At 61.9% G+C, this 57,671-nt stretch carries 47 protein-coding genes and 1 tRNA gene (1 of these 48 running past the window's edge); 29 read left to right on the top strand and 19 right to left on the bottom strand.

What is annotated here, in order from left to right; genetic code table 11:
• The 4 genes from Q5H92_RS04350 to uxuA all read right to left on the bottom strand — a co-directional run.
• Nucleotides 1-1,658 carry the 5' portion of a SusC/RagA family TonB-linked outer membrane protein gene (locus Q5H92_RS04350; RefSeq protein ID WP_305010271.1) on the bottom strand. The gene continues 1,420 nt to the left of window position 1, outside the view, so 1,658 of the gene's 3,078 nt are visible here — the first part of the coding sequence; its start codon is at nucleotides 1,656-1,658; its stop codon lies beyond the left edge, outside the window.
• Between the two features lie 204 nt (nucleotides 1,659-1,862).
• Nucleotides 1,863-2,693 carry an SDR family NAD(P)-dependent oxidoreductase gene (locus Q5H92_RS04345; RefSeq protein WP_305010270.1) on the bottom strand — a complete coding sequence of 277 codons (831 nt, stop codon included), beginning with the start codon at nucleotides 2,691-2,693 and terminating at the stop codon, nucleotides 1,863-1,865.
• A 26-nt stretch (nucleotides 2,694-2,719) separates the two neighbouring features.
• Nucleotides 2,720-4,807 (bottom strand): alpha-glucuronidase family glycosyl hydrolase, encoded by a 2,088-nt coding sequence (locus Q5H92_RS04340; protein WP_305010269.1) that lies wholly within the window; start codon nucleotides 4,805-4,807, stop codon nucleotides 2,720-2,722.
• A gap of 57 nt (nucleotides 4,808-4,864) precedes the next feature.
• Nucleotides 4,865-6,109 (bottom strand): mannonate dehydratase, encoded by a 1,245-nt coding sequence (gene uxuA, locus Q5H92_RS04335; protein WP_305010268.1) that lies wholly within the window; start codon nucleotides 6,107-6,109, stop codon nucleotides 4,865-4,867.
• A 325-nt stretch (nucleotides 6,110-6,434) separates the two neighbouring features.
• On the opposite strand from uxuA, the gene Q5H92_RS04330 reads away from it, so the two are divergent.
• From Q5H92_RS04330 to Q5H92_RS04310, 5 genes are all read left to right on the top strand, one after another.
• Nucleotides 6,435-7,613: a LacI family DNA-binding transcriptional regulator gene (locus Q5H92_RS04330; protein ID WP_440137017.1), complete on the top strand. Its 1,179-nt coding sequence runs from the start codon at nucleotides 6,435-6,437 to the stop codon at nucleotides 7,611-7,613.
• 318 nt (nucleotides 7,614-7,931) lie between these two features.
• The gene (locus tag Q5H92_RS04325) at nucleotides 7,932-8,645 is read left to right on the top strand and encodes a hypothetical protein (RefSeq protein ID WP_305010266.1); all 714 of its coding nucleotides are present in this window, start codon (nucleotides 7,932-7,934) and stop codon (nucleotides 8,643-8,645) included.
• 4 nt (nucleotides 8,646-8,649) lie between these two features.
• Nucleotides 8,650-9,645, top strand: a complete 996-nt coding sequence (locus tag Q5H92_RS04320) for a hypothetical protein (protein WP_305010265.1) — start codon at nucleotides 8,650-8,652, stop codon at nucleotides 9,643-9,645.
• Between the two features lie 284 nt (nucleotides 9,646-9,929).
• A complete protein-coding gene (locus tag Q5H92_RS04315) occupies nucleotides 9,930-11,708 on the top strand; it encodes an OmpA family protein (RefSeq protein ID WP_305010264.1) in 1,779 nt (592 codons plus the stop codon).
• A gap of 145 nt (nucleotides 11,709-11,853) precedes the next feature.
• Nucleotides 11,854-12,627, top strand: a complete 774-nt coding sequence (locus tag Q5H92_RS04310; protein ID WP_305010263.1) for an ABC transporter permease — start codon at nucleotides 11,854-11,856, stop codon at nucleotides 12,625-12,627.
• Between the two features lie 72 nt (nucleotides 12,628-12,699).
• On the opposite strand, the gene Q5H92_RS04305 is transcribed toward Q5H92_RS04310, so the two are convergent.
• Nucleotides 12,700-13,359: a transposase gene (locus tag Q5H92_RS04305; protein ID WP_305010262.1), complete on the bottom strand. Its 660-nt coding sequence runs from the start codon at nucleotides 13,357-13,359 to the stop codon at nucleotides 12,700-12,702.
• A 42-nt stretch (nucleotides 13,360-13,401) separates the two neighbouring features.
• Here Q5H92_RS04305 and Q5H92_RS04300 point away from each other — a divergent pair, with 42 nt between their 5' ends.
• Complete coding sequence (locus Q5H92_RS04300) at nucleotides 13,402-14,232, top strand: ATP-binding cassette domain-containing protein (protein WP_305010261.1); 831 nt, start codon at nucleotides 13,402-13,404, stop codon at nucleotides 14,230-14,232.
• A 6-nt stretch (nucleotides 14,233-14,238) separates the two neighbouring features.
• Here Q5H92_RS04300 and Q5H92_RS04295 read toward each other — a convergent pair whose 3' ends face one another.
• Nucleotides 14,239-15,630, bottom strand: a complete 1,392-nt coding sequence (locus Q5H92_RS04295; RefSeq protein ID WP_305010260.1) for a CBS domain-containing protein — start codon at nucleotides 15,628-15,630, stop codon at nucleotides 14,239-14,241.
• A gap of 156 nt (nucleotides 15,631-15,786) precedes the next feature.
• Between Q5H92_RS04295 and Q5H92_RS04290 the strand changes: the two genes are divergently transcribed.
• On the top strand, nucleotides 15,787-17,148 hold the full coding sequence (locus Q5H92_RS04290; protein WP_305010259.1) for a sigma-54-dependent transcriptional regulator: 1,362 nt from the start codon (nucleotides 15,787-15,789) through the stop codon (nucleotides 17,146-17,148).
• A 125-nt stretch (nucleotides 17,149-17,273) separates the two neighbouring features.
• Here the strand turns inward: Q5H92_RS04290 and Q5H92_RS04285 are convergent, their stop codons facing one another.
• Entirely contained in the window at nucleotides 17,274-19,775 is a 2,502-nt protein-coding gene (locus Q5H92_RS04285) for a PAS domain-containing hybrid sensor histidine kinase/response regulator (protein ID WP_305010258.1), read from the bottom strand.
• A 147-nt stretch (nucleotides 19,776-19,922) separates the two neighbouring features.
• Nucleotides 19,923-23,501: a PAS domain S-box protein gene (locus Q5H92_RS04280; RefSeq protein WP_305010257.1), complete on the bottom strand. Its 3,579-nt coding sequence runs from the start codon at nucleotides 23,499-23,501 to the stop codon at nucleotides 19,923-19,925.
• Nucleotides 23,502-23,903: 402 nt separating this feature from the next.
• Here Q5H92_RS04280 and Q5H92_RS04275 point away from each other — a divergent pair, with 402 nt between their 5' ends.
• The 5 genes from Q5H92_RS04275 to Q5H92_RS04255 all read left to right on the top strand — a co-directional run bounded on the left by Q5H92_RS04275 (nucleotide 23,904) and on the right by Q5H92_RS04255 (nucleotide 32,326).
• Nucleotides 23,904-25,358, top strand: coding sequence for an ATP-binding protein (locus Q5H92_RS04275; RefSeq protein WP_305010256.1), 1,455 nt, complete (start codon nucleotides 23,904-23,906; stop codon nucleotides 25,356-25,358).
• A 382-nt stretch (nucleotides 25,359-25,740) separates the two neighbouring features.
• Nucleotides 25,741-26,439 (top strand): hypothetical protein, encoded by a 699-nt coding sequence (locus Q5H92_RS04270; RefSeq protein ID WP_305010255.1) that lies wholly within the window; start codon nucleotides 25,741-25,743, stop codon nucleotides 26,437-26,439.
• Nucleotides 26,440-26,557: 118 nt separating this feature from the next.
• A complete protein-coding gene (locus Q5H92_RS04265; protein WP_305010254.1) occupies nucleotides 26,558-29,857 on the top strand; it encodes an AsmA-like C-terminal region-containing protein in 3,300 nt (1,099 codons plus the stop codon).
• 186 nt (nucleotides 29,858-30,043) lie between these two features.
• Nucleotides 30,044-31,972 (top strand): CocE/NonD family hydrolase, encoded by a 1,929-nt coding sequence (locus Q5H92_RS04260; RefSeq protein WP_305010253.1) that lies wholly within the window; start codon nucleotides 30,044-30,046, stop codon nucleotides 31,970-31,972.
• A gap of 69 nt (nucleotides 31,973-32,041) precedes the next feature.
• Nucleotides 32,042-32,326 (top strand): hypothetical protein, encoded by a 285-nt coding sequence (locus Q5H92_RS04255; protein ID WP_305010252.1) that lies wholly within the window; start codon nucleotides 32,042-32,044, stop codon nucleotides 32,324-32,326.
• 140 nt (nucleotides 32,327-32,466) lie between these two features.
• Here the strand turns inward: Q5H92_RS04255 and Q5H92_RS04250 are convergent, their stop codons facing one another.
• Nucleotides 32,467-33,126 (bottom strand): HAD family hydrolase, encoded by a 660-nt coding sequence (locus tag Q5H92_RS04250; RefSeq protein ID WP_305010251.1) that lies wholly within the window; start codon nucleotides 33,124-33,126, stop codon nucleotides 32,467-32,469.
• A gap of 224 nt (nucleotides 33,127-33,350) precedes the next feature.
• Here Q5H92_RS04250 and Q5H92_RS04245 point away from each other — a divergent pair, with 224 nt between their 5' ends.
• Nucleotides 33,351-34,007 carry a hypothetical protein gene (locus Q5H92_RS04245; RefSeq protein WP_305010250.1) on the top strand — a complete coding sequence of 219 codons (657 nt, stop codon included), beginning with the start codon at nucleotides 33,351-33,353 and terminating at the stop codon, nucleotides 34,005-34,007.
• 77 nt (nucleotides 34,008-34,084) lie between these two features.
• On the opposite strand, the gene Q5H92_RS04240 is transcribed toward Q5H92_RS04245, so the two are convergent.
• Nucleotides 34,085-36,193, bottom strand: a complete 2,109-nt coding sequence (locus Q5H92_RS04240) for a carboxy terminal-processing peptidase (RefSeq protein WP_305010249.1) — start codon at nucleotides 36,191-36,193, stop codon at nucleotides 34,085-34,087.
• A 319-nt stretch (nucleotides 36,194-36,512) separates the two neighbouring features.
• Entirely contained in the window at nucleotides 36,513-37,592 is a 1,080-nt protein-coding gene (gene dinB, locus Q5H92_RS04235) for a DNA polymerase IV (RefSeq protein ID WP_305010248.1), read from the bottom strand.
• A gap of 503 nt (nucleotides 37,593-38,095) precedes the next feature.
• On the opposite strand from dinB, the gene Q5H92_RS04230 reads away from it, so the two are divergent.
• Nucleotides 38,096-38,171: transfer RNA gene (locus Q5H92_RS04230), tRNA-Asp, on the top strand.
• A 211-nt stretch (nucleotides 38,172-38,382) separates the two neighbouring features.
• On the opposite strand, the gene Q5H92_RS04225 is transcribed toward Q5H92_RS04230, so the two are convergent.
• A complete protein-coding gene (locus Q5H92_RS04225; protein WP_305010247.1) occupies nucleotides 38,383-39,024 on the bottom strand; it encodes a sce7726 family protein in 642 nt (213 codons plus the stop codon).
• 31 nt (nucleotides 39,025-39,055) lie between these two features.
• Nucleotides 39,056-39,481, bottom strand: a complete 426-nt coding sequence (locus Q5H92_RS04220) for a hypothetical protein (protein ID WP_305010246.1) — start codon at nucleotides 39,479-39,481, stop codon at nucleotides 39,056-39,058.
• A gap of 440 nt (nucleotides 39,482-39,921) precedes the next feature.
• Here Q5H92_RS04220 and Q5H92_RS04215 point away from each other — a divergent pair, with 440 nt between their 5' ends.
• The 9 genes from Q5H92_RS04215 to Q5H92_RS04175 all read left to right on the top strand — a co-directional run bounded on the left by Q5H92_RS04215 (nucleotide 39,922) and on the right by Q5H92_RS04175 (nucleotide 48,874).
• Nucleotides 39,922-40,998, top strand: coding sequence for a glycosyltransferase family protein (locus tag Q5H92_RS04215; RefSeq protein ID WP_305010245.1), 1,077 nt, complete (start codon nucleotides 39,922-39,924; stop codon nucleotides 40,996-40,998).
• Nucleotides 40,999-41,137: 139 nt separating this feature from the next.
• Nucleotides 41,138-41,944: a cytidylyltransferase domain-containing protein gene (locus Q5H92_RS04210; RefSeq protein ID WP_305010244.1), complete on the top strand. Its 807-nt coding sequence runs from the start codon at nucleotides 41,138-41,140 to the stop codon at nucleotides 41,942-41,944.
• 89 nt (nucleotides 41,945-42,033) lie between these two features.
• Nucleotides 42,034-42,891, top strand: coding sequence for a transketolase (locus Q5H92_RS04205; RefSeq protein WP_305010243.1), 858 nt, complete (start codon nucleotides 42,034-42,036; stop codon nucleotides 42,889-42,891).
• A gap of 77 nt (nucleotides 42,892-42,968) precedes the next feature.
• Nucleotides 42,969-43,922: a transketolase family protein gene (locus tag Q5H92_RS04200; protein ID WP_305010242.1), complete on the top strand. Its 954-nt coding sequence runs from the start codon at nucleotides 42,969-42,971 to the stop codon at nucleotides 43,920-43,922.
• Nucleotides 43,923-44,054: 132 nt separating this feature from the next.
• The gene (locus Q5H92_RS04195; protein WP_305010241.1) at nucleotides 44,055-45,389 is read left to right on the top strand and encodes an aminotransferase class III-fold pyridoxal phosphate-dependent enzyme; all 1,335 of its coding nucleotides are present in this window, start codon (nucleotides 44,055-44,057) and stop codon (nucleotides 45,387-45,389) included.
• Nucleotides 45,390-45,522: 133 nt separating this feature from the next.
• Nucleotides 45,523-46,329 carry an SDR family oxidoreductase gene (locus tag Q5H92_RS04190; protein WP_305010240.1) on the top strand — a complete coding sequence of 269 codons (807 nt, stop codon included), beginning with the start codon at nucleotides 45,523-45,525 and terminating at the stop codon, nucleotides 46,327-46,329.
• Nucleotides 46,330-46,436: 107 nt separating this feature from the next.
• Nucleotides 46,437-47,327 (top strand): N-acetylneuraminate synthase family protein, encoded by an 891-nt coding sequence (locus Q5H92_RS04185; RefSeq protein WP_305010239.1) that lies wholly within the window; start codon nucleotides 46,437-46,439, stop codon nucleotides 47,325-47,327.
• A gap of 171 nt (nucleotides 47,328-47,498) precedes the next feature.
• Nucleotides 47,499-48,500 (top strand): sterol desaturase family protein, encoded by a 1,002-nt coding sequence (locus Q5H92_RS04180; RefSeq protein ID WP_305010238.1) that lies wholly within the window; start codon nucleotides 47,499-47,501, stop codon nucleotides 48,498-48,500.
• Between the two features lie 2 nt (nucleotides 48,501-48,502).
• Complete coding sequence (locus Q5H92_RS04175; protein ID WP_305010237.1) at nucleotides 48,503-48,874, top strand: DMT family transporter; 372 nt, start codon at nucleotides 48,503-48,505, stop codon at nucleotides 48,872-48,874.
• A gap of 35 nt (nucleotides 48,875-48,909) precedes the next feature.
• On the opposite strand, the gene Q5H92_RS04170 is transcribed toward Q5H92_RS04175, so the two are convergent.
• From Q5H92_RS04170 to Q5H92_RS04145, 6 genes are all read right to left on the bottom strand, one after another.
• Nucleotides 48,910-50,400: an MBOAT family O-acyltransferase gene (locus tag Q5H92_RS04170; protein ID WP_305010236.1), complete on the bottom strand. Its 1,491-nt coding sequence runs from the start codon at nucleotides 50,398-50,400 to the stop codon at nucleotides 48,910-48,912.
• Entirely contained in the window at nucleotides 50,372-51,628 is a 1,257-nt protein-coding gene (locus Q5H92_RS04165) for a GDSL-type esterase/lipase family protein (protein WP_305010235.1), read from the bottom strand. Before Q5H92_RS04165 ends, Q5H92_RS04170 begins: the two co-directional genes overlap by 29 nt.
• A gap of 42 nt (nucleotides 51,629-51,670) precedes the next feature.
• A complete protein-coding gene (locus tag Q5H92_RS04160; protein ID WP_305010234.1) occupies nucleotides 51,671-53,158 on the bottom strand; it encodes an SGNH/GDSL hydrolase family protein in 1,488 nt (495 codons plus the stop codon).
• Between the two features lie 100 nt (nucleotides 53,159-53,258).
• The gene (locus Q5H92_RS04155; RefSeq protein WP_305010233.1) at nucleotides 53,259-53,678 is read right to left on the bottom strand and encodes a hypothetical protein; all 420 of its coding nucleotides are present in this window, start codon (nucleotides 53,676-53,678) and stop codon (nucleotides 53,259-53,261) included.
• A 50-nt stretch (nucleotides 53,679-53,728) separates the two neighbouring features.
• Nucleotides 53,729-53,932 (bottom strand): hypothetical protein, encoded by a 204-nt coding sequence (locus Q5H92_RS04150; protein ID WP_305010232.1) that lies wholly within the window; start codon nucleotides 53,930-53,932, stop codon nucleotides 53,729-53,731.
• Between the two features lie 104 nt (nucleotides 53,933-54,036).
• Nucleotides 54,037-54,297: a hypothetical protein gene (locus Q5H92_RS04145; protein WP_305010231.1), complete on the bottom strand. Its 261-nt coding sequence runs from the start codon at nucleotides 54,295-54,297 to the stop codon at nucleotides 54,037-54,039.
• Between the two features lie 136 nt (nucleotides 54,298-54,433).
• Here Q5H92_RS04145 and Q5H92_RS04140 point away from each other — a divergent pair, with 136 nt between their 5' ends.
• From Q5H92_RS04140 to Q5H92_RS04115, 6 genes are all read left to right on the top strand, one after another.
• Nucleotides 54,434-54,700: a hypothetical protein gene (locus tag Q5H92_RS04140; RefSeq protein ID WP_305010230.1), complete on the top strand. Its 267-nt coding sequence runs from the start codon at nucleotides 54,434-54,436 to the stop codon at nucleotides 54,698-54,700.
• Between the two features lie 286 nt (nucleotides 54,701-54,986).
• A complete protein-coding gene (locus Q5H92_RS04135; RefSeq protein WP_305010229.1) occupies nucleotides 54,987-55,124 on the top strand; it encodes a hypothetical protein in 138 nt (45 codons plus the stop codon).
• Between the two features lie 216 nt (nucleotides 55,125-55,340).
• Complete coding sequence (locus tag Q5H92_RS04130) at nucleotides 55,341-55,670, top strand: hypothetical protein (RefSeq protein WP_305010228.1); 330 nt, start codon at nucleotides 55,341-55,343, stop codon at nucleotides 55,668-55,670.
• Between the two features lie 264 nt (nucleotides 55,671-55,934).
• Entirely contained in the window at nucleotides 55,935-56,495 is a 561-nt protein-coding gene (locus tag Q5H92_RS04125; RefSeq protein WP_305010227.1) for a BLUF domain-containing protein, read from the top strand.
• Between the two features lie 101 nt (nucleotides 56,496-56,596).
• Nucleotides 56,597-57,001, top strand: coding sequence for a hypothetical protein (locus tag Q5H92_RS04120; RefSeq protein WP_305010226.1), 405 nt, complete (start codon nucleotides 56,597-56,599; stop codon nucleotides 56,999-57,001).
• A 28-nt stretch (nucleotides 57,002-57,029) separates the two neighbouring features.
• On the top strand, nucleotides 57,030-57,440 hold the full coding sequence (locus Q5H92_RS04115) for an STAS/SEC14 domain-containing protein (RefSeq protein WP_305010225.1): 411 nt from the start codon (nucleotides 57,030-57,032) through the stop codon (nucleotides 57,438-57,440).
• Nucleotides 57,441-57,671 lie beyond the last annotated feature (231 nt).

The raw sequence follows: 57,671 nt of genomic DNA, 5'->3' as shown, positions 1-57,671 counted from the left end.
GCCCAGTCAATGGGCTGCCGGTTCGTGTTGTTGACACCGGTGGGCGTGCCGGCGCCCAGGTTGGTGTTGAGCTGGTAGTTGGCCAGCGTGTTTTGCACCGCGCCGCTGAAACCATCGTTGTGGAAGGTCTGCCGGCTGTAGAGGGCCGTCACGTTCAGGTCGTGCTTCTCCGCGATGGTGCGGTTATATGTCAGAATGTTCTCAGCCAGCAGGTTGTAGGCAATAGACGAACCGCTGGCGGCCGAGTTCACGCCGCCGCCCTGCTGCGGGGTGATGGAGCCGTAGAAGCTGTCGTCGGCCTGGGTGCGGCCGTCGAGGCCCACGTTGAGGCGGTAGTCCAGCCCTTTCAGGATGTTCACCTGCCCGTAGAGGCTATTGAAGCTGCGCAGGCGGCGGCGGCGGTCCAGGTGGGCATCTTTCACGTACAGCGTCAGCGGGTTCGAGCCGGCGTTGTCGCCGTTGGGGTAGAGCACCAGCTGGCCATCGGGCCCGTAGGCCGAGGCCAGGGGGCTGGTGGTGATAATCTGGTTGAGCACGTTCACGTTCGGGTCCTTTTCGTCGGTGAAGGTGTTCAGGCTATTCACCCCCACTTTCACCCGGCCGCCGATTTTCTGGTCGAGCGTGCCGCGCACCGAGTAGCGCTCGAAGCGCTGCACCGGCACAATGCCCGTCTCGTCGTAGTAGCCCAGCGAGGCCGAGTACTGCGTCTGGTCGGTGCCGCCGCTCACGCCCAGCGAGTGGTTCTGGATGTGGCCCTTTTGCAGCAGCAGGCTCTGGTAGTCGGTGGTGTTGCCGGCGGCGTAGTTGGCCCGCTCGTCGGTGGTCAGGAACGTGGCCGAGTTGGGGTCGTAGGTGCCGGTAGCCGACGCCGCCCGGTAGGCTTCGAGCTTGTAGTTGTAGTACTGCTGGCCGTTCTGAATGTCGAACTTGCCGTAGGCCTGCTTCATGCCGTAGTAGCCGCTGTAGGTGGCGCGGGCGGCGCCGGCCTTGCCCCGGCGGGTGGTGATGAGGATGACGCCGTTGGCGCCGCGGGCCCCGTAGATGGCCGTCGAAGACGCATCTTTCAGCACTTCCACCGACGTCAGGTCGTCGGGGTTGAGGTCGTTGAGGCTGCCGTCGTAGGGCACGCCGTCCACCACCAGCAGCGGGTCGTTCGAGCCCGAAAGCGAGCGGTTGCCCCGGATGCGGATGGTGGGCGCCTGGCCCGGCGAGGTGCCGTTGCTCGAAATGGTGATGCCGGCCGCGCGGCCCTGCAGGGCCTGGCCCACGTTGGCCACCGGCACGTCGCGCAGGGCCTGCTCATCCACCGACGAGATGGCACCCGTCACCTGGCTTTTCTTCTGCGTGCCGTAGCCCACCACCTGCACCTCGTTCAGGGCTTGGCTTTCGGTGGTCAGGCGGGCATTTACACTGCCCGAGGCGCCAATGGCCACCTCTTTCTTCTCATAACCAATCGAGCTGATAACCAGCGTGCTGCTGCCCTCCGGCACGGTCAGCGAGTACTCGCCCGAAGCGTTGGTAGTGGCCCCGATGGTGGTGCCTTTCACGATGACCGTTACGCCCGGCAAGCCCTCGCCGGTGTCCGACGTGATGGTGCCCGACACCGTGCGCCCGGCCTGCGCCCAGGCCGCCGACGGCAGCAGACTGCCCAGAAGCAAAACTGCCCCCAGGGTTGGCGCCCAGGGCCGCAACGGCCGAGGCGCAATGACAGATAAAGGTGCTCGCATGATAATGAGTGGGTTTTTGTGTGGTGGGTTATTAGAAGTTAGTATCTAGTAGTAAGTAGTAAGATTCCGCAGCCTGACTATCATATAATCGACTATCATCTAACTACTTGCTACCTTTATCTTGCTACTTGAGAATCAAAAGCCGATGGAGTTGCCGCCGTCCACGGGCAGGGAGGCGCCGGTGATGTAGCGGGCCGCATCGGAAGCCAGAAAGACGGCCGCATTGCCGATGTCTTCGGGCTGGCCGAACTTGCCCATGGGCGTGCGGCGCATGGCGCGGTCGCGGCGGTCGGGGTCGGAGTTCATGGCCGTGCGGCTCATGGCGGTTTCGATAAAGCCCGGCGCGATGGCATTCACCCGCACGCCGTGGCCCGAAAACTCCGAGGCCAGCACCTTCACCATGCCCTCCACCGCCGATTTGGAGGCCGCGTAAGCCACCACGCGGTCGATGCCGTAGTAGGCGGCCATCGACGAAATCATCAGGATGCAGCCCTTGCCGCGGGCCACCATGCGGCTGGCGCAGGCCCGGGTGAGGGCAAACACCGAGTGCAGGTTGGTGTGCAGAATGCGGTTGAAATCCTCATCGGTCACTTCCAAGGCCGGTTTTTTGAGGTTGATACCGGCGTTGTTCACCAGAATATCGAGCGGGCCGTGGGTGGCTTCCACCTCGGCCACCATCGCCTCGATGCCGCACAGGTCGGTCACGTCGTTCACCACGTACTGCACCGATTCGCCGAGGTCGGCCACGGCTTCCTGCAGCACCGCCTCGCGCCGCCCCGTGATGACCACCGTGGCCCCGGCTTCGGCCATGCAGCGCGCAATAGCCAGACCGATGCCCGTGCCGCCGCCCGTTATCAGGGCCAGTTTGCCATCGAGGGAAAACACGTCGGCGTGCCGCTGCTGGGCTTCGGTGATAACTGCTTCGGCGTGGCCATTCTGGCCGTTGGAGGAGGATAGGTTTTTCATGGCAACGTCAGTTTTTCAGAGCTGAATTATTTGAGCTGGTAGAGGTCGACCAAGGTCTTGACCTCGGCCAAGGTGCGCGTCGGCGGCGCAAAGGGCACCGGAATCGGTTGTTTGGAATAGGTCTGGAAATAGAGCACGCAGGCATCGCGCCACCACAGGGCCTCCCGCCGCTGGATTTCGAGCCGGGCCGTCACGTCGGCGTGCAGGGCCGCGTCCACGGCCGGCTGCACGCTGGCCCAGCGCTGCTGCATCCACGTCACCGAGTCGGCACCGGTGTAGTAGCGCGTCGCCAGCTCGTTCCAGAGCGTGCGGCCGGTGCGGAGCGGCTGCTGCCAGCCCACGTGGTGGAACCAGAGCAGGTAGTTGAGCGGGCAAGTTTTGGGGTCGCCCCACGCCTGCTGCACGCCCGGCGAATACAGCGCCAGCGCGTTGGAGCCCGTGGCGGTGCGGTTGAAGCCCAGGCCCTCGGCGTCGGCTTTGTGGTAGTACACGGCCGTCCAGTCGGGCCGGCCGGCCTCGGCCAGCCAGGGCTCGGGGCCGTAGTGAATGTTCTGGCCCATGATGTGGTGCAGGCCCAGCGGCGTGGTGTAGCGCACGTAGATGTCGCGCGACTTGTCCATCACGTCCACGATGGTGGCCACGGCCTGGGGCTCGCGGGTCAGCGTCATTTTGGTCCACTCCGTGGCAATGGCTTTGGACGTCAGCGTGTAGTCCCAGGCCAGCCGGCCGAAGGCGTACCAGTTGGCCTGGCCCATGGGGTGGCCGGTCCAGTTGCGGTCGGTGCCGATGTTGGCCACGCCCGCGATGCCGCTGATGCGGTGCTGGTCGAGGCTGCCGTCCACCACTCTCGCCACCGTCGAGCCGGGGCCTTTGGTTTGGGTGTCCGAGTCGAGACACTCTTTGAAAAGCGGCGCCAGGTACACCCAGTGCGTGGCCATGCCCAGGTACTCCTGGGTGAGCTGCACTTCCAGCACCAGCGGCGTTTGGGGCATGGCCCCAAACAGCGGATGGAAGGGCTCGCGGGCCTGGAAATCAATCGGTCCGTTCTTCACCTGCACCAGCACCTTGGGCGAAAACTGCCCATCGAGCGGCTTGAACTCCTCGTAGGCCTGCTTGAACCGGTCGGCGCTGCCGGCCTTGTACACGAAAGCGCGCCACATCACGATGCCGTCGTGCTGGCCCAGGGCCGTGGCCAGCATATTGGCACCCTCGGCGTGGTTGCGGCCGTAGTCCTGCGGGCCGGGCTCGCCTTCGGAGTTGGCCTTCACCAGAAAGCCGCCGAAATCCGGAATCTGCTGGTAAATCTCATCGGCCTTGGCGGCCCACCACTGCTTCACCTGCGCGTCCAGCGGGTCGGCCGTTTTCAGCCCGCCAATCACCTTAGGCGCCGCCCAGAACACCGACAGATACACCCGGATGCCATAGGGCCGCATCACGCCCGCCAGCGCCTTCACCTTCTCAATATATTCCGGTGTGAGGTAGCGCGCGCTGGCATTCACGTTGTTGATGGCCACGCCGTTGAGGCCGATGGAGGCATTGGCGCGGGCATAGTCCGTGTAGCGCGGGTCGAGCCGCTGGGGCAGTTCGTTCCATTTCCAGATGCTGCTGCCCGCATAACCGCGCTCCACCGTGCCGTTGGGGTTGTCCCAATGATTGAGCAGGCGGTACTGAATGCGCGGGCTGCTGCTGATATTCAGGCTCGCGATGGCCTGCCCCGTTTGCATCTGCCGTAGCAACGCAAACACGCCGTAGAGTATTCCCGCTCCGCTCCTACCCGTCACCAGAATGTTGCGGCCTTGCGTAGAAATGCGAAAACCAGCCCGGCTGGCCGAGCTACCGGAAACGTTTGCAGATGCATCAATTAAAAGCAAAATGCCACGCTTGTTACTCTCGGCTTTGGCAAGTAGCGGCACCGGCTGGCCCAACAGGCCCTGCAAGCCGCGTTGCAGCTCGGTCGTCGCCGTTTTCAGCACCGCATCAGAGCCATTGCTGGCAATGAATTGCGCCGCGGACCGGTACTGCGCCCGCTGCCCGGCATCGGCCACGAGGTCATACTTCAGCCACAGCCGATAGCCGTCGTCGGCCACGCAGCGCGGCGCGGCGGCAACGAGCATCAGCAATAATAGAAGTGACCGGAGCAACATGGGTGGGATTTGGGAAGGGGAGAATAATCAGGCGAGTTGCTGGGCGATGGCGTGGCGCGGCCGAGGCGGCGCTTCGGCCGCCAGCCCGCGCCGAATGCCGTATTCCAGCCCGCGCAGCTCGGCCAGTCCGCGCAGGCGGCCGATGGCAGAGTAACCAGGGTAGGTTTTCTTCTTGAGGTCGTCGAGCATCTGGTGGCCGTGGTCTGGGCGCATCGGGATGGCCGTAACGCCTTCGCCGCTGGCGGCGCGGCGCTGCTCTTCCAGCACCAGCTCGCGCACCACGGCGTACATGTCCACGTCGCCGGTCAGGTGGTCGGCTTCGTGGAAATTGCGTGGGTTTTCCTCTCGCTTGGTGGCGCGCAGGTGAATGAAGTGAATGCGTGAGGCAAAGCGCCGGGCAATGGCCGGCAGGTCGTTATCGGCCCTCACGCCCAAAGAGCCGGTGCAGAAGGTCAGGCCGTTGGCCGGCACGTCGCAGGCGGCAAATAGCTGCGCCAAGTCGTCGGCGGTGCTCACCACGCGGGGCAGGCCCAGCAGCGGATACGGCGGGTCGTCGGGGTGAATGCACAGGCCGATGCCCAGCTCCTGCGCCACCGGCGCCACTTGCTGAATGAAATAGTGCAGGTTTTCGCGTAGCGCGTCGGCATCAATGGCCGCGTACTCGTTTAGCAGGCTTTGGAAATTGGCCAGCTCAAATGCTTCCTCCGAACCTGGCAGGCCTAACAGCACGGTGTTGGTGAGGGCGGCTACTTCTTCGGCGCTCATGGCGGCAAACTGCTGGCGGGCGGCTTCTGCTACCGACGCCTCGTAGTCGGCCACAGCGCCAGGGCGCTGCAGGATGCACAGGTCGAACACCGCGAAATCCTGCCACACAAAGCGCAGGGCGCGCGAGCCGTCGGGCATTTCGTAGCTCAGGTTGGTGCGCGACCAGTCCAGCACGGGCATGAAGTTGTAGCACACCGTGCGAATGCCGCAGACCGCCAGGTTGCGCAGCGACTCCTGATAGTTGGCGATGTATTGCTCGCGCGCGGGCCGGCCTTTTTTAATGTCCTCGTGCACCGGCAGACTTTCCACCACGGCCCAGTGCAGCGGCGAATGCGTAGCATTATCAGTTGCAATCAGCTGCTGGCGGGCCTGAATCTCGGCTACGGGCCACACCGCGCCCACCGGCAGCTGGTGCAGGGCCGTAACCACGCCCGTGCAGCCGGCTTGCCGGAGGTCAAACAGCGAAACCGGGTCGTGGGGCCCGAACCAGCGCATGGTGTGCAGCATGGCAATTGACAGGTAAAATGCAATTTGTGTTATACCCAGACAAGACTACCAAACGAAACACCGAAAACGCGGTCGATAGGTCGTTTGGCCGACTTACCATCGAATGTAGAACACAACACCCCGAATTGATTCCGATAAAACAGGCCAAATTTCAATGTTTTCGCACCAAAACTATCGGCATCGTTTCCGGAAACGATGCCGATAGATAAGTTTGCGATTTGCAGGTTGAAATTTTTTTTTCTGACTTATATTTGAGTGAGTACTCACAACGCATAGGGTCAAAACCCGTTTGCAACGCTTAATTCTAACCTAAGTCCTATTCGGTATGGCAACCTGCGTGAAGTGCAAGCTTTCTGATTCGGTTTTGAAAGCGGGTTTTGTGCGGGGCCGGCAGCGCTACCTCTGCAAGTCGTGCGACTACCATTTCACCGAGGAAAAGAAGGGGGCCGCGCCCGACCGCCGCCGCACCCAAACCACCATCGGCGATGTGGCCAAGGCGGTGGGCGTGGCCTCGTCCACGGTGTCGCGGGCGCTGAATGGGCACACCGACATCAGCCCCGTCACTCGCCAAGCCATCCTAGAGGCCGCCCGCCTACTCGACTACCAGCCCAACTTATTGGCCCAGAGCCTAAAGAGCCGCGAAACTCACACCCTGGGCGTGCTGATTCCGGACCTGGAGCGGCCGTTTTTTGCCACGGCCGTGAGCGGCATTCAGGCCGTAGCTACAGAGGCCGGCTACCGGGTAATGATTTGTCAATCAAAGGAATCATACCGCACCGAGGTGAGCAACGTGCAGGCGCTGGTGGCCAGCCAGGTCGATGGCCTGCTCATCTGCCACTCGCGCGAAACCGAAAACTTTGACCACGTGAAGCCCGCCGCCTGCCGGGGCATTCCGGTGGTGCATTTCGACCGCGTGAGCAACGAAGTGGACAGCGCCAAGGTCATTCTCGACGACTGGAACGGTGCTTTCAACGTGACTGAGCACCTTATTCAGCAGGGCGCCCGGCGCATTGCCATCCTGGCCGGGCCCGAGTCGCTGCTCATCAGCCGCAACCGCCTGGCCGGCTACCAGCACGCCCTGAAGCGCTACGGCTTGCCGCTGCGCCCGGAGTACGAGGTGCATATCGAGTTTCGCACCGAAGAAGCCGAAGCCACCCTCGATGCCTGGCTGGCCCTGCCCGAGCCGCCTGATGCCATTTTCGCCATCAATTACACCAATGCATTCGACCTGTTGGTGGCCCTGAAAAAGCGCGGCCTGCGCGTGCCGCGCGACATGGCCGTGGTGGGCTACGGCGACGAGTTCATGGCCGCCATGATTGAGCCCGGCCTCACCACCGTCGACCTCCACCCCTACCGCATCGGCCAGCAGGCGGCCCGCCTTTTCCTGGAGCAGGTGCAGCAGAAGGAGAATTTCCAGCCCCGTACCTTCGTGATTTCGGGCGATTTGATTATCCGGCAGTCTTCGCTCAAGGGCGAGGGGGATTTGTTCCGACTGAGCATATAAGGTATTGTAAGCAAGCAGCTTGTCTCGCGACATTAAGAACCCCATGTCGAGCCTGCCGAGACATCTCGCGTACTGGAGCAATTATTTACTCTGGCACGCGAGATGTCTCGGCAAGCTCGACATGACGTTCTGTTTCCCTTGCTGATTTGAAAAATCAGCCTTTCCATTTTGGAAAAATTTGTCCCCGCTGAGCCGTGCGCTCAACGGGGATTTTTATTTAACTACTTGATTACTAAAATAAACAACAATTTTCACAGAATTATCGACAGCCCGGCATTGGTATTGGCATAAGGTGCAAGTCACCAAACGCACGCTACCATGGCCATTCTCGATAACCTCACCAAAGCCGCCAAAGGCTTCTTCGTTGAAGAAGATGCAACGGCGCCAGCCGCAGCGCCTATGCCCAGGCCGCTCCCGGTGCCGCCCGGCAACGGCGCTGCCCCGCTAGCTGATGCGGGCCAGCTCGTAGCCCAGGCCGAGCAGCGCCACCTCGACCACATTGCCAGCCTACTGGCGGGCGACGGCAAGGATTTCGGCACTTACGCCAAAATGGTGAACAGCATGGCCAGCAGCGGCCTCACCGGCCCACTACTCTACCAAACGGCTTTCAACGCCTTTGCGGCCCTCACTGGCACGAACCAGGCGGCGCTGCTGGCTTCGGCCGAGCAGTTGGCCACCAAGCTGGCCGAAGACCGCGCCCGGGTGTTGCAGCGGCACCGCGAAAAGATGGGCGAAAGCCCTACCGGGCACGGCCCCGACACGAAAGCCGCACCCGGCCCGCTGGCGCTGCTAAAGCAACGCGAAACCCAGCTGCAGGCCGAGGTAGCGGCCCTCACCGAGCAACTCGCCCAGAAAAGCCAGCAACTGCGCGAAATCCAGCAACAGGCGCAGGCCGAAAAGCAGAAAACCCAAGCCGCTCTGGCCTCCTACGAACTGGCCAACGCGGCGGCCGCCGCCGACTTGCAGGCCCACCGCCAGGCCGCTCAAAACTTCCTCAACACTCCCTCTTCCACCACTTCTTCTAACGCCTAACGCCATGAATACCTTGCTCCCAACTACTTCTGATAACGATACCGGTCTCCCCAAGTGGCAGAAGCCGGAGAAAATGGCCGGCCGCGTGGTGCTCCTGGGCCTGGCCGGCGCGGCCGTGTACTACTGGGGCGTGATTCTGCCCTTCCTGGTCGACATGGTGTTCGACACCGTGAAGCTGGGCATTGGGCTGGGGGCGCTGTTCGTACTGTTTTTGCTGGCGACAAATAAGCGCATTCAGTCCGGGCTGTGGTATGCCGGGCAGCGGGTGCTGCGCACGATGGCCGGGATTTTCGTGAACACCGACCCCATCGGCATCATGCAGGACTACATCAAGAACACCGAGCAGGAGGCCCGCAAGATGGACGCCGAAGTAACCAACATCGAGGGCGCGCACGAGCTGGTGAAGCGCAAGCTGGCCGCCAACGATGCGCAGATGAAAGAGTACCTGGCCCTGGCCAGCTCGGCCGCCCGCCAGAACGAGAAGGACATGGCCGAGAGCTACGCCAGCCGCGCCGCCCAGCTCGAAGACTACAACAAGCGCCTGCAGCCCATGGCCACCACCACGGCCAACGTGAGCGTGGTCATGCGCCAGATTCTGAAAGCCGCCCTGCGCCAGATTGACGGCTCCAAGTTCAAGGTCAACCTCTTGAAAGACGAATACGAGTTGGTGAAGCGCACCAGCTCGGGCATGCGGGCCGCGATGAACATCCTGCGCGGCGACCCGGACAAGAAGTACTTCTTCGACCTGGCCACCGACCGCGTGGCCCAGGACATGGCCCAGCAGCTGGGCCAAATCAAGCAGGCCATGCGCTACTCGCAGGAGTTCGTCAAGGAGATGGACATCCAGAACGGCGTCATGTCCGAAAAGGGCCAGGCCCTGCTCAGCAAGTACCAAAACGGCGACTTCAACGCCGTGCTCAACGAGAGGCCGCAAGCCCAACAGTCATTCGCCACCACCAAAAAAGCCTCCGATGATGCCTATTCTAGCCTGCTTGACTAGTTTTTTGCTGGCCTGCGGCCTGGTGGGCCTGCTGGGACATGGCGACGATTCGCTGGTAGAACGTCATGCTGAGCATTCTGCGCATCAAGCAGAGAATCGAAGCATCTCGCGTGCTGAAGTAATCCAACCAGCCCAACGAAGCGGTAGAGCTGCTTCAACTGCGCGCAGCATGACCGTTTCATACCGCCGCTAAAGCTGCTGCCAGCTGCTAATCAACCTTCCAAAAACGAATTCAACACTAACGCCCTAATCGGGCGTTCCACCCCTCTTTTGCCTTTACTGAAATGACAACACGCGGTAAAATCTTAATTGGACTGCTCCTGGTGGGCATCCTCTACTTCGGTATCAACAAGCTGATTGCCAGCAACACGCTCTTTAAGAAGGCCGATACGCAGTCGGTGATGCTCAACTCTATTGAGCTGCCCACCGCCACCGGTGGCAACCGGGCCAACATTGTGGTGCCGCTGGCCCCACTGCCCGGCACTGCTCCGGCCGACAAGGGCACGCCCCTCACCTGGGAGGTGATGGCCTGGAACAGCCAGATGGCCGGCATGCTGGCCAACGGCGGCCCCCGCTCCACGATGGGCTCGGCCGCCGCAGCCAATGGCCTGGATATGCAGATTGTGCGCCAGGACGACGTGAGCAAGATGCAAGCCGACCTGGTGAAAAACGCCCTCGACCTGCAAAGCAACCCCGCCACGCCGGGCCTGATTGTGAGCATCATGGGCGACGGCCTGCCCGGCTTCTCGGCCGTGCAAACGGAGCTGAAAAAGGCCGGCACGCAGCTGCAGATTATCCCCTACTCGGTGGGCAAATCCTTCGGTGAGGACAAGCTGATGGGCCCGAAAGAATGGCTCGACAACCCCAAAACCGCCCTGGGCAAAACCGTGGCCTGCTACCTGCGCGACGGCGACCAGAACATCGCCCTAAAATGGTGCGCCGACAACGGCCTGAAAGTGAACCCCGACGAAACCACCTACGACCCCGAAGCTGTGAACTTCATGGCCGCCAGCGACTTCCTGGTAGCCGCTGAGAAGTACATTCTTGGCAAGCCGGAAGCGCGTACCAAAGTGGTGAATGGCAAAAACACCGGCGTGAAAGTAGATGTGGTGGCCGACGCCGTGGCCACCTGGACGCCCGGCGACGTGAACATCGCCAAGCAGCGCGGCGGCCTCGTTAACATCGTGAGCACGAAGGACTACTCTAACCAGATGCCCAACATCATGGTGACAACCAAGCGCTGGTACGATGCCCACCCCAAAGAAGTAATGGGCCTGATGACGGCCTTCGCCGTGGCCGGCGACCAGGTGAAATCGCACCCCGAAGCCCTGAGCCGCGCCGCCGACATCGAAGCCACCGTGTATGGCGACCAGGACAAGCCAGGTGCCTACTGGCTGAAGTATTACAAAGGCGTGAGCGAGGCCGACCGCAACGGCGAAGTAGTGGAGCTGGGCGGCAGCAAAGCCTTCAATTTCAGCGACAACCTTAGCCTGTTCGGCCTCGATGAAGGCGGCACCAACATCTACGCGGCGGTGTACAAAACCTTCGGCGATGTGCAGAGCAAGCTCTACCCCAAGGAGCTGCCCAGCTACGTGCCGCTCAATGAAATGCTGGACCTGAAGCCGCTGCAACAGCTACAGACTCAGTACAAGGGCAAAGCCTTGGCCCCGGCCGAAACTCAGCAATTTGCCGCCGGCGACGAAATCCGCCAGAGCGTGAGCAAGCGTGCTTGGAACATCGAATTCAATAGCGGCCAGAGCAGCTTCACCCCCGCCGCTGAGCGCGAGCTGAACCAGCTCTTCAACGACCTGGTGGTGGCCGGCCGCCTGAAAGTGGCCGTGCACGGCCACACCGACAACACCGGCGACCCCAGCCGCAACCAGCAACTCTCCGAAGACCGCGCCATGGCCGTGCAGCACTGGCTCGAAACCAAGAGCCACAGCGCCTTTCCCGACGGCCGCATCCAAGTGTACGCCCACGGCGCTACCGAGCCGGTTGCCAGCAACGCCACCCCCGATGGCAAAGCCAAAAACCGCCGCGTGGAGGTAGTGCTGGGTAATTAACATGTAGCGTGGACTCTGCGAGTCCGCGCCACGAGCGCCAGCGAGTATTGTCGTCCGAATTCTACAACTCTTTCCTAAGCACGAGCGCAGCCGACGATACTCGCTGCGCTCGTGACGCGGACTCGCAGAGTCCACGCTACAGCCCATGAAATCCCTGTTCGCCCCCAACGCCCAGCCAGCCCGCCTCGTGTTCACCACGATGGTCATCGGCCAGGCTTCGATTCTGCTGTTGCTGTGGCTGTTTTACCCTATGCAGCTTTTCCCCAGCCTGGGCGAAGTCGTCCGCTCGCTCGGCGACCTCATCACCACGCAGGGCCTCATTCAGGAGCTGTGGGCCAGTATGACCACGGCCATCGAAGCCCTGGCCGTGGCTACGGTGCTGGCGCTGGCCATTTCCTACCTCACGGCGCTGCCCTTCTTCCGGCCCATCGCCTACGCGGCCAGCAAGATGCGCTACCTCACCCTCACCGGCCTGACCTTCTTCATGGCCCTGATGGTGAGCTCCGGTCACCAGGTCAAGCTCTCGGTGCTCATCTTCGGGGCCACCGTGTACCTGGTCACGGGCATGACGAGCGTGATTCTGACCACCACGCAGGAGGAAATGGACCACGCCCGCACGCTGGGCATGAGCGAGTGGCGCAGCTTCTACGAGGTGGTCGTGCTGGGCAAGCTCGACGAAATGCTCGAGGTCGTGCGCCAGAACTTCGCCATCATCTGGACCATGATTACACTCGTGGAAACGCTGTACCAATCGGAAGGCGGCATTGGCCTGTTGCTCTACAAGCAGAACCGGTATCTGCACTTGGATGGGGTGCTGGCCATTCAGCTGGTGATTCTGGCGACCGGGGCGGCGCAGGACTATGTGTTTGTGCTGCTGCGGCGGGTGTTTTTTCCGTACTCGGCACTGGGCGCGGCGTAGCGTGGACTCTGCGAGTCCGCGCCTGGGCGAACGACTTACCGCCCAACGATGCGCGGACTCGCAGAGTCCACGCTACAGTGCCCAATACGTGTAGGGCCACTGTTCCCAATCCTCTACCAACCCTGCTTTCACCGGATTTTCCAGCACGTAAGCCACCACCCGCTCCAACTCTCCTTTTCGCACTAAATGGTCGTAGCTCTCGGCCTGCCAGAAAGCACCATCCCTTTCCAGCAGCTTATTGGCCTGCGTAGCGGTGTAGCTTTTCAGCCGTTGTAAGGTTTTCACCAGCGGCGGCGCTTCTTCCAAAACCCGCACCACCAAATGCACATGGTTCGGCATCAGGCAGTAGCACCGCAGGTCATAGCCTGTACCATCAAAATAGCGCAACGACTCCGCCACCAGTGTTGCAATAGCCGGCTGCCGCAAATACGTCGGGCCGTATGCGCCTTTGTTCAACTGGTCATCGAAACGCCCGAAATACCGTCTCTGTGCCGCGTAGCGTTGCGCGGGCTCTGATTCAAAGCGTTGCTGAGCCAGTTCTAATTCAGCTTGAAGCTGCTCCACCACCGTGCGGGGCAGCGAGCCCGCCAGCCGAAACGTCAGGAAAACCACCTCGCCCGGCGGCAGGCGGTGCGGCAGATTCCGCTCATAGTTTATCAAATCCGACACAGCCGCAATGTAGCGTGGACTCTGCGAGTCCGCGCATCGCCCGCGCAAAACCCCAAGTATCACCCTAGAAAGCGCGGACTCGCAGAGTCCACGCTACAATCCGCCATGACTGCCCACACCTACGCCTACCGCGACCCCATCCTGACGCTCACCAACGTCTCCATCAGTCTCAACAACGAGCCCATCCTGCGCGACATCAACGCCCAGGTCCTCGACGTGACGCGGCCTAACATGCGCCAGGGCCAGGTCGTGGGCTTCTACGGCCGCTCGGGCATCGGCAAGTCAGTGCTGTGCCGCATCATGGCGGGCCTCATCGCCCCCGGCACCGGCACCGTGGAAGTGGGCCTCGCCCAGCAGCCCGTGCTGCCCGGCATGGTGGGCTTCGTACAGCAGCGCTACCCCCTCTTCGACCACCGCACCCTGCACGACAACCTGCTGGTGGCCGCCCAGCGCAAGCACGCCCCCGCCGACGCCCGCCAGCACGTCGACGCCTACCTCGAACGATTCGGCCTGGCCCCGCACCGGCGCAAGTACCCGGCCCTGCTCTCGGGCGGACAGCGCCAACGGGCGGCCATCGCCCAGCAGCTGCTCTGCTCCGACCACCTCATCCTGCTCGATGAGCCCTTCTCCGGCCTCGACGTGGCCATGATTGACGAAGTGAAAAGAATAATCGTCGAAGTCACCACCATGGACGAGCTGAACACCGTCATCATCGTCTCGCACGACATCGTGACCACCACCGCCCTGGCCGACCGCCTCTGGCTGCTCGGCTACGAGCACGACGCGGCCGGGGCCCTTGTGCCGGGCGCCACCATCAGCCCCCAGCACCAATACAACCTGGCCGAAATGGGCCTCGCCTGGCACGAAAACGTCGAAGCCGAACCCGAATTCGCCCAGTTCGTCGAGCACATCAAGAATGAGATTCGGGGGAGTTAGAAAGAATCATTCTTCTTGTTTCCCCTTCTCCAATTTAACATGAATTTCAACCAAATCAGATTCTTCACCGACCTTGTTTATAGCATCTTGAAGCTCTTGATTTGTACAATCCAAATGATTAGCCCAATAAACAAATTGCCAAGGTTCTTTTATTTCCGTATCAATTAGTGGCCAAAAAGTAAAGGAAGCATGAGGGTTATTTCCACCGAACTGAACACCACGAACCTTCCATCCCGTCTCTAACCACTGTTGGGAATGTGTCGAAACATCAGTCCACCAGTTTGCATGTGCAAAGGCAGCAGTTGGTAATTTACCTTTTATAATTTCCTGAATGTAAGCGAATGTTAAATTAACATTTCCTCTCTTGCCTTGTACGTCAAGGTTTTTCAAGTAATTGGTTAATAATAAATATTTGTTTTTGATTGCTCTCTCCACGTCTTCTTTACGGGGAACAACATTTTGGACTGGAGCAACTTCAGTTGCTTCTCCATTCATTCCATTTTCAGCGGGAGAATTATCAACTGTACTCTCTTCCTCCAGAGGGTTCAGTTGATGAGCTTTAAACCAATCAGCACAGAAGCGGAGGTTATGACGCTCAACAGGAGAAATATCACCCCTAAAATGAACAAGCTTATTGCGTATTTCACGAACTTCCTCTATCATCTTTGTCCATGCAGGGCCAGATATTTTGAAAGCGTCATTTAGTTTAACCCAAGCTTTTTGGCTTAGCTGGATGAATTCTGAAAGCGTTAGGTCATGAAACATCTTTAATTCTTCCTTCAACGGAAAGTACTTATCGATATGCTCATCAATTTCCGTTTTAACGGTTGTTATTTGCTTGCTTTTAGAATATGCTTTGAGCATCAGCTCTCCCTTTTTGCGAATTCCATTCCATGAGCTACTCAAGCCATTAATTGCCTCACGCAGTTCGGCACTTTCATTTTCAGAGGCTCCGTAGGCATTTAAAATATGTTCTTTCAGAGTATTTTCTATATCGTTCAACAGAACGATATCTTCAGCACGCTGCCGAAAATATTGAGTAGTATCGTATTCTGTTATAATACCAAGTAGTGCCCCTGCTGCATTCACAATGAATACAGCAGAGTGCATCAACATATTATCAAGTATGTATAGCAAGTCTTCATCTGCTTGATAAGTGGGAATTTTCAATATTGCATCACTCACATTTAGCTCCTCTGCCCTAACACCAAATCGTAATAGCGCCCGAGCTATTGAAGCACTTGTAACTACCCCTAATGGTCTGTTTTTAATATCAATAATTGGTAACTGACTGAAATCATGCTCAATCATTAGGTTTAGTGCTTCGGCAAGAGTTGTATAAAGCTTGACAGAAATCACAATTTGGTTTTGGACTAAATCTCCGGCAGGTATAGGCATGATTAGGTTTTGAGTGTGATTACTCTTTTTCTGACACTTAAGGCAGCCAAAAGTAGCAGAGTTAGTTCATAAACACTTGTAATCTTGGGAAGGCTCTTCACATACAGCTTTAACTTGCCTAATCATTCATAACACCATCTTCCTCTAGCTCCCTAAATGCCCACCGGTACCCTGCTCATCATCGACGACGAAGCGCGCTTGCGCCAGCTGCTGGCCCAGGTGCTGGAGCTGGAAGGCTACACCGTGCTGCAAGCCCCCGACGCCCGCCGCGGCCTGGAGCTGCTCCAGCAACACGCCGCCGACATCCTGCTCGTGCTCTCCGACGTGAAGCTGCCCGATGCCAACGGCGTCGACCTGCTGCCCCGCTTCAAAGCCGCCGCCCCCGATGCCGAAGTGGTGCTGCTCACCGCCTTCGGCACCATCCCCGACGGCGTGAAGGCCATGAAGCTCGGCGCGTTCGACTACCTCACCAAGGGCGATTTTGAGCAGCAGCTGGTGGTGGTGGTGGAGCGCGCCGCCGAAAAAGCCCGCCTCCGCCAGCGCGTCACGGAGCTGGAGCGCCGCGTGGGCCAGCAGTACCGCTTCGAGTCCATGATTGGCGACTCCGTGGAGCTGCGGCGCGTGCAGCAGCTGGCCCGCCAGGTAGCGCCCACCGACAGCACCGTGCTGCTCGAAGGCCCCACCGGCAGCGGCAAGGAGCTGTTTGCCCAGGCCATCCACCAGGCCAGCGGGCGGCAGGGCAAGGCCTTCGTGGCCGTCAATTGCAGCGCCTTTCCCAAAGATTTGCTCGAATCCGAGCTGTTTGGCTACAAGAAAGGCGCCTTCACCGGCGCGCTGGCCGACAAAAAGGGCCTGCTGGAAGAAGCCAACGGCGGCACCCTGTTTCTGGACGAAATCGGCGAGCTGGAGCTCAACGTGCAGGCCAAGTTCCTGCGCGTGCTCGAAAGCCAGAGCTTCACCAAGCTCGGCGACACCAAGCCCACCAAGGTCAACCTCCGCCTGGTGGCCGCCACCAACCGCAACCTCAAGCAGGAAGCCGCCGAAGGCCGCTTCCGCCCCGATTTATATTACCGCCTCTCGGTCTTCACCATCCTCGTCCCCAGCCTCAAAGACCGGCCCACCGACGTGCCGCCGCTGGCCAATTTCTTCCTCCAGCACTTCGCCGCCCGCCTCAGCAAACGCCTCCCTGGCCTCTCCGAAGAAGCGTTGGCCATGCTGCAACGCTACCCCTGGCCCGGCAATGTCCGCGAGTTGAAAAACGTGCTGGAACGGGCCGCCATCCTGGCCCCGAATGGCGAGTTGTTATCGGCTGATTATTTGCCCGATGAATTCCACGCGCTGGGCCGCCCCGCCCGGCCCGGTGCCGACGCGGCCGACGAAAGCCTGCGGGCGCTGGAGGCCCGGCATATTAGCAAACTGATGGGCGAGCTGGAGGGGAATAAGCCCGACGTGGCGAAAAGACTGGGCATCGGGCTGACGACATTGTATCGTAAGCTGGAAGAGTACGGGCTGGGATAAAATTACGTCATGCAGAGCGCAGCGAAGCATCTCGCGTGTGGAAGTAAATCATTCGTTGATAAATAATTACCACCACACGCGAGATGCTTCGCTGCGCTCTGCATGACGGGCTGTAGATTTTTCGGCTAACTCTTTTCTGTCAAATCCAGCAGGAGCTGGCAGAGGGCGGCTTCCTCGTAGGGCTTGGTGAGGCAGGCGTTCATGCCCGCGGCCAGGTACGTGGCGCGGTCGGCTTCGAAAGCGTTGGCGGTGAGGGCGATGATGGGAATACCGGCGCGGTGGGCATTGCCCTGGTGACGCACGGCGATGGTGACTTCCACCCCGCTCAGGCCGGGCATGCGGATGTCGAGAATGGCGGCGTCGTAATCCTCGTTTTCCAGCTGCGCGAGGGCAGCGAGGCCATTATCGACAGCCGTTACGTGCACGCCCTGGTTTTCGAGGACAATGCGGGCAATCTGCTGGTTCACCAGGTTGTCTTCGGCCAGCAGAATGCGCCGGCCGCGCAGCTTCTCGCACGAAACCCCAGGGGTGGCCGGCACCGGCGCCGCGCTGGCCGCCGCGCGGGGCAGCACCAGCCGGAAAGAGAAAACAGTACCCTGGCCGGGCTCGCTCCTTAGCGTCAGGGTGCCGCCCATCTGGGCCACCAGCTGCTGGCTGATGGCCAGGCCCAAGCCCGTGCCGCCGAAGCGGCGGCTGGTTTCGGCATTGGCTTGGGCAAAGGCTTCGAAGATGTGCGCCTGCTCGTCGGCGGTCATGCCAATGCCGGTATCGGCCACCCAAAACCGGAGGGTTAGGCCAGTGGGCGTGTCGTGCAGCACGTCGGCCCCCAGGCGCACGCTGCCGGTTTCGGTGAATTTGATGGCGTTGCCGAGCAGGTTGAGTAGCACTTGGTGCAAGCGGTAGGCGTCGCCTACCACGCGGGCCGGGTCAGTGGCCAGCGGCTCAACGGTGAAAGCCAAGCCCTTTTGCTCGGCCAGGGCCGCCATCGTTTGCCCGGCCCCTTGCAGCACCAGCGCCAGGTCGAAGGGCGCATTTTCGAGCTGCACGTGCTGGGCGGTGATTTTGGCCATGTCCAGCACGTCGTTCACCAAGGCCAGCAGGTGGCGCCCGGCGTGCTGCATGGTGCGCAGGTATTCCTGCTGCGCGGTGGTGAGGTCAGTTTTCTGGAGCAGGGCGGCCATGCCGAGCACGCCGTTGAGGGGCGTGCGAATTTCGTGGCTCATGCGGGAAAGGAAGGCCTCTTTGGCCTGGGTGTTCTCCTCGGCCTGCTGCTTGGCCTGCCGCAGGGCCTGCTGGGCTAGGTGGCCCTCGGTCACGTCGTAGCCCGAGGCTACCACGTAAGGCGGGTAGCCCTCTTCGGTCACGCGGTAGGTGTAGTATTGCAGGTAGTGCAGCTCGCCCGTGTGGGTGCGGATGGAAGCAATGCGGGGCTGCGCCAGCAGCGATTCGTCCCCGTCCAGGTATGCTTGGAAAGCACTGTGGCGCTCTGGCAGCAGGGCCTCGCGTAGGTTGTGGCCCACCAGTTGCGTGGCGGGTGCTCCCATCAGGCGCTCAATGGCCGGGTTCACCGAGAGCAGCCGGCCTTCCAGGTCGTGGGTGCAGATAAGGGCCTGCGAATAATGCACCAGGTCGTGGTACTGCTTTTCGCGGCGCTCCAGCTCCAGGCTGGCCTTGCGCAGGGCCGTCACGTCGGTGGTGATGGTGAAGACTCCCGTCTGGCCGCCCACTTGTTTTATCGGCCGCTTATATACTTGGTAATAAATCTTTTCCCCGGCAACGGTGGTAAAGGTCAGTTCCCGGGTTTCGGCTTGCCCGGTGGCCAGCACCTGCTGGTTGAACAGCGTTATCTGCCGCAGTTCCTCCTGCACCACCGGGTCGGTGGCGTCGCCCTGCGAGTGGCGGGTGATGGCCGCCATGTCGCGGAAGGCCCGGTTGGTTGAGGTCAGGCTGCCGTCCGCATTCACCAGATACAGGGCGTTGGGCAGCGTATCCATTATCTGCTGAATGAATTTTTGCTGCGACCGCAGCATGGCCTGCACTTTGCGCTGTTCCTGCTGCCGCTCGGCCAAGAGCCGCGCCGTGATGTCGATGCCCAGGCTCACGGTCAGGCGCAGGGTGCCGTTGGGGTGACACACCGGGCGCAGGTGGCGCATGATGAGCGTTTGTTGCTGCTGCGCGTCGGTGGTCAGTTCCTCGAAGATGACGTCGGCGCTGGTATCCGCGGCCATGCTGAACTGGTACTCGCGCTGCTCGCTCACGGCCAATGGCGGCGGCGCTGAGTCGTACAGCGCGAAGTAGCCCCCAGGAAGCTGCCTAATGGCCTGGCCACGCCGGACCGGGTCGGGCAGGGCGGCGGAGTTGATGAATACGCTGCGCTGCTGGTCGTCCCACACCACCACTTCCACCGGCAGCGCGTTTAGAATGGCTTCGTAGAACTCCCGCTGCGCCGCGAGCACCTGCGTGCGCTGGCGCTGGGCGCTGCCGGCTGCGGCACTCAGCTGCTGCTCCAGGGCGGCTACCCGCACCTTCAGCGCAGCCAGCTCGGCGGTGGTTTGGGCGTGGCAGGCGCGCTCGGCCGCCAACTGCGCGGCACAGGGGGCTTCAGAAGCATCTGGCGCATCGGGCATGGCGGCGGCAGGGTTTACGATTGCTTCGGAATGGCCATTGGCAGAGGCAGCACCCCAACCACCCGGAAAGGTGGGCAAGGTACTCGATAACAGTAGATATTAAAAACGGTAATTAGATTATTCCTATTTTTTCTGCTTCACCATAAGTCAACTGCCCGGCGTACTTCCTGTTCCTGCTCGGCCGGGTCGGCTTTCTGTCAAATCCAGCAGCAGCTGGCAGAGGGCGGCTTCCTCATAGGGTTTGGTGAGGCAGGCGTTCATGCCGGCGGCCAGGTAGGCGGCGCGGTCGGCCTCGAAGGCGTTGGCGGTGAGGGCCACGATGGGCACCTGGGCGAGGGCCTGAACGGGGTGGCGGCGAATGGCCTCGGTCACCTGCACCCCGTTCAGGCCGGGCATCCGAATGTCGAGCAGCACCACGTCGAACCGCTGCTGCAGCAGCTGGGCTAGGGCATCGCGGCCGTTGCCCACGGCTGTTACCTGTACGCCCCAGAATTCCAACACGGCCACGGCAATGCGCTGGTTAACAAGGTTATCCTCGGCCAGCAGTACGCGCAGGCCGCGCAGGCGTTCGGCCGGCGCGGAAGCGGCTGGGGCGGCAGCGGGCGGGGCCGGGGTCAGGGGTTCGGCGGCCCGGGGCAGCACCAGCTGGAAGTAGAACGTGGTGCCCTGGTCCGGTTGACTGTGCAGGCGCAGGGTGCCGCCCATTTGCCCCACCAGCTGCTGGCTGATGGTCAGGCCCAGCCCCGTGCCCCCGTAGAGCTGGCTGGTTTCGGCATTGGCCTGGGCGAAAGCGTCGAAGATATGAACCTGTTCCTGGGCCGAAATGCCAATGCCCGTGTCCTCCACCCGGAAATCCAGGGTGAGGGCTTCGGGGGTTTCGGCCACCACATCGGCCCCCAGCCGCACGAGACCCGCCTCCGTAAACTTGATGGCGTTCGAGAGCAGGTTGAGCAGCACCTGGTGCAGCCGGTAGGCATCGCCCAGCACGCGGGGCAGGTCGGGGCGCAGGGGCTCCACTTCCAGCTGCAGGCCTTTTTTGGCGGCCAGCGCGGCCACGGTTTGCCCGGCGCCCTGCAACACCATGGCTACATCGAAGGGGGCATGGTTGAGCTCCAGGTGCTGGCTGGTGATTTTGGCCATGTCGAGCACGTCGTTGAGCAAGGCCAGCAGGTGGCGCCCGGCGTGCTGCATGGTGGCCAGGTATTCGCGCTGGGCGGCATCGAGGGGCGTTTTCTGGAGCAGGGCAGCCATGCCCAGCACCCCATTCAGGGGCGTGCGGATTTCGTGGCTCATGCGGGCCAGAAACGCCTCTTTGGCGTGGGCGTTTTCTTCGGCTTCGCGCTTGGCGAGCTGCAGGGCTTGCTGGGCTATAATGCCCTGCGTCACGTCGTAGCCCGACGCCACCACGTAGGGCGGATGGCCTTCCTCGCGCACTTCGTAGGTGTAGTATTGCAGGTAGCGCCGCTCGCCACCGCCGGCCAGCACCTGCACAATGCGGGGCTGGGCGTGCTGGCCCCCGTTGAGGTAGGCCTGCAGGGCCGCGTGGTGCTCGGGCGCAATGGCCCGCCGCAGCGACTGGCCCACCAGCTGCGCGGCGGGCAGGCCCATGAGGCGCTCAATGGCGGGGTTCACCGAGAGCAGGATGCCGGCCAGGTCGTGGGTGCAAATGAGAGCCTGCGAGTAGTATACCAGGTCGTGGTACTGCTTTTCGCGGCGCTCCAGGGCGGAGCGGGCCTGCTTCACGGCCGTCACTTCGGTGCTGATGGTGAGGATGTCGAACTGGCCATCGGGGCGCAGCATGGGGCGCTTGTGCACGTGGAAGTACAGCGTTTCGCCCGAGGCCAGGGTGTAGGGCATCTCCTTCACCTGGGGCAGCTGGCTGGCGCGCACCAGCTGGTTGAGGGCCTGCATCTGCCGCATTTCTTCGCGCACGGCCGGCGGCACGTCCGCTTCCTGCCAGTGGCGGCCGTGCGCAATCATGGCCTCGTAGGCCGGGTTTGAAAACGACACCGCGCCGTCGGGGTCCACGATGTAGAGCACGTTGGGCAGGGCGTCCAGAATCTGGCGCACGAAGTCCTGCTGCACCTGCAGCATCTGCTGCACCTCGTGCTGGAGCTTTTCGGCGGTATAGCGGGCGGTGATGTCGATGCCCGACCCCACCACCAGGCGGAGCGTGCCATCGGCGTCGAACACGGGCCGCAGGTGCCGCATGATGAGCTGGGGGCGCTGCTTTTTGTCGGTGCGCATTTCCTCCCACGTCACGTCGGTGCGGGTGCGCACGGCCAGGTCGAAGTACTGGGCCCGCTGGTCGGCCATGCCGGACGGCTGCTGCCGGTTGCGAAACGCGAAGTACTCCTCGTTGGTCATGCCAATGACCTGCTTCCGCACCACGGGGTCCGAAATCGACGACGGATTGGCGAACATAAACCGGTGCTCCGCGTCAAACACGGCAATATCGACGGGCAGCAGGTTGAGAATGGACTCGTAGAATTCTTGCTGCGCCATCCGCATTTCCTCGCTCTGCTTCCGCTCCGTGATGTCGATGCCGGAGCAGATTATCAGCGTGCGGCCATCGGCCGACACCACAGGCCGGAAGCGCACCAGAAAGCTGCGGGGCGCCCCTTCCCGCACGTGGATTTCTTCCCATTCCACTTCGCGCTGCTCGCGCAGGGCGGCGGCAAAATTGGCGGCGCGCTGCTGAATCATGGCGGCGGGGCGCTGCCGGCGCGTGCCGGCCTCGGTGCTCGTTTTGCCCAGCATCCAGGCCCGGATGTCGGGGTCGCGCTCCACCAGCCGGTTGAGGTAGAGGTAGCGGTGCTCGGCATCGAACACGGCGATGGTGGTGGGCACTTCCTCCAGTACGCTCTCGTAAAAAGCCCGCTGGCTCACCAGCAGTTGCTCGGCCTGGTAGCGCGACGTGATGTTGGTGAGGTAGAGCGTGGCGTAGCGCTCGCCGGGCACGGCCACGGCCGTAAACAAGTAATGCTCGCCGGCCACGGCCAGCTCCTGCTGCTGCTGCTGCGGCGAGCGCAGGGCGGCCTGCACCAGCGCCACCAGCCGCTGCCGCAGGCCGTGCTCGTCGGCGGCCAGGGCCTCGAGCAGCGGCGCAGCGGCCGGGCTGGCATACACCACTTCGCCGGCGGCGGTGAGGCGCAGAATGGGGTTCGGGTTTTGCTGGGGGATGAAGGAGAGGGTGCGCAGCTCGGCGTCGCGGTGGTGGCGCTCGGTCACGTCGCGGTAGCAAATCAGGCGGCCGGCGCGCGCCTTGTCCAGCACCAGGTAGTCCAGCTCCAGCACCCGGCCGTCGGCCAGCGCCAATTCTTCCTGCAGCACGGTTTGGCCGGCGGCGTTCAGGGCCTGCGCCCGGTTCCGAAACCCCGTCGGGTCACGGAAAGCGTTGTCAATATACACCGCCGAATAGGGCACCGGCGGGCCGCCCTGGTCCGGGCCCGCCACGGCCGGCAGCCCAAACAGCTCCCAGAAATATTGGTTGACGAACTGAATGCGGCCCTGCTCATCTACGAGCACCAAGCCCACCCGCAGGTTTTGCACCAGGGCCGAGAGCTGCATTTGCTGGCGCTGCGCGTGGCCGGCAATGGCCGCGTGCTCCTGCTCAAGGGCGGCAATGCGGGCCTCGGCCGCCGCCAGCGCTGCTTCGGCTTGCTGCCCGCGGGCCCGCGCCGCGGCGAGCTGCGCGGCCCAGTCGGTATCGGGGCTAGAGGACATGGCCAAAGGGCTTGGAGTTGCAGAAAGCGGAGCAATTGAAGCCGAAACAATTGGTTACCGCACCAGATAAGGAGTCGTTATCGGGGCCAAAAGTTCGGGCAACTCGTGGCACGCCTTCCCAATAACGTATTCGGAATCAAAACAATCAAGCCTTTTCGGATTTTTGCGCTGCCTAAAAGTACGGACTGCGGTAATTTCGGCCGTCTCCCGGCGATTCATCCCGCGTCTTTGCCCAGGGGCCGGTACCTAGCTTTGGGCCCGGGGCGGGGGCGAGCGTTTGGCGGGGGCATGTGCCCACGGCAAGCCCCGCCGCCTCGCCCCGCCCCCCGCCTGTCGACCGGCCTGGCTGCTCTTGATTTCTTAGTGCCGGCGGCCATGCCTGCCGCCGGCTCCTCCCCTGCCATGTCCCTCAAACTCAAAATCCGCTTCAGCGTGTTCCTGCTACTTTTGCTGCTGCTGGGGCTGGGCGGCTACGCCTTCTTCACCATCAACTACCTCGAAAACGGCGCCCACGGCATCGAGCAGCACGATTTCAACGTGGCCCGCTCCACGGTGCTAGCCTTTCTTCTGGCCGGCACGGCGGTGGGTGTTGTGATGATGGTGCGGCTGCCGCGCGTGGTGGTGCGCCCGCTGCGCCGCCTCACCGTCGACGTGGAAAAGGTGGCCGGCCCCGGCCCCGCTACCCGCGTGGGCGTGGGCCGGCGCGACGAAGTGGGCTCCGTGGCCACCGCCGTGAACCGCGTGCTGAGCCAGGCCCAGACCGACCGGCGCGCCACCCTGGCCGAGCTGTTCACCGAGCGCAACCGCATGGACAGCTTGGTGCGCAGTCTCGACGAGGGCCTGCTGCTGCTAGACGAGCACCAAACCATCATCTTGGCCAACCCCGTGGCCTGCGACCTGCTGGGCCTGCGCCAAACCGAGCTCGAAGGCCAGCCCGCCGCTGTGGTAGCCGAAAAAAACGAGCCGCTGCGGGAACTGCTGGCCCCGCTGGCCGCCCACAACCTGGCCGGCGACGCCGTGCCCGACCCCGTGTTCACCTTCCCGCATAAAGGCGAAGCGCCGCACTACCAGCTCAGCATCAGCCCCATCGAGCTGAGCACCGGCGAGACCGGCAAGACGGTGCCCGGCGGCCACATTTTCTGCCTGCGCAACGTGTCCGATTTCAAGAAGCTCGACGAGGTGAAATCGGGGTTCCTGGCCACCATCTCGCACGAGCTGAAAACGCCGCTGGCCAGCATCAAGCTCAGCCTGATGCTGCTCCAGAACGACCGCACCGACGCCGCCCAGCGCCAGAAGCTGGCCGCCGGCATCGGCGAGGAAACCCAGCGCCTGCTCAACATGGTGGGCCAGCTCATCGACGTGGCGCGCCTCGATGCGGGCGCCGGCATCAAGCTCGACGTGCAGAAAATGAAGCTCGCCGACGTCATCGGCTACGCCACCCAGACGGTGCACCCACAGCTCGCCGACAAGCAGTTGCAACTCGATATTCAGGTGCCCGACGGCCTGCCCGAGGTGCAGGGCGACGTGGAAAAAACCACCTGGGTGCTCATCAACCTGCTGTCCAATGCCATCCGGTACTCGCCCACGGCGGCGCCACTGGTGGTGCGGGTGCTGCCCTGGGGCGAAATGGTGCGCGTGAGCGTGGAAGACTGCGGCCCCGGCATTCCGGCCGAGTACCACAAGCGCATCTTTCAGCGCTTTGCCGGCGTGCCGGGCCGCACGGCCAAGGGCAACAGCTCGGGCCTGGGCCTGAGTATATCCCGGGAGTTCATCGCGGCGCAGGGCGGCACGCTATGGGTTGAAAGCCAGCCCGAAAGAGGCAGCCGGTTCTTTTTTACACTTCCCGTTGTGGCTTAAATACGCACAAAAAAAGTCCAAGAGTAAATCAGCAGGCACAAAAACGTACTGGCTTAATGAGCCGGATTCGGCGGCAAAGATGGCGGGCGGCTGACGGCGCTTGAGCGCGGGAAATTGGGAGCCGAAAGCTAGGCGTTTTTGGGATTGAAACCTAGTGCATTCTGCTGCCGATGCTCCGTTTGAACGATGTAAGGGCAGGGCTTGCCCCCGCCCGCCGTTGAACAGAATCGTTGATGTGGTGCAGCCGTCCAGTCGGGTACGCCCCCGCCCCTGCATCGTGCCAGAATCCGGTTGTTTGTTCGGCGCGCTCGTAAACCCGACCGTAGCGGGCCGCCTATTCAGGTGCTCGTCCTTTCATTTTATTCTCCTCGCCGCCATTTCCATGTCAAATTTCACCGTTGAGCGCCTCAGCTTTTCCACGCTGACCGAACTCCCCAATTCCTGGCAGAACACCGACTACCGCGCCCTGCTGCAAAAGATGAATTTTGAAGGCGCCGACGCCGTGAGCGAGGCCGAGTTGAAGGAAATGTGCCTCATGTCCTTCACCGATTTGGAGCCACGCGAGGCGGCCGAAGTCGTGCTGGGCTACCTCTTCCCCGAGCAGCTGACCAGCGGGCAGGTGGAGAACCTCTCGCACCAGATGCTGACCGAAAAGCTGTGGGAGGAAAACCCCGAGATGCCGCTGCACAAGGGCTTCTACCAAGGCACCCAGCTGCTCCACGATGCCTTCAACGGCACCTTCCCGGCCACCAAGGCCGTGGAGTTTCAGGTGAAATGCACAACCGAAAACCCGGCCGAATTGGACGTATTTGCCACGGAGCCAGCCGCGCCCCTGCTGCGCCTGCTGGCCCAGGGCCTGCCCGATAACGCCCTGCTCAACCGCCTGTTCAGCACCCAGCTGGCGGGCACGGAATTCGTGGAGGCTAAGTCCATTCTCTGGCAATTGAAAGAAACTGAAAAAACGGCCAACTCCGTGGTCTTCGACGTGGTGGGCTCGGCCAACTGGCTGGAAGATTTCAAGTACGCCGACGAATACGCCGCCACCACCCACGCCGACGCGGTGGCCGCCGAAGAGGAATAATTCCGGGCTGCCGGGCCGGCTGCCAGTATACTTAGCGGCATATTTCCCGTATTGGGGCTACTTTGGCTGGACTGTGCGCGGCCCATTGTCGCGCTAAGGCCAGGCAACCACGGCTTCTATGAAATCATTCTCCTTCCGGCGCGTACTAGCGGCAGTGCTTCTGCTGGTGGTGTTGGGGGGCGTGGGAGTGATGTGGCTGGCGGGCAGCGAGTACGGCCGGCGCATCGTGGCCCAGAAAGTGCGTCATGCCCTCACCCACAATTCGGAGCTGGTGCTAGAGCCCTTCGAGGTAGACTTTTCGCCGTGGCGTGATTTTCCGCACCTCACGGCTTCATTGCAGCACATTGCCCTGACGGACACGTCGTTTCGGCGCCGCATGCCAGTGCTGAGCATTGCCCGCGCCGACCTGCGCCTGGAGCTGCTGCCGCTGCTGCGCGGCCGCGTGCTGGTGAAGCGGCTGGCCGTGACCGACGTGGACTTTCGGGAGCGGGTCGACTCGCTGGGCCGCTCCTGGGGGCTGCGCGGCAAGCGCAAGCGCGGCACCGGCAAGGCCCCCGGCATCAACCTGACGCTGGACGAGCTGCTGGTGACCAACTTCCGGTTCAGCTCCCAGAATGGCTACCTGCGCACGGCCTTCGGGGCCCGCGCCGACGTGGCCCATCTATCGGTGCGGCTGCGGGGCGGCGTGATGCACGTGGCCGGCACCCTCGACGGGCAGCTCAGCTACCTGCGCACCCGCGCCGGCACCTTGTTTGAGAACGAACCGGTGCAAGCCTGGGTGCACTACAAATACACGTTCGGGAACCGCCAGGGCCTGCTCTACCGCACCCGCGCCACCCTCAACGGCGACACCATTCGGGTGAGCGGCACCAACACCGTGGACCCCGACCAGCCGGCCGGCACACTGATGAACCTGCGCTTTGTGGGCAACCAACCGCTGCCCGACGTGTTGCACGCCGCCCTGCCGCCGCGCCTGGAGCCCTACCTGGCCGGCGCCACCAGCCTCAGTAAGGCCCACATCCACTACAGCATCACGGGCATCAGCGGGCCCAAGGTGACGCCCCACAATGTGCTCACCTTCAACCTGCGCGCGGCCAGCCTGAAATGGCCCGGCGAAGGCCGCCACATCACCCGCTGGGACCTAGCCGGCACCTACGACAACGGCCCCCGGCACAACATCCGCTCCACTATTCTCACCCTCCGGCGCTGCCGCATCTACTCCGCCGCCGGCCGGCTCGATGCGGCCCTCACGCTGCGCGACTTTAAGCGGCCTTTCGTTAATGGCCACATCAAGGGCCGCACGGAATTGCCCGAGCTGGCCGCCCTGCTCTCGCCCGACCGGTGGCAGGCCCGCAGCGGCGTGGCCGAGCTCGACCTGCGGATGCGCGGCCTGCTGCCGCCCCCGGCCAACCGGCCCGACCTCGGGCCCCGCAAAAACATCCTGCTCTACGGCACCGTAACCCTGCACCAGGCGTCCTTCCTGCTACCGCAGCGCGGCGCCGACCTTTCGGCCCTCAACGTGAAAGTGGGCCTGCAGGACTCGCTGTGGCGGCTTTCCAACGCCTCGGGTGTGCTGAACGGCATGCGCTTCAAGGCCTCGGCCACCACGGTGCATTTGCTGAATTACCTGACCGGAAAACACCCCACCGCCAGCATCAACGGTAATTTTCAGGTGGATGAGTTGCGTGTGGCCAGCCTGCGCCATCTGCTACGGCCCTTGCCCCGCGAGGCGGGCCCCGGATTCTCGCCCACCAGCCTGCCCAAGCGGGCCCGCAACGCCCGCGACCGCGCCCAGCTGGCCGCCACGCTGGGCAGCGAGCTGATTCCGCCCGGCCTGCGGCTGAATGTGAACCTGAAGTGCCAGCGCCTGCTGCTGGCCGCCGATACCCTGAGCAACCTGGCCGTGAGCGTGCGCCACGACGGCCGGCAGGTGCAGCTTCTGAACCTGGCCGGCCGGGTGTGGGGCGGCGACGTGCGCGGGAACGTGCACTGGCCCACCGACCCCGACAACCGCGTGGCCCCCGTGGAGTATGACCTCGGCGTGCATTTTGCCAATCTCAACTACCGGCAATTTGTGGAGCGTTTCACCCATCCCACGGCGAGGGCCGCGCGCCCGGGCAAACGCAAGGGCAGCCCCACGGCGGCCTCCCCCGCCTTGCGCGACCTGCTACTGGCCGCCAACGGCCGCCTTACCCTCGACATCGACCACGCCCAGCTGCCCGAAGACGAAAGCATGCGCCACGTGGGCCTGCAGCTGATAAAAACCGGCAGCCTGCTGCGCCTGCCCTACCTGCGCTTCCGCACGCCCGAGGGCGGCTACGGCGAAGCCCAGGCCACCGCCGAAGTGGAGGATTTTCACCTCGTGGCGGCCGATGCCGACATGACCCTGCGCTACGCCACCCTGGACGTGACGCGCCTGCTGGGCCTCATTTCCAGCCTCACTACGCCCACCGATACCGTGCCCACAGCCCGCAGCTTGGCCCGCATCCAGCGCAAGGCCACCCGCCGTTCCCAGCGCCTGCAGTCGCCCGGCAACCGTTCGCTGCTCTCCAACGGCGTGCTGAGCGCGGTGCTGCGCGTGGAGGCCGAGAAGGTGCACTACGGGCCTTTGCAGGGCAGCCGGTTCCGGCTGGTGTCGCACCTGCTCGAAGGCGAGGCCAAGCTGGATAATTGCTCGGTGGACGTACTGCAGGGCGGCATCCGGCTGAGCGGCTACATGCGCAGCTCGGCCAACCGCGCCCACCACCCCACCCAGCTCCAGATGCGCCTGCAGGACGTGGAGCTGCCGGCCCTGTTTGCCGGGGCCAGCGGCATGGGCCTGAACGTGCTGAGCGGCGAAAACATCCGCGGCAGCCTGCGCGGCGTGGCCGACATCCGCACCGACCTCGGCCGAAAGTTTCTGCCCGACTTCGCGAAAACCGATGGCTACCTGAAAGTCGATTTCCGCAACCTGGAGCTGATAAACGTGGAAGTGCTGATGGAGGCACTCAAGTTTATGAAAGCCGAGCGCACCGGCCACCTCTACTTCGCGCCGGTGACGGGCGAATTCCTGCTCACCCAGGGCCAGCTCATCATCCCCGGCCTGCGGCTGGACAGCAACCTGAGCAACCTCGAAATCAGCGGGCACTACGGCCTGGATGGCGCCACCAACCTCTTTATCGGCCTCAAGCCCCTTCAGGCCCTGTTTGGCAACAACGACAAGCGCGTGGAGCGCATCCGGAACGGCGAGCCCGTGAGCCACTCCGACAACGGCAAGCTCACCTACGTGAACCTGCGCCGCACCGCCCCCAAAGAGAAGTATAAAGTGCGCCTCTTCCAGCGCGATGAGCAGCGCGAAGCCATGGCCCGCCTGCGCCAGCAATACCGCGACTACCTCATCACCCAGCGCCTGGATACGACGGTGCGGCTGCTGCGCTGAGGAAAGGCGGAGCGGTTGGGAGAATGGAATCAGCATGTCATGTCGAGCGCAGCCGAGACATCTCGCGTGGGGTAGTGAATCAATCGTAGAAACGGTTTTGATTACTTCGGCACGCGAGATGTCTCGGCTGCGTTCGACAAGACGTTCCTTTGAATTAGAAATCCGCGCTTTCCAATACAGTCCCCCATGGCCCGCCCTTACCTCACCACCGCCCTCCTGCTCGCCATCTGCGCCGCCGCGCCGGCCGCCCACGCCCAAACCCGCGCCCAGGATTCCGCCTTTGTGCGGCAGCACTACACCAAGCTCGACCGCCAGATACCTATGCGCGACGGGGTGAAGCTCTACACCACCATCTACGTGCCCAAGGATGCCTCGGCGGCCACGCCCTACCCGTTTTTGATGACGCGCACGCCCTACTCGGCCGGGCCGTATGGCGAGCAGAAGTACCGCCAGCGCGGGCCAGGGCCGAGCCGGGAATTGTCGCAGGAGAAGTACATTTTCGTGTACCAGGACGTGCGCGGGCGCTATATGAGCGAAGGCCAGTTTGAGGAAATGACCCCGGCCGGCACGACTTATCCAGACAGTCAAGCACTTTTCAAGTCCAGCATTAGCGAAAGCTCCGACACCTACGACACCATTGAGTGGCTGCTGAAAAACGTGCCCGGTCACAACGGCCGCGTGGGCATGGTGGGCATCAGCTACCCCGGTTTCTACGCCTCGGCGGCGCTGCCGAATGCCCACCCGGCGCTGAAAGCGGTGTCGCCGCAGGCGCCCGTCACGGATGAGTTTATGGGCGACGACGCGCGGCACAAGGGCGCGTTTTTCCTGCTCGACAACTTTGAGTTTACCAACTATTTCGATGTGCCGCGCACCGGGCCGGTGGCCAATTATCAGTCGCTTTTCAAGTTCGAGCCCAAAGACGCTTACAAGTTCTTTCTGGAGCTTGGCCCCATCAAAAACGCCAATGGCCCGCAGTATTTCAACAACCGCGCCCGCATCTGGAACGAGTACCAGCAGCACGAAACCTACGACGCCTACTGGCAGGCGCGCAACATCCGGCCGGCCCTGACGGGCGTGAAGCCGGCCGTGCTGGTGGTGGGCGGCTGGTTCGATGCCGAAGACCTTTTCGGCGCCCTGAACACGTACAAGGCCATCGAAAAGCAGAACCCCGCCGCCACCAATCGCCTCGTGATGGGCCCCTGGACCCACGGCGCCTGGGCCCGCCCCGACTGGAGCCGCTTCGGCCCCCTCAGCTTCGGCTCCAACACTGCCGAAACCTTCCGCCAGACGCTGGAAACGCCGTTTTTTAACTTCTACCTCAAGGACAAAGGCAGCTTCAACCCGGCCGAGGCCACGGTATTCAACACGGGCACGAACGAGTGGAAAACGTACCCGGCTTGGCCGCCTACCACCACGAAACCACGCCTGTTGTATTTCAAGACAGGAAACAGTCTTACTGTGGTTGACCCAAAAGCAACAAATGAAGGACCAATGGGGCTGAAATCTACGCCTTCATATGTTCAAAATGTGCGTGCTGATAAAAGCGTTAAGATTCCATTTCAATACGTCAGCGACCCGGCTAACCCCGTGCCCTACACCGACGGCGTGCACGGCGGCCGCAACAACGAATACATGATAGAGGACCAGCGCTTCGCCGCCAAGCGGCCCGATGTACTCAGCTTCCGCACCGAAACGCTGCCCGACGACCTGACCCTGGCCGGCCCGCTCACGGCCGATTTATGGGTGAGCACCTCCGGCACCGACGCCGATTTCATCGTGAAAGTCATCGACGAGTTGCCCGACGGCACCCAGCGCCTTGTGCGCGCCGAGGTGATGCGCGGCCGCTTCCGCAACAGTTTTTCCAAGCCCGAGGCCTTTAAGCCCAACCAGCCCACGGAAGTAAAATACGAGCTGCCCGATGTGCTGCACACCTTCCAGAAAGGCCACCGGCTGCTGGTACAGGTGCAAAGCACCTGGTTTCCGCTCGTCGACCGCAACCCGCAAACCTTCGTGCCCATTGCCACGGCCGAGGCCAAGGACTTTCAGAAGGCTACTATCCGGCTCTACCACGACGCGGCGCACCCCTCGGCGGTGCGGGTGTTGGTGCTGCCGTAGGCCGCCGCGCAACCCCAGCCCGACAGTAGCACGTAGGAAGGGTATTCCCCATTCCTTCTCCACCGCGTTATGAAACTCCTCACTTTAATGCTTTCGCTGGGCCTGAGCACCGCCGCATTCGCTCAAACCAAGCCCGCCAGCAACGCGCCGGCCGACAACAACACCAATCCCACAGCGCCCTCCAACAACCAGCCCCGCGTGGGCACAGCCATGGACGGCTCCAACATCGCCAACAACCGCGACGTGCTGTCGCCCGGCACCGGCACCCCGGTTCGGACCCGCTCCGACGCCGAAAAGAAAGCCCACCGCGACGCCAAACGTGCCGCCAAGGGCAAGACGAAATCGAAGATGTAGGCAGGTTGATTTAACACTGGTAAAAAGAACGTCATGCAGAGCTCAGCGAAGCATCTTGCCCGCAATAGTAAATATGATTACTGCTGCGGTAAAGATGCTTCGCTGCGCTCTGCATGACGTTCTTTTTCATTCTAGCCGCTCTACGCCCCCGGCAACAGCCCGCGCACAAACTCGTCGGTAAAATCCGGCGCGAAATGCAGCACGTTGGGCAGCGCCGCAAACTCCGCCACCTCATGCGTGGTGGTGAGCACCACGGCTTTCATGCCCGCGTTCAGGGCCGCCTCGGCGCCCTTGGGCACGTCCTCGAACACGAGGCAGTCGGCGGGCGCCACGCCGAGCTGGGCGGCGGCTTTGAGAAAGGTTTCGGGGTGGGGCTTGCTGAGCACCACGTCGTCGGCGCTCACGATGGCGCTGAAATAGTGGCGGATGCGAAGGTTATCGAGCACAAAATCGATGTTGAACGGAATGGCCGCCGAGCCGATGGCCATTGGAATGCCCGCCCGGTGGGCCGCTTCCAGAAACGCGGGCAGGCCCGGCAGCAGCGCCAGATTCGGCAGGTATTCCTGCTGGTAGCGTCGCTCCTTTTCCAACGATAGCCGGTCCATTTCGTCGGCCGTAAACCGGTCAGGCCCGAACATGCGGACCAGTACCTCCTGGTTTTTGCCGTACATCTGCGGCTTCACTTCCTCGTGGGTGAAGCTACCGCCCAAGTCGTGGTTGAACAGGTGCCGCCAGGCGCGGGTGTGGTAGTCCATGTCGTGAATCATGGTCCCGTTCATATCGAAAATAAAGGCTTTCATAAGTAGCGCGAATTTTGTGGTTTGCGTCCCCAAACGAAAACCAAACAATCAGAGCGGCGCGGGGACGTACCTGGCAAAGGTCGGGGTACTTCGGCTCAAGGCAACTTTGCCCCGCGGAAACCAGGGAAAGACGTGGCACTGCTGCGGCATTGGGAGCTTAGCGCCTATTAACTTGGGCGCATCTTCCGCCACCATTGCGGCTGCCACCATTGCCCCGCAGCATCATGAAAAGCCACCGACTGCCTTATTTGCTGGGAATACCTTTTCTGCTGCTGCTAAGCGGGCTACTCTATCAAATTGCCCAATTACCTGGCGGGCTCATACTACCCGGCTATTTTTTAGGCGCCATGTACTTAGCCGCTATTCTTACTGGCTGCCTGATTGTTACAGCGCTCGCAAAACTGCTTTTTAAGCGCACTCCTTTTCTGAATTTATTTTTAATAGTTGGCACAGCAGGCTTCATTTTCATGCATTACCAGCTGTACTCGCCCATTCTGACAGTGGTGGTCCCAAACGGGTACACGGGCCAAGTGACGCTCGTGCTGTCCAATGTGGAACAGAACATCTTGCGCGTTGACAGTAATGGCATCGGCTACCTGACCAAAAGCACTTTCGACCGCACTTACCGCGAGCCCGTCGTGGTCGACCAGTCCAGCCATCGCCTGAACACTTCGTGCGTGGGATTCAACCAATCAAACTTTTGGGCCAAAGGAAGCGCCGGCTCATCAGAGCAAACCGAAAGCATCTCTTTTCTTTCTTTTGAAATTGTACCGAAAGAAAAACACGGTCAAAAGCAGTACTACGATACCGACCTATTCAGTCTGGTGGACAAAACAAAGCTGTACGTAGCCGAACGGGGACTACCTGTTCGGAATTACTAGCAATTCCTCCCCAATGCCAAAACGCCCCCGCTGCTCTATAGCAACGGGGGCGTTTTCAATAGAGACCAACAACAACGCTACTTCAACTCGTCGCCAATTACGGCCACGGCCTCGGCCAAGACGGCATCTTTGCGCAACGGCTTCAGGAATCGGGTGGTACGCTTGGCCACCGCCGAATCGGTTTTGGCCACGGCCGCATCCGACATCGGCAGGGCCACGTCGAGGGCCGTGATGGCGTTCTGGGCCGTGGTGTTGAGCTTGTTGATGTCGCGGGCCTGCTGCTGCTGGGCGCGGTAGGCCGCCAAGTTCAGCGAGAGGTTGGTTTGCTTGCGCTGCTCGGTGGCGCGCTGGGCGGCCTCGTTGATGAGGCGGAAGCCCGGGCTGGTGGCCACGCGGGCCGCACTGGCGGCGCGTAGCTTGTCTAGGGCCTGTACCGAGTTCACGGGCTGGTAGGTAGCGGGCGCAATCTCGTCCCACTGCAGCGGGTAGTCGGCTTGCTGCTCACCCTTGGCGTACGACGTCAGCACGTCGGGCAGGGTGATGTCGGGCACCACGCCTTTGAACTGCGTCGAGCCCCCATTCACGCGGTAAAACTTCTGGATAGTAAGCTTCACCGAGCCCAACGGCTTGAGGGCCGCCACTTCCGGCGACACGGCGTTGTCCAGGTCAATAATCTGCTGCACTGTGCCCTTGCCGTAGGTGGTGCCGCCCATGATGATGGCGCGGCGGTAGTCCTGCATGGCGGCAGCCAGAATTTCCGAAGCCGAGGCGCTGTACTTGTTCACCAGCACCACCAGCGGGCCGGCATACTGCACCTGCGGGTCTTCGTCGGCCACCACCGAGGGCTTGCCGCGGTTAGTTTTCACCTGCACCATGGGGCCGCTGGGCACAAACAGGCCGCTCATGTCCACGGCGTCGCGCAAGGAGCCGCCGCCGTTGTAGCGCAGGTCGAGCACCACGCCGGCCACGTTTTCCTTGCTCAGCTTGGCCAGCTCGGCCTTCACGTCGGTGGCGCTGTTGCGCCCGCCTTTGCCGCTGAAGTCGGCATAGAAGCCGGGCAGGTGGATGTAACCGAAATTGCGGCCGTTTTGCTTAATGATGGCCGACTGGGCGTAGGTTTCTTCCTTCACCACGATGTCGCGGATGATGGGAATAACCACCGTAGCCCCGTCGGGCTTGCGCACCGTCAGGCGCACCTCCGTGCCCTTGGGACCGCGAATGAGCTTCACGGCTTTGTCGAAGCGCATGCCTTCCACGCTCACCGGCTCGGCGGCGCCCTGGGCCACGCGCAGGATGATGTCGCCCACTTTCAGGTCGCCCTGCCGGGCCGAAGCCGAGCCGGCCACGATGTCGGCCACTTTGAGGTGGCCCTCGTCTTCCTGCAGCAGCGCGCCCGTGCCCTCCAGCCGGCCCGACATCTCAATGTCGAAGTTTTCGCGCACGATGGGCGCGAAATAGTCGGTGTGCGGGTCGTAAGTATTGGCAATGGCGTTGGCGAAGTCGGCCAGCCGGTCGTTGGCGTCGAGTTGCAGGCGGTCGGCAAAGGCGTCGTCGTAGTATTTCAGTACGCGCTTGCGGGCCTCGGCTTCCAGCTGGGCGGGGGTGCGGATGGGGTCGGAAGTGGTGACGGGCGAGGCGCCCGCCTTGGTCGAAGCCAGCGGCTTGTCCTTCTTCTTGGCCTCGTCGTCCATCATTTCCGACATCCGGGCCAGCGTCTGGTACTTCAGCATCTTACGCCACTGTTCGCGCTGCTCGGCGGGCGTGGCGGCGTAAGTGGCCTTGGTGGGGTCGGTTTCCCAGCTTTCCTGCACCGAGAAGTCGAACGGCTGGGCCAGAATCTGGCGGTACAGAGCCTGGATTTCGAGCGTGCGCTTGCTCAGCAGCGCGCTCGTCACGTCCAGGAACTCGTGCGTGCCGCCGCGCAGCTCATCGTCAATCTTGGTTTGGTAGGGCTGCAGGGCGGCCACTTCGGGCGCCAGCAGCAGCTGCTTATTCACGTCGATGCGCTTGAGGTACAGGTCGTACACGCGCTGCGAGAACAGGTCGTCGAGCTTCTCGGGCTGGTAGTGCAGCTGCGAGAGGCCCTGCAGCATCACGCCCAGCACCACTTGGTCGCGCGGGGGCGTGCCTTGGTACACGGAAAACGACGCCAGCCCCAGCAAGGCCAGCACAGAGGCGGAAGTCACCCCCAGTTTTAAGCGGGAAAAATTCATGCGGAGAAGATGATTAGAAGTCAGAAACGGTTGCCCGGGCTACGTTTTATACCGTCCCGGCGCCGGAAGGTTGGCCAGAACCTTGCCAGAAATTCCGGTTAAAGTCGGCAAGGTAACGAGTTGAGTTGCGGAAACCCGCGCCGCCGGCCCCCGAAAAGCAAGACGGCAGTATTACTACAATTTTTCGGCGGTTTTAGGTCAGTTTTCTGCGGGTTTGTGCTGTCAAAGTGAAAGGACCGTCATGCTTCGCTGCGCTCTGCATGACGGCCTTCGTGCTCCACAAGGCCTCTATTCAAAAGCTCAGCGTCAGCTGCCGCCCTGCCGCCGGCTGGCCCGTGTTCAGGTTCGAGAGCGTGACGCCCAGCAGCCGCACGCCCTTGGGCAGCGGGAATAGCCCCTCCACCAACTCCCGGCAAATGCGTTCCAGCACCACTTGGCTCGGAATGGCCCCCACGCTGCTGCGGCTGCGCGTTACCTGCTGAAAATCAGCAAACTTCACTTTCACCGTCACCGTACGGCCCAGAATGCCCGAGCGCTGGCAGTACTCCCACACCTCCTCGATGGACGGCCGCAGCCCATCCAACAGGTCGGTGAATACGCTCAAATCCTGCGCAAACGTGGTTTCCGAGCCCACCGATTTGCGCAGGCGGTCGGCCACCACGGGCCGGTGGTCCTCGGCCCGGGCAATGGCGTGGTAGTAGCGCCCGGCCTTGCCAAAATGCTGCTGCAACAGCTCCACCGGCTGCGCTCGCAAATCAGCCCCGCTAAAGATGCCCAGTTGGTTGAGGCGCGCCGCCGTGACCGGCCCGATGCCATGGAACTGCCCCACCGCCAGCCCCTCCACAAAGGCCAGCCCCTGCTCGGGCCGCACCACAAACTGCCCGTTGGGCTTGCGATAGTCGGACGCCAACTTGGCCAGAAACTTATTATAGGAGATGCCCGCAGAGGCCGTGAGCTGGGTTTCGGCCAGGATTCGGGCCCGAATTTCCCGCGCAATCTGGGTGGCCGAGTCCAACTGCTTGAGGTTGTGCGTTACGTCAAGGTAGGCCTCGTCCAACGAAACCGGCTCGATGAGCGGCGTGTACTCGGCGAAAATGGCGCGAATCTGCCGCGAAACCTCCTTGTACACGGCAAAGCGCGGCGGCACAAACACCAGCTCCGGGCACTTGCGCAGCGCCGTGACCGACGGCATGGCCGAGCGCACCCCAAATTGCCGGGCCTCGTAGCTGGCCGCCGCCACCACGCCACGCTCGCGGGCGCCGCCCACCGCTACCGGCAGCCCGCGCAGCGCGGGGTTGTCGCGCTGCTCAACGGAAGCAAAAAAGGCATCCATATCCAGATGGATGATTTTTCGAGGGGTGGCGGGGCTCATGGCCTTACTATCTCTTTTAGTCAGGCAAAGATACCCGGCCAGCCAAGCAGATTAGCACGCCCTACCCGTTTTAGCCTGTTGGCACCGCTGCCTTTCCGCCCAACGGTTTAGCAGCGTTTCATTCTCGCTTTATCCTGCCCGGGAGCCCAGACGCGCGCCGTTCAGGTAGTCGCTGGGTCGCTTTACGCAGAAATGTGAGGTCCTCACCGCCGCTTTCGAAACCGAAATCAGGCTTTTTTTAAAGAATTTAAGGCCTCCACCGCCGAGCTGTTTTTGCAAGTCCTTTTTAGAAACGCTATTTTTGCTTTTTATTCCAATGGAAAGATTTTGGTAAATGCAGCAAGCGAAATAGGCGATTCTGGCCAGTGAAGCAACATTTGTTGCGGCAAGTGGTAGTTCTCAAAGCCCATAATGTTGATGTTGCAAAAATATTATCTCAATTTTAATACAAGTATTTATTTGTTTATGAACAAATATTTTTACTAAATTTGTATCACAAACAATGTGGGGTGGCGGAACTGGCAGACGCGCTAGCCTATCTCGCTAGTACAATTAGAGGTTCGAGTCCTCTCTCTACAGCAAAGTCCCGGTCGTGAAAACGGCCGGGATTTTTTGCGATTTATGGCTGGGTTTTCAAATGCGGGCGGGCAAAAGAAAAAGGAACGGTCCTGCTGAGCGCAGCCGAAGCATCTCTACCGCGCAGGCAAATAATTACTGCTGCGATAGAGATGCTTCGGCTGCGCTCAGCAGGACGTTTTCATGCAATGCCTTTCCGCTTGCCGGCTACCGCCTAAGCGGTCACCACCTTTTTTCGGGCGGCGGGTTTCTTGCGCTTGGCCTTGGGTTTGGGCTTGCGGCGCGGGGGCAGGCGCTCGCGCTCGGCCTTGCGCTCGGCGCGCATCAGCAGGCGCTCGGGCAGGCGGGCCATGAGGCGCTCGCGCACGTACCGGGCCAGCGCCGAGAGCGGCACGGTGCCGGTGGTGCGCAGAAACTGGCCAATTTCGCGGCTGCGCAGGGTGCTGGCGCCGGCCAGGCCCCGCGCCAGCAGAAACTGCTTTACTTCTTCCAGCAAAATGAGCTTCGCCAGCGGGGCCAGGGCCACGGTGGCATTGTAGCTGGCGGCGCGATGGAGCCGTAGCCCCTCCGCCGAAGCGACCTGGATGCCCACCCAATCGGGCAGCAGCGGCAGCAGCTTGGGCAGGTGCTTTTCGGTGACGATGAAGGTGACGAAATCGTAGACTTCGCCGTAGCAGCGCAGCTGGTTGGCCACGCGCTGCAGGGTGTCGCCGTCGCCCTTCACCTCGTAGCCGTGCATGAAGTGCTCGGTGATGTGCACCACGTCGGCCCGCGTGGTGCCGGTGGGCAGCTCGTTGATGTGCACGCCGCCCAGGAGCAGCGGGTAGAGCAGGGCACGGATTTCCGGGTCGTTCATGGCAACGCCAAATTTAGCGCCGCCGGGCGCGTTATTCCACGCCGGCCGCCTGCAGTTGGCAGTGCCGCAGCCACGCCTCGGCTTCGGCCACCCGCTGAAAAATCTGGAGCTCGAACCCGCCCACCGGCGAGCCGTTGAAATGCGTGGTAATGGTATCGGACAGCGAGTCGGCCTGCACCACGTGGGCCACGTAGCGCAGGCCCATGCCCACGGCCTGCGGCACCCAGATGCGCTCCAGCCACTCAATGGAATCGAACCAGGGGCCGTGCAGGCCCACGTTGTCGTTGAGCAGGTAGGGGCAGCGCAATTCCTGCAGCTTGCGGAGGTAATTGTCGGCCCCGCGCAGGGCCTCGCTCATGTCGACAAACCCACGCCAAGTGGCTCGTAGCCAGCCATCGGATTCGTACGTGAGTGTGCAGCGACTGCCGTCAGCATCGGGTAGCGAATTGAGTAGCATAGGAACGGGGGCCAGGGAGGGCGCGCTAACGCGGCGGAGCTGGCTATGCGCCACAACTCGGCCGCTGGTAAAACTGATTGCCCTAATTTAACGCAAAAAGCCCATTTAATACGGATTTATAGCTCGCCTTCTACGTATGTAATTCTACGTATTGAAGCCATAGTCGGAGATGAGGCAGGCTTGTATTTTCGCAAAAAGGCAATTTTTCAGCCGGATATTCCTGCAAAAGCAACGCAGGTATTCTTCTCGATTCCTTCACTTGGTGCAGGCTTTCGGGTCATGGCTGGGTCGTTGTTTTGCCGGTTGTACTGTACCTTGCCCCAAACCTGGATTGATGACTTTCGGTGAGTTGGACAACGAAAACTTGTCGCCTTTCACTGCGGTTGTTGGCCATATCCGGTGGTGATTCCAACGTTTGGCTATTCATCTTTTCCCCCTGCATGTCCCGAAAAAAGGTTCTGTTTCTCATCGGTTCGCCCAACCAAACCACGCAGATGCACCAGATTGCGCAGCTGCTGGAAGACGAATTCGAGCCTTACTTCAGCCAGCTCTACTACGACGGCTGGCAGCGCCCCTTCTACAAGTTTCTGCTCTGGACGGGTGGGCTCGATAAGACCATCGTCACCGGCAAAATCAAGCAGAAAGCCGATAAATACCTGGCCGAGCACCAACTGAAAAATGATTTTGAAGCCCGGGTTTTCAGCAATACCTACGACCTCATCGTGTGCTGCTCCGACGTGGTGGTGCCCTGGCCGCTGCTGCGCCGCACCAAAACCGTGTTTGTGCAGGAGGGCATGACCGACCCGCTCAACGTGTGGGCCCGGCTGGTGAAGCGCTTCACCCGCTACCCCATCCTGGCCATTGGCACGGCCCTGAACGGCATGAACAACTGCTGCGACATCTACTGCGTGGCTTCGGAAGGCTACCAAACGCACTTCGAGCGCGTGGGCGTGGACGCCGACAAGCTCATCGTGACGGGCATCCCGAACTTCGACAACATTGAGCAGGTGCGCCACAACGACTTTCCGCACCAGGGCTACGTGCTGGTGGCCACCTCCGACCTGCGCGAAACCTTCACGCCCGAAAACCGGCCCAAGTTCATCCGGGAGTGCGCCCGCATTGCCGCCGGCCGCCCGCTGGCCTTCAAGCTGCACCCCAACGAGGAGCTGCCGCGGGCCGTGGACGAGATAAAGGAGCACGCCCCGCCTGGCACCCTCATCTTCACTGAAGGCAACACCGACCACATGATTGCCAACTGCGTGGAGCTCATCACCCAATACTCGACGGTGGTGTACGTGGGCCTAGCGCTGGGCAAGCCGGTGCATTCCTATTTCGACGTGGACGACCTGCGGCGCAAGCTGCCGTGGCAAAACGGCGGCACCTCGGCCCGGCGCATTGCGGCCATTTGCCGCGGCTACGCGCATTTTTCAGGCAGCGGGCCGGCTTTTTTGCGACAGTACCAGCCCGGGCAGTTTGACCGGGAGCCGGCCGCCGGTGGTTCATTGGCCGTTCACTAAACCGGCAGTTATTGGCATTTCTGCCCGAAAATTTAAGGAAATAGCAGCCAGCCGATTAGCTGTAGGGCACCCGAATGGGCAGTGATTTTTCAGAGTATTTTCGTCGGCCTGCCGACTACACCGTATTCCCAGCTTCAACATGGCCCTTCCCCGCGTCCTGACCGTTGTGCAAGCCCGCATGGGCTCATCGCGCCTGCCCGGCAAGGTGCTGCTGCCACTGGCGGGCCAGCCGCTGCTGGTGCGCATGGTGGAGCGGGTGCAGCGCGCCCGGCTGGCCGGCACCGTGGTGGTGGCCACTACCACCGAGGCGGCCGATGACGTCCTTGCGGACCTTTGCGCGGCCCACGGCATCGAATGCTTCCGGGGCGATGCCCTGGATTTGCTCGACCGCCACTACCAGGCCGCCCGCCAGCACGGCGCCGATGTAGTGCTGAAAATCCCGTCGGACTGCCCGCTCATCGACCCGGCCATCATCGACGAAGTGGTGCGTTTTTACCTCGACTTTGCTGAGCGCTACGATTTTGTGAGCAACCTGCACCCGCCCACCTTCCCCGACGGCAATGATGTGGAAGTAATGCCTTTCGCGGCGCTGGAAACGGCCTGGCGCGAAGCCAAACGGCCGCTGGAGCGTGAGCACACCACGCCTTTTTTCTGGGAAAACCCCGGCCGGTTTCAAATCGGCAACGTGACTTGGGACGCGGGCCGGGACTATTCGATGAGCCACCGCTGGACGATTGACTACCCGGAAGACTACGCCTTCATCAGCGCCGTTTACGAGGCACTGTACCCCACTAAGCCCGATTTTGGGCTGTCCGACATTCTCCACCTGCTAGAACAGCGGCCCGACATTGCCCAGCTCAACGCCCACCTGGCGGGCGTGAACTGGTACCGCAACCATTTAGACGAACTCAAAACCGTGGATTCGTCGCAAACCAAGATGCTTTAGTTGTCAGTTGTTCGTTGTCAGTTATTAGGGCTGGGAACGGGCAATTGCTGACTAACCACTGACAACGAACAACTGACAACTAATAACCCATGCTTCCTGAGCAACAACAGAAACTACAGCAACTGGCCCTGCGCGTGCGCGAGCACATCGTGCGCCTGAGCACCGACGGCGGCTGCTTCACCGGCGCTTCCCTGAGCTGCGCCGACCTGCTGGTGTACCTCTACGCCGACTGCCTGAACGTGCGGCCCGACAACCTCACCGACCCCAGCCGCGACTACCTGTTCCTGAGCAAGGGCCACGATGTGCCCGCCCTCTACGGCACTTTTGTGGAGTTGGGCTTTATGGACAAAGCGCGCCTCGACCAGCACCTGAGCACCGACGACCACATTTACTGGCACCCCAACCGCAACGTGCCGGGCGTGGAATTCCATTCGGGTTCACTGGGCCACCTGCCCAGCGTGGCCCTGGGTGTGGCCATGGACTGCAAAATGCGCGGCCAGGACAACAAGGTCATCGTCATCACCGGCGACGGCGAGCTGAACGAAGGCACCGTGTGGGAAAGCCTACTGGTGGCCAGCGCCCACAAAATCAACAACCTCACGCTGGTCGTCGACCGCAACCACTTCCAGGCCAACGTGGCCACCGAAGACCTGATTCCGCTGGAGCCAATGGCGCCCAAGTTCGAGGCCTTCGGCTGCGAGGTGCGCCGGATTGATGGCCACGATTTCGCGCAGTTGGAAGAAGCCTTCTCGGCCCTCCCCTTCTCCGACACCAAGCCCTCGGTCATCATCTGCGACACGGTGCGCGGGCGTGGCCTGCCCAGCATCGAAGCGCGGGCCGACCGCTGGTTCTGCAACTTCTCATCGGAGGAGGTGCAGGAATTGCTGCGCGAGCTACACAGCCAGGAGGCCACCACGCTGACGAGTGAAACGCTGACGGTGCGGTAATAAACTGTAGCGTGGACTCTGCGAGTCCGCGCCTCACCCCATTCATACGCGGACTCACAGAGTCCGCGCTACATTCCATGAACTACGAAGAATTAATTAAACACACCGCCCTCGCCGATGAGCGCATCGTGGTGATGACGGCCGAAAACCGCGCCCTCATCCGCAATCTGCCCGCCGTGCTCGGCCCGCGCTTCATCGACACCGGCATCACGGAACAAACCCTCATCGGGGCCGCGGCCGGCCTAGCCCTCCGCGGGCGGGTGCCTATTCTGCACGCGCTGGCCACGTTTCTTACGCTGCGGGCCTTCGAGTTTATTCGTACCGACGTGGGCATCGGCCAGCTGCCAGTAAAGCTGAGCGGCTTCGTGCCCGGCTTTCTTTCCGATGGCAACGGGCCGACGCACCAAGCCATTGAAGACGTAAGCCTCATGCGCGGCATTCCCGGCATGACCGTTTTCGCCCCCGCCGATGAGCAGGACATGCTGGCCATGCTGCCCGCCATCTGGGCCTCGCCCCAGCCGGCCTACGTGCGCGTAAATACCCGCCCCGCCAACTACGAGCATGCCCCCTTCGAGCTGGGCAAGGCCGAAATCGTGGCCGAGGGCACCGATATCACCATTCTCACCTACGGGATGCTCTTCGAGCAGACGCTGGTGGCGCGCGAGCTGCTGCAGGCCCAAGGTAAATCCGTGGGTCTCATCAACCTGCGCAGCCTCAAGCCCATTGACGAAGCGGCCCTGCTGGAAGTGGTGCGCCGCGGCTCGCTCATCGTGACGGTGGAAGACCATTTTGTAACCGGCGGCCTCTATTCCATTCTGGCCGAGGTGCTGCTTCGCAACCAGCTCACGGCCCGCGTGCTGCCGCTGGCTTTGGAGGAACGGTGGTACCGCCCCGGCCGCCTGAGCGCGGTGCTGGAGTACGAAGGCTTTACCGGCCACCACATTGCCCGTCGCATCAGCGAGTATCTGGGCGAGTCGGGCGCGGCCATTGCCGAAGGTCCGGCAGTGCTGGAAAACCAGTTTGCAGAGTAGAACGTCATGCAGAGCGCAGCGAAGTATCTCGCGTGCCGAAGTAACTCAATTGTTTCAACGTCATTGATTAGTAGTAGCACGCGAGATGCTTCGCTGCGCTCTGCATGACGTTCTTTTAAATAGCCCTTCCCCATGCCCAACACCGTTTCCTTCAACGAAAACTACCCCGACATCACGAAGTCGGACGAGTTGTACGCCCGCGCCCAGCGCATCATGACGCCCGTGACGCAGACACTCGCCAAAGGCCCCGGCCAGTACACCAAAGGCGTAAGCCCCAAGTATGTGAAGCGCGCCAAAGGCTCCCACATCTGGGACGTGGACGGCAACGAGTACATTGATTTCCAGATGGGTATCGGTCCTATCTCGCTCGGCTATGCATATCCAAAAGTTGACGATTCTATTCGCGCCCAGCTCGAAGATGGCATCACCTTCTCGATGATGCACGAGCTGGAAGTAGAGCTTTCGGAGCTCATTCACGAGATTATTCCCAACGCCGAAAGCATCCGCATCAGCAAAACCGGCGCCGACGTGTGCTCGGCAGCCGTGCGCGTGTCGCGGGCCTTCACGGGGCGCAATAAGGTGCTGTGCTGCGGCTACCACGGCTGGCACGACTGGTACATCGGCACCACCAGCCGCGACAAGGGAATCCCGCAGGAAAGCAAGGACCTAGTGGCTGCATTCGAGTATAATAACATTGATTCGCTGAAGGCTCTGCTCGATGACGACGTGGCTTGTGTGATTCTGGAGCCCTTTATTTTCGATGCACCAAAGGACAATTTTCTGCACGAAGTAGCCCGGCTGTGCAAGGAAAACGGCACACTGCTCATCTTCGACGAGATGTGGACGGGCTTTCGCGTGGCCGTGGGCGGCGCACAGGAGTACTTCGGCATCACACCCGATTTGGCGGTGTATTCCAAGGCGTTTGCCAACGGCATGCCCATCGCCCTGCTCACCGGCCGGCGCGACGTGATGCAGCTGTTCGAGCAGGATGTGTTCTTCTTCACCACTTTCGGGGGCGAGGCGCTGAGTTTGGCTGCCGCCGTGGCCACCATCACGGAGATGCGCGAGAAGAACGTGCCCGCCCGCCTCGCCGAGCAGGGCAAAAAGCTCAAGGACGGCTACAACGAAATCGCCACCGAACTGGGTATCAGCCAGTACACCAAGTGCTACGGCTACGACTGCCGCACGATAGTAACCTTCGACCCCTCGGCCGGCAACGGCATGGAGCTGAAGGCCTTCATGCAGCAGGAATTGTTCAAGCGCGGCATCATGTGGGGCGGTTTCCACAACATGTGCTTCTCGCACACCGACGCCGACGTGGCCCACACCCTGGCCGCCTACCGCGAGGTGCTACCGCTGCTGAAAGAAGCCATCGAAGCTGGTGACGTGGCCACCCGCCTCCTGGGCGAGCCGGTAGAAGCTGTGTTCCGCAAGGTGACCAATGCCGCGCCGGTTAAAGCGAAGTAATAAAGAACGTCATGCTGAGCGTAGCTGAAGCATCTCGCGTGCAGCAATAAATCAATCGTTCGACGATGCAAGCGAGATGCCTCGACTGCGCTCGGCATGACGTTCTAATTGTATTCAAAACTTGGTAGACACCTTGAATCTCTTCGACCTCACCAACAAGACGGCCATCGTAACCGGCGCCTGCGGGCTTATTGGCCGCAAGCATTGCGAAGCCCTGGCCCAGGCCGGCGCTAACGTGGTGGTGGCCGACATCAACGCCGAGACGTGCGCGGCCACGGCGGCAGGCTTACCGGGCGGCCCGCACCTACCGCTAGCCGTTGATGTCACCAATCCCGACTCGCTGGCCGCCGCGCGCGACCAGATTCTGGCGCAATTCGGCCACATTGATGTGCTCGTGAACAATGCGGCCATCAACGACATGTTCGAGAACCCCGCGCTGGCAGCCGATTTGAGCAAGTTCGAGAACTTCCCGCTGGCTACTTTTCAGAAAGTGCTGGAGGTGAACGTGACGGGCGTGTTTCTGGCGGCGCAGGTGTTCGGCACGCCCATGGCGCAGCAGGGCCACGGCAGCATCATCAACGTGGCCAGCACCTACGGCATCGTGGGGCCCGACCAAAGCATTTATCGGAACGAGGCCGGTGAGCAAACCTTCTACAAATCCCCCTCCTACCCCATGACCAAGGGCGCGGTGGTGAATTTCACGCGCTACCTGGCGGCCTACTGGGGCCAGGCCGGCGTGCGCGTGAACACGCTCTCGCCCGGCGGCGTCGAAAACAGCCAGGACGAATTTTTCATCAAGCAATACAGCGCCAAAACGCCGCTGGGCCGCATGGCCTCGCCCACCGATTATCAGGGCGCGGTCGTGTTCTTGGCCTCGGATGCGTCGGCGTACATGACCGGGGCCAACCTGGTAGTGGACGGCGGCTGGACGGCCATTTAATTTAGTTGTCAGTTGCTCGTTGTCAGTTGTTAGTTTCCTCTTTGAAACAACCATTGAGCAACCGAACAACTGACAACGAGCAACTAACAATTAAAACCAAACATCTTATGCAAGCTGTTGAAATTCGCAAAAACCGATTCATTGGCGCGGGCCACCCGGCCTATATCATTGCCGAAATCGGCATCAACCACAACGGTTCGCTCGACCTGGCCAAGCAGCTCATTTCCGAAGCCGCCAAGGCCGGCTGCGATGCTGTGAAGTTCCAGAAGCGCACGCCCGAGTTGTGCGTGCCCAAAGACCAGTGGGAAAAGCAGCGCGACACCCCCTGGGGACGCATGAGCTACATCGACTACAAGCGCCGCACCGAATTTGGCCAGGCCGAATACACGGCCATCGACGACTATTGCCGCGCCCTGGGCATCGACTGGTTCGCCTCGTGCTGGGACGAGCCGTCGGTGGATTTTATGGAGCAATTCCAGCCCGTGCTCTATAAAATGGCTTCCGCTTCCCTCACCGATAAGCCCCTGCTCGACCGCGTGCGCGCCACCGGCCGCCCACTGATGCTGAGCACCGGCATGAGCACTCTCGACGAAATCAACCAGGCCGTGAAATGGGTGGGCTTGGATAAGCTCATGATTGCGCACTCCACTTCGTCGTACCCCTGCCCGCCAGCCGAACTGAACCTGCGCATGGTGCCCGTGCTGCAAGGCATGTTCCCCGGCACGCCCATCGGCTACTCGGGCCATGAAACCGGCCTGGCCACCACCGTGGCCGCCGTGACGCTGGGCGCCAGCTTCGTAGAGCGCCACTTCACCCTGGACCGTGCCATGTGGGGCTCCGACCACGCTGCCTCGGTGGAGCCCGGCGGCATGGCCAAGCTCGTGCGCGACATCCGCGACGTGGAGGAGGGCCTTGGCGACGGCATCAAGCGCGTGTACGACTCCGAACTGGAGCCCCGCGCCCGCCTGCGCCGCGAGCTGACGCCGAACCAGGAGTAGCCTGTTTGGGTTGTTTCGCCTGAACCCGTGAACAAATAAAGAACGTCATGCTGAGCGCAGCCGAAGCATCTCGCGTGCAGCAGTAATCCAATCGATTGAGTTACTACCACACGCGAGATGCTTCGGCTGCGCTCAGCATGACGTTCTTACTTTTTAGAGACCTCCTACACCATGCCCAAAGTCGAACTCATCACCACGGCCATTCTGCTCGTTTGGGTGGCCATCGTGATTACGCTGGAGCGCATCATTCCGTACCGCAAGGGCCTGCCGTTTTTCCGCGAGGGCTTCTGGACGGACCTGGTGCTCTACACCTTCGTGCAGAGCTTCGCGCTGAAAATCATCATCTTCGACTACATCATTCAGCCGCTCGACCAGCATTTTGGGTTTTCGAAGCTACATTTTGTAACGGGCTGGCCAATTTGGGGGCAGGTGCTGTTTTTCGTGGTGACGCACGACTTTTACATCTACTGGTTTCATCGGTTTCAGCACAGCAGCCCGCTGTTTTGGCGCACGCACGAAGCGCACCACTCGGGCAAGCAGGTGGACTGGCTGGCTGGCTCCCGCTCGCACGCCCTGGAAATCATCATCAACCAAACCATTGAGTTTGCGCCCATTATCCTGCTCGGCGCCGACCCCATGGTGGTGCCCATCAAGGCCTGCATCGATGCCGTGTGGGGCATCTGGATTCACTGCAACATCGACGTGCGCTCGGGCCGCCTGCAATATTTCATCAACGGCCCCGAGATGCACCTCTGGCACCACGCCGACCACGAGGAGGTGTTCTACGCCAACTTCTCCACCAAATTTGCCTTCTGGGACTGGATTTTCGGCACCGCCTACCGGCCCGACCACAAGCCGCTGAAATGGGGCCTGCCCTACGCCTTCCCGAAGGATTATTTCAGCCAGCACGTCTTTTCCGTAGCCCGGTTCGATGAGGCGGAGCTGGCCAAACGCTCCCGCCTGTTCCGCGCCTACCACGGCATCCGCGGGCGCCTGCTCACCAAGCTCACCGACCGCGTGCCGGCCCTGAAACCGCTGCACGGCTGGCCCGTGCCCGAGCCCTACACCGAAACCATTCCGGCCCAGCGCCCGGGCGGTAATTTTGGCGCCGCGCCCGTTGCTACCGCGCCCGCCGAAACCGCTTCCTCCCCTTCCGCCGCTCTTACCCGCTAACCTTGCTCAATCCCTGGTTTTCCCTGTTTCTGGCCTCTTTCATGGAGGTTTGCTGGACGTATAGCCTCAAAGCGCTGAGCATGCAGCGCATCAAGGAAATAGCCTGGGCGCACAGCCTGGGGCAGCCGGCGCTGCTGCTGCCGGTGCTGCCGCTGCTGGCCTACGTGGGCTTCGGGCTGGCCAACGTGTATTTTCTGTCGCTGGCGATGAAGGACATCCCCACCGCCACGGCCTATTCGGCCTGGATGGCACTGGCCGTAGTGGGCATCAAGCTGGTCGATACGTTTTACCTCAAGCAGGCGCTTTCCTGGCAAAGCATTTTCTTCACCAGCCTGATTATCATTGGGGTGCTGGGCTTGCGGCGGGTAGAGTAAGTTGGTTGCCACAGGCCGAAGCCGACATTTCAGTTTTAAAACTGGAAGTAGATAAACGGCTGAATTTCGGCTGATTTCACTTGAATCACCAGCCAGATGACAAGGGTGAGCAGCACCGCCTGCTCTACCACCGAGCGGCGGGCCAGGGCAGTTTCGAGGCGCAGGGTGAGGCCATCGGGAATAAAATGGAGCAGGTAGCCCAGCGCCACCAGCGCAAACACCGGCCGGAAAGCAGCTACGACCTGACCCAGCAAATCGGGCCGCAGGCTGTGCGTAATCTGGTGGATGACTTGCAGGGCCACCTCGAAGGTGCCGGCCCGGAAAAATATCCAGCAGAAGCACACAAAATGGAAGGTGATGAACCAGCCCAGCAGCTTGGTCAACCAGTCATTGCCCGGCCGCAACACCTTTTGGAACAGCTTATCGACGGCCAACGCGGCGCCGTGTAGCGCGCCCCAGGCCACAAACGTGAGCGAGGCGCCGTGCCAGAGGCCGCCGAGCAGCATGGTCAGAAACAGGTTGACGTACTGCCGGACCACGCCCTTGCGGTTGCCGCCCAGCGGGATGTAGAGGTAGTCGCGCAGCCACGAGGATAGCGAAATGTGCCAGCGCCGCCAGAATTCGGTGATGCTTGTGCTTTGGTAGGGCGAGAGGAAATTGGGCGGTAGCCGGTAGCCCAGCAGCAACGCGATGCCGATGGCAATGTCGGAATAGCCCGAAAAGTCGCAGTAAATTTGCAGCGCGTAGCCATACACGCCCAGCAGGTTTTCGATGCCGCTGAAGAGCGTGGGGTTGCCGAAAATGCGCTCCACGTAGTTCAGGCTGATGTAGTCGGAAATGACGGCTTTCTTGAACAGGCCCGCCGCGATGAGCAGCACGGCCCGGCCCATGTCTTCGCGCGAGATGAAGGGCTTTTTGGCAATTTGCGGAATGAAATCCGACGCCCGCACGATGGGCCCGGCCACCAGCTGCGGAAAAAACGTGACAAAAAATGCGAAGTCCCAGATGTTGCGCAGCGCCTTGATTTGTCCGCGGTACACGTCGATGGTGTAGCTCAGCGTCTGGAAGGTGTAGAACGAGATGCCCACCGGCAGCAGCACGTGCAGCACCGGCACCGGCTGCCCGGTGAGGGCCTGGTAGCCGCTCAGGAAAAAGTTAGTGTACTTGAAGTAGAACAGCATGCCCAGGTTCACCAACAGACTGAGCGTGAGCAGCATCTTGCGCCGGCCAGGACGGTCGGAGTCGGCAATCCAGCGGGCGAAGTTGTATTCTACTATCGTCGAAAACACGAGCAGCAGGAAGTAAATCCCGCTCGACTTGTAGTAGAAAAACAGCGAGAAGGCCGTCACGTAGAGCAGCCGCGCCCGGTGCCGGTCGCGCAGCAGCTGGTAGCCGGCCAAAAACGCCAGAAACAGCAGCAGAAAGAAGCCCGTGTTGAATATCAGCGGGCTTTTGGGGTGGTACACGAACTGGCTGAGCAGCCGGTCGAAATCAATATTATCGGGGCGGAGGTAGCGAAAATCCATCCTGGAGCGCGAGGTAAAGCAAAAGGCCCTGCAGTTCGTAGCCTTTGGTGGTGAAGTGAACGAGGTCGGGCTGGGCCAGACCGTGGGCCTGCCAGGCGCGCATGGAGCCATAGCCGCCCTGCACGGCGGCGAAGTCCCAGTAAGCCAAATCGTGGGCCGCGCAGTAGGCCTGCAGCACGGTGCGCAGCCGCACCAAATCGGGGTTGCGGTAGCGGCGGGCGCGGTAGGAGTCGGCCGGGGCGGTGAGCAGCACGTCGGCCTGGGGGCTGCCCCGGCGCAGGCGGCTCACCAGCGTATCGAGCTGCTGGGCAAAGCGTTGGGGACTGAAGCCAGCATCGTACGCATCGTTGGTGCCGAGGGAAACGATAACCAAATCGGGCTGAAGCAGCGGCTGTTGTGCGAAGAATTGCAGCGCGCGGTTGTAGTGGCGCACGGCCGCCCCGTTCACGCCAATGGCGTGGTACACCAGCCCGGCCCGGCCATTGTCGAGCAGCAGGCCGTAGAGCCGCGTCCCGGTTTGGCCCGGGCGGCGGCGCACCGTGCGCAACTCCACAAAATCGCGCAGCGAATCGAAAACCACCGCCGATGATAGGCTTGGCCCGGCGCCGGGCACGGTGGCCAGCAGGCGGCCCCGGGCGTCGTGCACCTGCCAGTCGAAGGCCGTGGGGCCGGGCTCGCGCAGGAGCGTGAGCCGGCTGAAGCGGTAGTCGGGCCGGCCCCACGCGGGAATGCGTAGCGTGAATGCGGCACCGGAGTCGGCCGTGGCCAGGCTGATGCCGCTCAGGCCGATGGGCAGGGTGCTATCGGGCACAGCCAGCACGCGGCGGGCGCGCCAGTGCCCGGCCGTGGCCTTCGTGCGAAACGTCGGCGAGCCGCCCATCTTCGCCACCCCAAACGGGAACGCCAGGCCGCGGCCGGCGTTGCCGTAGGTGCGCTGCAGCTCGCGCCGCACCCGGCCCGAAAATTCATCGGCCTGCAGATGCGAGTCGCCAATATGTACCACGCTCACCCGCTCGCCCGGCAATTCGGTCGGGTAAGTTGGTAGCCGGGCCAACTGTCGGTAAAAATGCTGCAACCCCAGCTGGGCATTTTCAATGCGATTGGTGGCCGTGTTCAGAAAAGGATAAGTAGCCTGCAGGCTGTCGAGCCGGCCCAGCAATTGCGCGCACGCCGGCCCGCCACTTCCCAGCAGCAGCCAAACCACGAGCAGAAAAAGGCGGAAAGGCACGTTGGATAGGGTTAAAACAGCAGGTTTCAGGCCTCGACCACGCTAGCGGGCCTGAGTACGGGCCGTGCTGTCGGGCGCAGCAACAGAGGCTGGCATTGCACCTGGGTGGGCATATTCGCCCATCAGGAAGGTGTAGAGCAAGCGGGCCATGCGCTGCCCGCCCAGGGAGTTGATGTGCATGTAGTCGTTGCGGGCCAGCGGCGGGGTTTGCTCCACCCAGCTCGTCATCGAATTCTGGCCGCCCATGGCCGCAAACAGGTTCCAGAAGGCCGCGTGGGTGCGGCGCGCCAGCCGCTGCTGCGCCGCCAGCAGCAGCGGCACGGTGGGGTCGGTCACAAACTCGCCGTCGATGCGCGCGCTTTTGTCGCTCATACCCACGATGAGGATGCTGGCGTGCGGAAAGGCCCGCTGCATGCGGTCGACCACGCGGGTCATGGCCTGCTCGTAGAACACGTAGTTTTTGTTGCGGGAATCGGCAATGTTCACGCCGTAGTGCAGGACAATGAGTCTGTAGTCCAGCACCTTGCCAAAGGCGGCCAGCTGCTCGAAAGGAATGCGCGTGAGCGACATCCCGCTGTTGCCCCGGAAGGAAAAATTGTCCAGCGTAATGCCATTAGGACTCTCGAAACTCACGCCGTACACCGGGCGCGGGGCGCGGGTGGCAAAGGCCAGCCGCAGCCGCCGGGCCGGCGTACCGGGCGTCAGTATTAGTTCGTTGAGGCGAGCCGTGCCGGCCAGGGCGTGGGGCACGCGGTGCCCGTCGGTGGTAGCCAGCACCTGGTCGCGCGCCGCGCCGGGCCCGTAAAACAGCCGGGCCTGGGCAAAGCGGCGCAGCGGCGCGAAACGCTGCCCGGTCCGAAACTCAACCCAGCTGGTATCGGACACGATGTGCGTGCTGTCGTAGTTCGAAACGACACGGGGCAGAAACACCTGGCCCCCGATGCCCAGCGGAGCGGTGCCCGGCCGGCGGTCCGACACGATGTTGTACTCATACCAATCCGGCGAAAACGTCTGATGTACGGTTTCGCGGAAGTCAGCCGAAACCGAATTGATGGGCACAAACCCCACGCCGGAGCCGCCAAACTCGGATTGCAGCAGGTTGCGCAGGTCGCCGGTGAGCAAGTCGGCCTCAATCATGGAGTCGCCGAAGTAGGCAATGCGGGTTTTACTGCCCGTGGCTTTGGTTTGGCGCAGGGCGGCCACAAAGCTCTCCAAGCCCGGCAGGTTGGCCGGAACCGGCGGCTGCGACGCGGCAACTGCCGCGGCCGTTTTAGGAGCCGCAGCAGCCGTATCGGAGGCAGCCGACGGGCCGGAATTAGTCGCTACCGGAGCCGCCGGGCCGTTGGGCGGCGGCGGGGCCAGGGCAGCCACGGCGCCGGGGTTGGGGCGCCACACATCGGCCAGCAGGCGTACCGGGCGCAGCTTCACGCCACTCACTTCGAGGCCCGGCTTCAAAAACGAAAGCAGGCCCAGGAAGCCTACGGTGAGCAAAACCAGCAAAAACGGGTTCTGCGAGCGCAAAGAATTCATATCATACCGCAAAGCGGTGCAAACTTACGCCGCAGGCGGCAGCATAGGCCCGTTTTGCCAAATCTCAGCCCCGGCCGGGCGCCCCGGCCCAGGCATGTCCCTACACCAGCTGCATCAGCCAGGCGGCGGCTTCGGGCTCGTCGGCAAACCGGCGGTAAGTCAGGGCGTTGGCCGTGGCTTCGCGAGCTCTTTCTTCGGCGGGAATGCGGGCCAGCACTTCGGCCGGCAGCAGCACGGCGCCGTAAAAATCCTGCATGCGCGTGCTGGGCATGCTCAGCCAGCAGTCGGTTACCCAGCTCGATTCCGCGGGCGTGAAGGGCGTCATGCGCCGGTGGTCGGCCACCACTTTGTGCCACTGGCGGAGGGCCAGCAGCTGCTTGGCGTACCCGAGCAGGGTTTGCAGGTCGGCAAACTGGCGCGGGCCGGCGGTGTAGCGAATGATGACGTAGCTACCGGCCGGCTGTTCGAGGACCTGCCCGGCGGCATTCTGAAAGTGTACGCGAGGTGTACCAAGGGCCATAGCGGGAACAAAGGTAGCCCGAGGCAGCGGCAAAACCGCTTCGAACTGGCCTAGCGCCGCTCCCAGCGCAGGTTGAACTCCTGCTTGCTGCAGTAGGTGTGCAGGCGCGAAACCGGGTTAATAATCACGATTTCACTGGGTTGCTCATCGGTAGCTTCCGTGGCACGTATTTCCAATTCGTATTCCTGCCCGTGGCGGAAGCCGGCAAAGCCGTCCATGCCGCGGAACACATATTTCTTCTTCTGGAATTCCATGCCGCAAAACTACGGGGCCCGGAACAATACCCGGCCCTGAGACTAAAAAAGGGCGCCTACCCGTGGGCAAGCGCCCTTTCGGCGGGGTGCGGCGGGCCGAACCGTTACGCGTTTTTCTTGGGGCGGCCGGGCTTTTTGGCGGACGCGGCGCCTTCGGTTGCTTCGCGGGGCGTGCGGGGCTTGCGCGGGCGGGGCGCCGAAACGTAGTCGTCGGCCAGCACGGCTTCCATTTCTCCCAGCGCGGCTTGCAGCGCCCCCAGGGTGGTGGTGACTTTGCGCAGGGCGCGTTTCAAATCAGCTTTTACCGCGTCGGCTTGTTGCGCAGTTTCTACGACTTTCTGGAATTCATCAAAATTTAAGGCCATATGCAGCGAATGGTGAAGTACGGCCAAAGATAGAAAGAGGGCAAGATACTCATCGCATCAGCGGCCCTGCTGCGCCCCCGCCCGGAACCAGGACCGTTGCGGCTGTGTATAAGGGCCAGTCCTTATTTTTGCTGCCATGGAAGTCACGAACCACACCCTCGCCGAAGCCACCACCACGGCGCCCTTTATCGATTACGCCGTGTGCGTGGACGACGGCAACCGTCCTGCCAAGCACGTAGGCGACTGGCCCACAGAGGGCCAGGTGTACGCCGTCCGGGTGACGGAGGGCAAGGCTGAAGGTTCAGACCTGGTGCACGTGCTCGGCTTTCAGGGCGAAGCACCGTACTTCAATGCCTTCGCTCCGCACCGCTTTGAAATCATTGAGCGGGTGTGGCTGAATTAGCCCTGCATTTCTGCTTCGGTACGAGCCCCGGTTGCATGCAGCAGCCGGGGCTTTTTCGTGCGGTCGTTTTTGCGCCCCGGCACGCGTGGGATACCTCTCCCAATTAGGCACTTGGGCTTCCCGGCCCGAGGCTAGCGCCTCTCTTGCTTCCAGACCGGGGCTTATGCCAAAAAGCCCTGTCTGAGGCTTGTCTATTCGGCCCGGACCCAACTTAACTATTTGATAACCTTACTACGGCAACTTTGCCAACGGGCAGCAGTACAACCCCTTTTTAGCTGCCAGTGTCATGAAATTCAGCACCCTCCGCACGCACATCGACGCCTTCCGCTCGCGCCAGGCGCGGGTTGTTTATATCCTCATGGGCGGGGCGGCGGCGGCCGGGCTGGTGTGGGCCCTGTGGGAACACCACTTCCTGGGCGCATAGCCCCGTTTGGTGGACGAGGCGCTCCATCAGCGGGCCACCCCCGATGTGCTCCGGCCCTGGGCAATGGCTTCGGGTGCGTCCGCCCACACCAACCTGGGCGGCAGCGCCTGCAGAGGCCGCTATTGTCTCAGGAAGGCAAAGTCATAGAAGCCCCGTGGCCTCCTTTGCCCTTTTGCCGTACAAGTCGGAGCCATCCACTCCCCTAGCCTCCTGCTTATGCGTACGCCCCTGCTGCCCACCCTTCTACTTGCCTTGTTTGCCGCTTCTGCCGGAGCGCAGGTACCCCGCCGGACCCCGACGACGCCCGTGCCGCAGACGACGGGCCTGCCGGCGCAGTCCGGCGCGACGCCCGCGGCAGCCGTGCCCGGTTACCATAACGGCTACACCAACAAGCACCTGGGCGGCACCACCAGCCCCACCTTCCCCAATGGTCTGCCCGAGCGCGACCTCGACCACGGCACCAGCCGCGCCGACCAGCCCCGCGCCAACCAACCGCAGCCCGGGACCCGGCCCACCCGTAGCCTCGGTGGCCGCAAAGGGCGCTGAGGCCAATTCAAGCAATAACGTAAAAGCCCCGGTGATGCCGGGGCTTTTTGCTGGACGCAGGCTAAGGGAAAGCCCCGCTTAATGGGCGGGACTTCTTTCCTACTTGTTCTTATTTATTCGCTCGGGGCTTGCGGGCCTTCACCCTGGAAGGGCATCGCCACTTGGGCTTGCTCCCCACAGGGCCTGCGGACGAGTTGGAAAATATCCGTATTTATCGCCCATCAACTAAGGGTATTATGCAGCGGTGCTGACCGTATAAACAGCATGCCCTTTCCCCTTACCCCCGGCCAGCGTCGCCGCGCCGTGGCCATGGTTGTGGCCTTGACCACCAATACGTCGTTAGCGCCGCAGCGCTACGAGCGCCAACTCCTGACGCAGTTTGAGCGGGGAGAGCTGACCCTGGAGCAGATGGAAAGTCTGCTGGCATCCGGCGTGCACCAGGTGCTTTACCACAGCCGGGCCGCGGGCCATCCGACCCAGGCCGAGTTGGACGCCCTGCTGACGTGGTCGCGTGCCTACAACGCTGCGCACGGCATCACAGGGCTGCTGCTCTACAGCGACGGCCGCTACTTGCAGGTGCTGGAAGGAACCGAGGCGGCCATTGAGGACTTGTACGCCCATATCCAGCGCGATACGCGGCATAGCCAAGTCGAAACCGTGAGCCGCGGGCCGGGCCCGCGCCGATTTGCGGAGTGGAGCATGGACTTTGGCTACGTCTCGCCCCACCAGCTTGAGCAAGCCCTGATTGCTGTGCAAATACCTGAGCCGTCGGCTGTCCTCGTCACCGATGCCCGCCTGCAGGCGTTGTTGCAGGCGTTCACGTAGGCACCGCGGGGCCGTTGGGCTGGTCTGCTGAGCAAGCGCTTCACAACCCCACGGCCAAACTGCCGTAGGTGTCATTCCTGGCTGTACTGGGTGCCTCTTCCATGACCATCACCCACGCATTCCCGTACCTGAACCTATACCTCCATCCAGGTCCCTTCCCCGCTCTGGAAACCCACTGGCTCGGTTTTGCCACCGGGGCAGAGTTTCGCGCCGGCGTTTCACAAGCCATGGAGCTGGCCCGCAAGCAGCACGTCATGGGTTGGATTGCCGACGACCGGCTGCTCGGGGCCGTGCGCCCGCGCGACTTGCAGTGGTGCTTCGACGAGGTGCTGCTGCCCCTGGGCGCACTGGGCGTGCGCCGCTTTGCCCTGCTCGAATCGCAGGATGCGATGAACCGCCGCACCATCGACGGCATGTACCAACGGGTGCAGCCCGTGGTGGCCTTCGAAATTCGCCGTTTCACCGAGTTGGAGCCGGCCCGGGCCTGGGCGTGTGGCGCAGAATAAGGCAGAACAAGCACATACCTTCACTACTATGCAAGAACTCAAAACCTCGTTGGGCCGCACCTACCTGACCATCGACACCGATGCCGCCAATAAGTGGATTGCCGTTGACTGGCAGGGCTACCTGACGGCCGACAGCATCCAGGAAGGCGCCCGGGCCTACACGGCCGCCCTGGCCAAATCGGGCTTTGCCTGCGTGCTCAACGACACGCGCGCCGTGCGCGGGCCGTGGGACCACTCCATGGACTGGGTTATCAACGTGTGGGCGCCCAACGCCGCGGCCGCCGGCCTGAAGTATTTCGCCCTGATTTCGACGCCCGAAACCCTGGCCGACGGGTCGGCTGCCAACTTCTACGCCCAGCTCAAGGCGTTCCACGCCGACGTGTTCAGCACCACGGAAGAAGCCCAGCAGTGGCTGCGCCGCTGCCAGCAGCGCGCGTAGCTCTTGGCGGACGTTCGCAATAAAAAAGCCCCGGCCGGTTGGCTTGTCTTTATCCAAATCTCAAAGCAAAAAGCGCCAGCCGGTAGGCTGGCGCTTTTTGCTTTGAGATTTGCTAGTAGTTCCGCCCTAAGCTGTAGTAGCTCCGAAAGGTGTGGTGGCTGTTGCAGAACTCATCGTCCGTTTCGCTGCCCACCTTCAACCGGCGAGTGATGCCGGTGGCGCCGCTTCCAG

It is taken from the genome of Hymenobacter mellowenesis, from assembly GCF_030581005.1.
GTDB classification, from domain to species: Bacteria; Bacteroidota; Bacteroidia; order Cytophagales; family Hymenobacteraceae; genus Hymenobacter; species Hymenobacter mellowenesis.
Note: the sequence above shows the minus strand (reverse complement) of the source record. Positions and strands in the feature narration are given on the sequence as shown.

Bases quoted from the DNA above. Each gene is read 5' to 3' on its own strand.
- Q5H92_RS04325 (WP_305010266.1), top strand. From the start codon at position 7,932: ATGGCCATTCTCGATAACCTCACCAAAGCCGCCAAAGGCTTCTTCGTT.
- Q5H92_RS04185 (WP_305010239.1), top strand. From the start codon at position 46,437: ATGCAAGCTGTTGAAATTCGCAAAAACCGATTCATTGGCGCGGGCCAC.
- Q5H92_RS04295 (WP_305010260.1), bottom strand. From the start codon at position 15,630: ATGCCTATACCTGCCGGAGATTTAGTCCAAAACCAAATTGTGATTTCT.
- Q5H92_RS04275 (WP_305010256.1), top strand. From the start codon at position 23,904: ATGTCCCTCAAACTCAAAATCCGCTTCAGCGTGTTCCTGCTACTTTTG.
- Q5H92_RS04125 (WP_305010227.1), top strand. From the start codon at position 55,935: ATGCCCTTTCCCCTTACCCCCGGCCAGCGTCGCCGCGCCGTGGCCATG.
- Q5H92_RS04280 (WP_305010257.1), bottom strand. From the start codon at position 23,501: ATGTCCTCTAGCCCCGATACCGACTGGGCCGCGCAGCTCGCCGCGGCG.
- Q5H92_RS04225 (WP_305010247.1), bottom strand. From the start codon at position 39,024: ATGAACGACCCGGAAATCCGTGCCCTGCTCTACCCGCTGCTCCTGGGC.
- Q5H92_RS04150 (WP_305010232.1), bottom strand. From the start codon at position 53,932: ATGGAATTCCAGAAGAAGAAATATGTGTTCCGCGGCATGGACGGCTTT.
- Q5H92_RS04345 (WP_305010270.1), bottom strand. From the start codon at position 2,693: ATGAAAAACCTATCCTCCTCCAACGGCCAGAATGGCCACGCCGAAGCA.
- Q5H92_RS04140 (WP_305010230.1), top strand. From the start codon at position 54,434: ATGGAAGTCACGAACCACACCCTCGCCGAAGCCACCACCACGGCGCCC.
- Q5H92_RS04260 (WP_305010253.1), top strand. From the start codon at position 30,044: ATGGCCCGCCCTTACCTCACCACCGCCCTCCTGCTCGCCATCTGCGCC.
- Q5H92_RS04220 (WP_305010246.1), bottom strand. From the start codon at position 39,481: ATGCTACTCAATTCGCTACCCGATGCTGACGGCAGTCGCTGCACACTC.
- Q5H92_RS04290 (WP_305010259.1), top strand. From the start codon at position 15,787: ATGCCCACCGGTACCCTGCTCATCATCGACGACGAAGCGCGCTTGCGC.
- Q5H92_RS04205 (WP_305010243.1), top strand. From the start codon at position 42,034: ATGCTTCCTGAGCAACAACAGAAACTACAGCAACTGGCCCTGCGCGTG.
- Q5H92_RS04130 (WP_305010228.1), top strand. From the start codon at position 55,341: ATGCGTACGCCCCTGCTGCCCACCCTTCTACTTGCCTTGTTTGCCGCT.
- Q5H92_RS04145 (WP_305010231.1), bottom strand. From the start codon at position 54,297: ATGGCCTTAAATTTTGATGAATTCCAGAAAGTCGTAGAAACTGCGCAA.
- Q5H92_RS04170 (WP_305010236.1), bottom strand. From the start codon at position 50,400: ATGGATTTTCGCTACCTCCGCCCCGATAATATTGATTTCGACCGGCTG.
- Q5H92_RS04270 (WP_305010255.1), top strand. From the start codon at position 25,741: ATGTCAAATTTCACCGTTGAGCGCCTCAGCTTTTCCACGCTGACCGAA.
- Q5H92_RS04200 (WP_305010242.1), top strand. From the start codon at position 42,969: ATGAACTACGAAGAATTAATTAAACACACCGCCCTCGCCGATGAGCGC.
- Q5H92_RS04265 (WP_305010254.1), top strand. From the start codon at position 26,558: ATGAAATCATTCTCCTTCCGGCGCGTACTAGCGGCAGTGCTTCTGCTG.
- Q5H92_RS04320 (WP_305010265.1), top strand. From the start codon at position 8,650: ATGAATACCTTGCTCCCAACTACTTCTGATAACGATACCGGTCTCCCC.
- Q5H92_RS04330 (WP_440137017.1), top strand. From the start codon at position 6,435: ATGGCAACCTGCGTGAAGTGCAAGCTTTCTGATTCGGTTTTGAAAGCG.
- Q5H92_RS04115 (WP_305010225.1), top strand. From the start codon at position 57,030: ATGCAAGAACTCAAAACCTCGTTGGGCCGCACCTACCTGACCATCGAC.
- Q5H92_RS04210 (WP_305010244.1), top strand. From the start codon at position 41,138: ATGGCCCTTCCCCGCGTCCTGACCGTTGTGCAAGCCCGCATGGGCTCA.
- uxuA (WP_305010268.1), bottom strand. From the start codon at position 6,109: ATGCTGCACACCATGCGCTGGTTCGGGCCCCACGACCCGGTTTCGCTG.
- dinB (WP_305010248.1), bottom strand. From the start codon at position 37,592: ATGAGCCCCGCCACCCCTCGAAAAATCATCCATCTGGATATGGATGCC.
- Q5H92_RS04120 (WP_305010226.1), top strand. From the start codon at position 56,597: ATGACCATCACCCACGCATTCCCGTACCTGAACCTATACCTCCATCCA.
- Q5H92_RS04160 (WP_305010234.1), bottom strand. From the start codon at position 53,158: ATGAATTCTTTGCGCTCGCAGAACCCGTTTTTGCTGGTTTTGCTCACC.
- Q5H92_RS04300 (WP_305010261.1), top strand. From the start codon at position 13,402: ATGACTGCCCACACCTACGCCTACCGCGACCCCATCCTGACGCTCACC.
- Q5H92_RS04180 (WP_305010238.1), top strand. From the start codon at position 47,499: ATGCCCAAAGTCGAACTCATCACCACGGCCATTCTGCTCGTTTGGGTG.
- Q5H92_RS04245 (WP_305010250.1), top strand. From the start codon at position 33,351: ATGAAAAGCCACCGACTGCCTTATTTGCTGGGAATACCTTTTCTGCTG.
- Q5H92_RS04285 (WP_305010258.1), bottom strand. From the start codon at position 19,775: ATGCCCGATGCGCCAGATGCTTCTGAAGCCCCCTGTGCCGCGCAGTTG.
- Q5H92_RS04135 (WP_305010229.1), top strand. From the start codon at position 54,987: ATGAAATTCAGCACCCTCCGCACGCACATCGACGCCTTCCGCTCGCGC.
- Q5H92_RS04250 (WP_305010251.1), bottom strand. From the start codon at position 33,126: ATGAAAGCCTTTATTTTCGATATGAACGGGACCATGATTCACGACATG.
- Q5H92_RS04195 (WP_305010241.1), top strand. From the start codon at position 44,055: ATGCCCAACACCGTTTCCTTCAACGAAAACTACCCCGACATCACGAAG.
- Q5H92_RS04155 (WP_305010233.1), bottom strand. From the start codon at position 53,678: ATGGCCCTTGGTACACCTCGCGTACACTTTCAGAATGCCGCCGGGCAG.
- Q5H92_RS04315 (WP_305010264.1), top strand. From the start codon at position 9,930: ATGACAACACGCGGTAAAATCTTAATTGGACTGCTCCTGGTGGGCATC.
- Q5H92_RS04340 (WP_305010269.1), bottom strand. From the start codon at position 4,807: ATGCTCGTTGCCGCCGCGCCGCGCTGCGTGGCCGACGACGGCTATCGG.
- Q5H92_RS04310 (WP_305010263.1), top strand. From the start codon at position 11,854: ATGAAATCCCTGTTCGCCCCCAACGCCCAGCCAGCCCGCCTCGTGTTC.
- Q5H92_RS04255 (WP_305010252.1), top strand. From the start codon at position 32,042: ATGAAACTCCTCACTTTAATGCTTTCGCTGGGCCTGAGCACCGCCGCA.
- Q5H92_RS04215 (WP_305010245.1), top strand. From the start codon at position 39,922: ATGTCCCGAAAAAAGGTTCTGTTTCTCATCGGTTCGCCCAACCAAACC.